Below are 57,671 nucleotides of genomic sequence, written 5' to 3' on the forward strand. Positions count from 1 at the left end.
GGCTTGGTGTATCACTTCATTCATGAAGAGGGGAAACACACCCTCTTTTTCAGTGACGACAGCCAAAGCCTGATAAAGCGAGAAACGCCTATCCCTTACAACGTCCTTGCGGGTGGCGTGATGGAGAGCCCTTATGTGTCGCAATTAACGCAACACAGCCAAACCGAAGTGAGCCACAGCGCGCTGCAAGATTACAGCTTTAAAAAACCGAGCTACTCGTTTGCTCAGCAAGCGCAAGGGCGCGAGATGGATTACCAGCAAGCGACCTACGAGCACTTTGATGCACCGGGTCGCTTTAAAGACGACATCAGCGGCAAAGCCTTTAATCAAATTCGCTTAGAGTACTTACGACGAGAAGCGCGTACCGCGAGCGGAAAAAGTAACCATCCTGGCCTGCAAGCGGGCACAAAATTTGACTTACAAGAGCATCTTGACGACAGCATGAACCGCGATTGGGTTGTAGTGCAAGTGCATCATCAAGGGCGTCAGCCACAAGCTTTGGAAGAAGAGGGCGGCAGTGGCGCGACCACGTACAGCAACCAATTCACGCTCATTCCTGCCGATGTCACGTGGCGTGCGACACCGCAAGCCAAACCTCAAGTGGATGGCCCTTGCATGGCGTTAGTCGTGGGCCCTGACGGCGAAGAAATCTTCTGCGACGAACATGGCCGCGTCAAATTGCATTTCCCGTGGGACAGATATTCCAACGGCGATGAACACAGCTCATGCTGGGTGCGCGTCTCACAAGGTTGGGCTGGCAGCCAATATGGCATGATAGCCATTCCGCGCATTGGTCATGAAGTCATCGTCTCGTATCTCAACGGCGACCCAGACCAACCGATAGTGACAGGCCGTACCTACCATGCCACCAACAAAGCGCCCTACACACTACCGGATAACAAAACCAAAACCGTGCTGCGCAGTGAAACGCACCAAGGAGAAGGGTTTAACGAGCTGAGTTTTGAAGACCAAGCAGCGCAAGAGAAAATCTACCTACACGCGCAAAAAGACTTAGACGCCTTGGTGCTCAATGACGCTACGGCGCACATCAAACACGACCAGCACCTCACGGTGGATAACGACCAGTTCACGCACGTTAAACATAACCACCACCTCACGGTGGAGGGCGAAAGCCGCGAATCGGTTAAGGGTAGCTGTATATTAATGGTCGATGGTTCTTTGCACGTAAAATCAGGGCAAGTTTGGACTAATGAAAGTGGAGATGAAATCCACATCAAAGCTGGACAAAAAGTGGTGATCGAAGCAGGGTCAGAAATTACCGTGACAGCCGGCGGCAGTTTTGTCAAAGTCGATCCTGCTGGTGTCCATCTTTCTGGGGCGGGCGTTAATTTAAACTCAGGCGGAAGTGCGGGCAGTGGCAGTGGTTTTAGTGGTGATTTACCGTTATTACCTGGTGAGCTTGAACTGCAAAAATCCCCCGCTCCACCTCAAACCATTCTTTACCAAGCGCTATTGCAAGCTGAAGAAGCACGAGTGCCAGCCGTAAAAGTATGCCCATTAGCCGGGGATGCCTAATGTTGAAATCGTGGTTTGAAGCACAGTCAGAGCATCAATATTGGTTGGTTGATCATAAACTTCACAAGCTTGCTTTAGCGCAAAATGGTGGTTTTGGATTTGAGGAAGCCGTGCCTTTATTTTATGGCTCCATGTTTGACTCAGTTATGCCGCTATCACCGTGGCTAATTCCTGTCACTGATATTGTGTTGGAGTTGCCAGAATCGCTCCTTGCTCAGGGACTAGTGTTGTCAAGCCTGGTAAGCACACAAGAAGTTTTGGGTCATCTGCGGAGCTTATTAGTTGCCGCATTAGATGGCGAAGAAGTGGTATTTCGCTTTTATGATCGTGATGTGATTGTTCCCATACTACGAGCGATGGATGAAGCCGAGGTGAATCACTTTTTAGGCAACATCAACCAATTGGTGGCGATTGATCACCATGAAGAAGACGCTCTCATTACCTTCAGTAATACCTCATGCAGTGAATTTGTGCTTCGTCACGGGACTTGGTGGAAGATGTTACCTCACCACCTAGCGCCTTTGTACAACGTAAATGTTCATGCAAATTCTTTAGAAAGACGTTGGTGGGAGCTACTGCCGCATCTTTTACAACGCCTAGAATCACCGCAGCAGACGATACTATCAGCCTTGCAATCAGCATTAGAAAAGCAAAATAGCTATGAGGTCGCAGAGCAGCATGCGTTAGTTGCGCTCGTCACTGCAACCGATACCGCGCTTGATGATTTATCCCATCCTTTACATTTAACATCGGATGAACTGAAAGAGTTAAAGGCCATTAAGGAGAGCTGGCAATGAGAAGTACAACAGGAGTTAGCCCTTTTTGTGCGCCGTGTGAAAATCGAACGCATTGGATTGAAATTATCATCCGTGATGAGTTCAATAAGCCATTTGAAGGCATCACTGGTTCTATCACTGACTCTGCAAAGCATGAATTTCCCGTCGTATTAGGTGAAGCGCCTATCTTGCTTAAAACACTTGCCCCCGGCCCAGTGACGCTAACTCTCGATGCTGATCAATGGCTAAGAGAGGCTCAAGGTAAGCGGCGAAAACCCAATAATGAAGCTGACCCCACTTTAGATTTTGCCAAGCAATACCAAGACCATTTAGGTAATAGTGCTAGTTTTCTAAACGTAACCAGTGGCGATCTAACCGAATTAGCGCCTGAATATGCTTTGCCAGTAAGACACCAAAAAGGTCAAGCGGATGCTTGTAAATTACTGACAGATAAAAGTTATGTTCTTAAAGTGAGAGGATTTAACTTTATTACTTTGCGGATAGGGATGTTTTTTGATGGCACAGCCAATAATAGCTACAGTGCGCAGTGGGGGAAAACTCAGTTAGAAAATTACTATCAAACATGGAAAATGAAATACAAGGTTGATTGCGACATTATTTCCAGAAAAACAGGGCGGCTTAAAAACGACATTCCTGCTACTCACTTATCGAGCGAGTGTTTTGATTATCCTAAAAAAGACAATTTCTTTATCTCTTTATTTAAAAATGATGAAGGCGAAGTAGAGACAGTGGCAGGCAGCGCCACTAATGAGCTAACCAATGTACAGAAGTTGTTTGATCGTTATATTCTAAGCGATGATATCCGAGAAGGAGGAATATACACTGATGCTGTGTATATAACTGGTATAGGTACTGGAAATGATACCAATATTGCACCAGCAGATGAATCTGAAATTTTTGGGCAAGGTGCAGGGATAGGTCAATATGGTGTGACGGCAAAAGTGAGCTCAAGTATAGATCAGCTTACTGGCAATCTTGATGCCTTGAAGGCTAAGTTTGCTAGTGCTCAGCCAAATACAGTCGATGGTCTTGACAAGCTGCAGTTCGATGTGTTCGGTTTTAGCCGTGGAGCCGCCGCTGCAAGGCATTTTATTAATGTGGTACTAGATGGCGAGCAGGGCGAGTTTGCTCAAGCGTTTAGTAAGGCGTGCCAAAAGAGAGGCATTTCCTTGGCGTATGGGTTTGATTGGAGTGAAGCAGATGAGGCTAAAGCCAGCTGTGAGATTACTTTCGCTGGCCTGTTTGATACCGTTGCTTCTGTGGTTGACCTACTCTCTTTTGATTTTTCAACTCATCATGACAACGGTGATGTAAGGTTATGGCTTGATCCTCAGCGCGTTCGGCGTGCTGTTCACTTAACCGCCGATCCTACCATTGAGTGCCGCTATAACTTCAGCCTTAACCATCTTAACTCTGTTGATTCGGTAGATCATTTTCATGAATTTGTCCTTCCAGGAGCCCATTCCGATATTGGTGGCGGTTACCATTCACGCCTAAGCTACAACAACAGTGATTATCTCTTGCCGATCCTAGAGAAGAAGTTGGTGAAGCGTGCGAGCCGCTCTTTCTCTGACCGCTGGGATAAGGATCTCGCCGAGCAATACGTGAGAAAAAAACTGGCTGAGTATAAGCAACGTGATTTAGCCACTGGCTGGCAGGAAAGTGACTATGTAGAGCCAGAAGTTGAGTTTATTAATCATGGTAAAAAAGAGGGCGGAAGAGTGGTTGGTCGCCTTTATATACAGCGTAGGGTGGAAGGAGAGCTCTCCCGTTTATACCTCAGATTGATGTATGGTTTAGCTGAGTTTCATGGTGTTCCTCTTGAGGATTATGATGGCAAGATTTGGCATGTTCCGGATCCTTATGCGGTTTATTACACAGTAAGAGATTTTCCAGAGCGAACCATAAATGGTTTAGCCGCCAGCTTTAAGGCTTTCAATCAAAAAGTACTGGATATGGCAAAGCAAGGACAGTATGCCAAGTTAGAGAGTGAGTTTGATGAAAAACGTAAACAAGAGTTGATGCAGTTAAACGTATTTCACCACTCGTCAGATGATAGTTTTGCACTTAAACCGCTTTGGGATGAAAGTAAAGGTTGCTATAAGCGCGCCAGCTACCCATGCGAAAAAGGAAAGTAGAATGTATTTGAAAAGTATGTCTGTTTTGCTAATTACGGCATTGTTGAATGCTTGCTCATCGTATGCTGGGTCGATACCGGAGACGCCATGGAGTGTCAGTATCTCTATGCCCACTTTTTATCCTGTCAGTGTTACTCAAGCTTATGGGGTGAACGATGCGCAAGATTGGACATCCCCTTTACATACATTTTCTCAGTTTATGAGGATCAGTGCATTCGAGAATATCAACAAACGATTTCATGAATACGATGGCTTCGGATTACCAATCCAAGATTATGCAATGAACCAGAAAAAGCAGGTAGTACAAATTAAGCTACCACCCGATGCTCTTTACTTGTATTGGGTTTCACTTATTAATACCCAGTTTTATGTCACCAAATATACTGTATCTGAAGAAGTTAAAAGTTTGATGGCAAGAAAAAGTCTTTACCAAAATCGAGATGGTTCATTGGGTAATGTTTGTTATCGTACCGAATTCGTGTTTGGTTTACTGCCCAATGGACAAGCCAAGGTTTGGCTAAGAGGCTGTGGTGAAATCATCTATTTAGCTGAGCTGGGACCGGATAGAGTATTGGATCGTGATAGTAATGGGTTTGATGAAGAAAGATATAAACAGGGTTCTTTACTAAATGATATACAACAACGCGCAAAAGACGCAGGTGTATCAATTGACCCGATTCCTTGGGATAAAGTAAATAAGGTGTATTCAATGGAAGAGATCAAATCTCTTAATTAGACATTTTTGACCTGAAAGTAGAATGTATTTAAAAAGTGTATCTGTTTTGTTGATCACGGCATTGTTAAATGCCTGCTCATCGTATGCGGGGCCAATACCAGAGAAGGCATGGAGTGTTAGCGTCTCTATGCCCTCTTTTTACCCTGTTAAAGTGACTCAAGCTTATGGAGTAAATGAGGCGCAAAACTGGACGTCTCCTTTGCATACCTTTTCTCAGTTTATGAGAATCAGTGATCTAAAAAATGTTCAAGGTTGGTTACCTGAATATGATGGTTTTGGGTTGCCTGTTCATAGTTTTGCTATGAATACGCAGGGTGAGCAGGTTGTAAAGATTAAATTACCACCAGATAGTCTTTACTTGTACTGGGTTTCACTTATTAACACTCAGTTTTACGTGACCAAATATACTGTATCTGAAGATGTGAAAAGTTTGATGGCACAAAAAAGTCTTTACCAAAATAGAGATGGTTCATTGGGTAATGTTTGTTATCGCACCGAATTCGTGTTTGGTTTACTGCCCAATGGGCAAGCCAAAGTTTGGTTAAGAGGTTGTGGTACGACCATCTATTTAGCTGAATTGGCACCAGATAAAGTCATGGATCGCGATAGCAATGGTTTTGGTGTGGAAATGTATAAGCAGTCTGGTTCTTCATTAGAGCGTATTCACCAACGCGCAAAAGACGCAGGTGTATCAATTGACCCGATTCCTTGGGATAAAGTGGATAAGGTGTACTCGGCTCAGGAGATTAAGCCACTCCAGCACTAGAGATTGCAGTGATCTGAACGTGTTTGATGCACTACTATAGAGGCACTGCTGACTTGAAAAGGAATGACCATGGTTACTGCTCTATATGCATCGATACTTTCAGTATTATTTTTGTGGCTAGCGATTAACGTTATTAAACAGCGTCGGGCTAACCAAGTGAGATATGCCGATGGTGGAGTACCAGCACTGCAATTAGCTCGCAGCGCGCAAGGAAATGCCGCAGAATACATTCCTATTACTTTAATCCTAATGGGGTTATTGGAGTTTAATGGTGCCAGCGTATGGTGGATCCACGGGGTGGGTATTACGTTTATCGTTGGCCGAATTTTACATGCCAGAGCGATTTTAAGTGACCAACTTAAAGGGCGGATTCGTGGTATGAAGCTAACGTTCAGTGCGCTGGTTATCTTGATCGTGCTGAATATTGTTTACCTGCCTTTTGGCCAAGTATTGGGTTAAGAATGCTATTCATTCACGGCAGGGTGAAGTTTATCTTGATAGGTGGCCAATTCTCGGCGCAAGCCTTTAAATGTGGTAAAGGCACTGTCAGTGGACAGTTTGTTCACTAACCAGTTAGGTAGTGCACCTCCTGGATTAGCGAAGGCAATATAATCGATGTGAGTCATACCATTAGTCAGTTTTTGCAGCGTCCAATGTGCGTTGACTTGAGTGATACGGATGTATCCCGGTTGTTCAGGCAAGTAATTTAGGGCATCCACTATGTCTAAACTTAAACCATTAGGTAGCATCTCAAATTTTGAATAAGTCACCATATCTCTGTTTTTAGCTGGCCATGGTGCCGAGAATTGGGTGTAAACAATATTCTCGGTATCTGAAATTTTTTGCAGCACACGGCTATTACTCACGTTATCTATCCAGTTTGGTACATGTTCACTGTCATCTAATAGCTGCATAAAAGCGAAATAGCTGGTGGGTACGAACATTTGCGCCCGTATTTGGACTAAGCCATCGCTATGGTGTCGCGAGTAGATCGTAATGCCGTCTTCTGATTTTACCTGTAACCAATCGACCGAAGTCGCTGCCAAACTAGCAACATTGCTAAATAGTAGGCTTAAACCAACTATCCATTTCATCATGGTTCTTTCCTCATTGATGTTGTAGTACGTGGCCTTATTTTTGTCGTGTTGGTTACAAAAAGTGGGTTTAAGAACTGCACTAGCATAAAAACATAAATATATTATGTATACGTTTTGTTTTATTAGTTTTTGTTATGTTACTTAAAAGTTTGCTCAATGTTCAGGTACGGCAATGAAATCTTTAAGATGGTATGAGGTTTGGCTCTGTCTCATCCTATCATGGATTTCTATCCCCGCATGGGCAGCGCCATCCTCAATACACAATGGTCATATTATTCGTATTAGTGCTGGTGAATGGCCGCCGTTTATTGGTCAACACCTTGAAAATAATGGTTTTGTTGCTGAGATTATCCGTAAAGTATTTAAGGATGCCGGCTACGAAGTTGAGTTTCATTTTTTCCCATGGGCGAGAGCATACGCCGAAGCCAAAGCTGGACGTTATGATGCAACTGCTATTTGGATGTTTAACCAAGAGCGGACGGTAGATTTTTATTATAGCGAAGCGGTGAGCGATGAACGCTTCGTGTTTTTTCACCATAAAGAAACCGACTTTCACTGGGAAAGCCTCTATGATCTTAAGGGGTTACATTTAGGAGGTGGCATTGCCTACAGCTATGGTGCCGAGTTAGACAGATTGTTAGAAACGCAGCAAATAAAAATGTCTCGAGTCAATGATCCAAAACAGAACTTCGAACGGCTGGCGAAAAAGCGGATTGATCTCATGCCAGAAGAAATTCATATTGGTTATTACACTCTGGATAAATACTTACCACAATGGCGAGAAATGATCACGCACCATTCCAAACCTTTTCTCATCAATAATAACTATCTGTTGTTCCCTAAAATGGGTGAACGAAGTGAACAATTGTTGACGCTATTTAATCATGGACTGAAAGAAAGTGATGTCTCCATGATGGAATGATTCGCTCTTTTTTGAATAGCCCTTCCTTCTTACCTTTCCGCAGTAAATTAAAAGGCGGTTAGATTAAGTTCAGAGACGCGAGCAGGAAGATGCCTAGTGTACAAGTAAACAGTGAAAATACGGTCGTCAATGCAATGATGTTGGCCGCTAAGGTTGCATTTCCTCCCATTGCTCTAGCCATAACATAACTGGCCGCAGCGGTAGGGGATGCACTCATCAAAAAGACTAGCCCGAGCTCTAACCCGCGAAAGCCAAAAAGTAACGCACCCGATGTGATCAATATCGGGGCGAGAATCAGCTTATGGGCAGTGGCAAACCAAGCCGGTGATTTGTCGCTTCTGAGTGAACCTATATTGAGTGAGCCGCCAGTACACAGTAGTGCTAATGGTAGTGTCATATTGGCAAAGTATTGGCCAGCATCAGTGACCATTTTCGGGATTGGAAGAGATAAGGAATAGCATAAAACACCGAGCAGAATACCAATAATCAGTGGGTTTTTGGTGAGTGTTTTGGCAATTACTCCTGCGGCTTTGAGCCCTGAACTTTCCCCTTTTGGCGTGAGTGTTATCACCGCTTGAATATTATAAAGGATAGTGGTTGCGGCAACGTACATCGCCGCTAATGCTAGCCCAGGTTCGCCATAAGTATTTGCGACATAAGCCAAAGCGATAATAGCGGTATTCGCACGAAACCCGCCTTGGATGATCACGCCGTGATCCAGATGTTGTGGGAACGCTTTTTTGGTGAAAAAAGTCGTGAAAAGGAAAAATAGGAAATTAGCGAGTAGTCCATAGCCAATCAGTGCTGCACTGGAAGAAAAATCGTGCTGTGATTTGACTATGCTAAGAAATAGCATGGCTGGTAAGGTGACTTGGAATACGATTCGTGACGCGACATCGATGAAATTATCGTTGATAACCCCCGTTCGCTTTAGTACAACGCCCAGTACTAACATCAAACAGATAGGCCCTGTAATTGAGGCCGAAAACAAAAGTTGTTCGATAATCGTTGTCATATCAATCCATTGAAGTTGCTCATAGCGTTGCTATTCTTCCACAGTTCCTCATTTTGCAAAATCAAATTTGCAAAAAAGAACGAACGTGCTAAAAATAGCATGGTCTGAAGTGAGAGTCGGCATAATATGAGCAAAGGTAGAATTACAAGAGAAAATGTACTGAACAAAGCGTTCGAATTAGCCAGTGAAAACGGTTTGGAAAGCCTCACTATCGGTGAGTTGGCAAAACAGTGCGGTTTATCAAAAAGTGGTTTGTTTGCGCATTTTAATGCTAAAGAAAATTTGCAAATTGCAGTATTAGAGCATGCCCATTCTGTGTTTACTGAGCGTGTTATTACACCGGCTCGCCTGATTGGCGACGAGAATATCGAAGCTAAATTGCGAGTGCTGTTAGAGCACTGGTTAGGTTGGAATCATTCATTCCAAGGCAGTTGTATGTTTTTAGATGCGTGGAAAGATGCCGCAACTTGTGATTGTGCAATTCAAAAAGTACTTAAAAAAACCATCGCGACTTGGATTCATTACTTGCAAATTCAAATTCAAAAAGGGGTTGATAGTGCACAGTTTCATCCGAAATTGGATGTAAAGCAGGCTGCTTATGAGTTGTATGGACTCTATTTAAGTGCTCATTTGTTCTACTCGATCTACGGCCAAATGGAAAGTTATCAACATTTTTGGAAAGGCGTGGACGATTTAATGTCTCGATGGCGAAATATAGTGAAGCAGCAATGTTAGCTAATTCTCGCTTTTCGCAGCGAGAAGAACGAGCCTGCAACAGCGAAAATGCACTTTTATTTAACTAAATCAAATTGTTAACAAAATCAAAATTTTTTAATTAGAAATAGTACGAACGTTCTATTTTATCGAGAGGAAGGGCAACTCAGTGAGTGAAAAAATCTATTTCAGCACCTCAAACACATTCAGTGTGAAACGTACATTGGTCAATATGAGCACTCGTCTTCATCACACGCTCGCACCGTCACATGCCAAAAAAGTTGCACGAAATGTATTGTTGACTCCGGCAAGAAGTAAGCCTCAAAACCAGCCGCCAATTGGCCTGAAAACTGGCCGTGTAATGTGCATCGAAGGGGCTCTGACGACTTATCAACTCGGAAATGGTCCCATTTGGTTATTGACTCATGGTTGGTCTGGCACGGCAAGTCAGTTTTATCCACTGATGGAGCATATTGCGGCACGTGGTTATACGGCATTAGCTTATGATCACCCAGCACATGGCCAAAGCGAGGGCGCGTATGGTCACATTCCTGCGTTTGTTGGAGGGTTGGAAGCGATACTCGATAGTATTGACAATGTTGCTGGTATCGTTGGACACAGTATGGGGACGGCCGCCGCATTAGAGTGCCGACATCATAAAATTGAGCATTGTCCAATGCTATTGGTCGCGCCCGTGCTGGATTATTTGGATAACTTATTCAGCAGTGTGGCAAGGTCTGGCTATTCGATGCGCTTATTTGAGGCCGTTGTTGCGGAAGTTGCCGATCAATATCGTTATCCCATTCAATCTATCGATCCTTACCATAAGCTTGCTCAGCGTCAATCTCGCAGCGTCATTGTTCACGATGAGAATGATAAGTTCACCAAATATTCTGTGTCAAAGCGAGCGGCAGAAGAAATCGAGAAAGTGTCACTTATTACCACTCAAAACCAAGGACATGGACGAGTGATGAAAGGTGAGCAAGTTAAGTACGGATTTGATTTGTTGGCAGGAATACCATGCTAAGGTGTTCGTTTTAAGTTAATTTGAAGCCGTAATTGGATGGGTGTAATTTAACCAATAGTTTTCCATTTATTTCAAAGTGTTAAATTGTTAACCATAGTCTTGATAAGGTTAACAATTTCGCAATAATTATTATCTCCTTGTTTGAATATGTGTGATCATATTGTTGCCAGTAGGCCCTCATAAGGAAAAATAATAATGAATAGAAATGATAGTGTCCCTTTACCCTCCAACACCCGAGAATGGTTTTTTAACCGTAACAGCCTTATCATCCTAGCCGATATTGTCCTGTTTTTTGTCCTGTACAATGCCTTGCCTGTTGATTCTAATGTCGCTTTGGGCATTAGTATGCTGGCATTTATTGCTGTGCTGTGGTTAACGGAAGCTTTACATGTCACGGTCACAGCCATTCTTGTGCCTATCATGGCCATCGTTTTTGGTGTTTTTAACACCCAAACGGCGCTCAATAACTTTGCTAACTCGATTATCTTCCTATTTTTAGGTGGATTCGCATTGGCTGCTGCTATGCATCGGCAGGGTCTGGACAAAGTTATTGCCGATAAAGTTCTTATCATGGCGCGCGGAAAAATGAGCGTTGCGGTATTCATGTTGTTTGGTGTGACTGCCGCGCTTTCAATGTGGATCAGTAACACCGCCACCGCTGCGATGATGCTACCGCTTGTGCTTGGAGTGCTCAGCAAAGTGGATAAAGACCGTGGTCATTCGACCTATGTTTTTGTGCTGTTAGGTATTGCTTACAGCGCCAGTATTGGTGGTATTGCCACCATCGTAGGAAGCCCTCCTAACGCGATTGCCGCGGCTGAGGTTGGTCTTTCATTTACAGATTGGATGAAATTTGGTGCTCCAACGGCGGCGATTATGCTGCCCATTGCGATTACTATTTTATATTTCGCATTAAAACCGGATCTTAATGGAGAGTTCGAGCTCAATTATGAACCGGTTACTTGGGATAAAGGTAAAGTCGTCACGCTTGGTATTTTCGCATTAACGGTTTTTTGTTGGATATTTAGCAAGCCAGTCAATGCCATGCTGGGTGGTTTTGCGAGCTTTGATACTCTGGTTGCGCTGGGTGCGATTGTTTTGGTCAATTTTGCCCGAGTGGTGCACTGGAAAGATGTAGAAAAAACGGCAGATTGGGGAGTATTACTGCTGTTTGGTGGCGGTATTTGCTTGAGCAACGTACTTAAGCAAACGGGAACCAGCGTTTTCCTAGCCAATGAACTAAGTGCCCTGATCTCTCATTTAGGTCTGTTCTTTATTGTATTCGTGATTGCTGTTTTCGTGGTGTTCCTAACGGAATTCGCGAGTAATACAGCCAGTGCAGCGCTGCTTATTCCGGTGTTTGCCAGTGTTGCTGAAGCCTTTGGTATCTCACCCGTGATTCTATCTGTATTGATTGCTATTGCGGCTTCTTGTGCATTTATGTTGCCCGTTGCGACGCCACCCAATGCGATAGTGTTTGCCTCTGGACACATTAAGCAAAGTGAGATGATGCGAGTGGGTATGATGTTAAATATTGCTTGTATTGGCTTGTTGACCATGATTGCGATGCTGTTCTGGTAAGCTAAGCACAAACTACTTCAATACTAATGAGCTCTCAATTAAGAGAGCTCATATTGAGATGTTATTACTGTTGGTTAACGAATTCTTTAAAGCGTGCTTTCGTTTTCTCATCAGCCTTGTTGTACCAAAAATGCAGCATTTCTTCGGCGGCGTTTTGTACATTTCCTGACTGAGCTAGTTCATTTTGCAGCATAGCAACATCCGTCATTCCAATAGCCGCAATACCCCCTGCGCGATTATAGTCATTTGCTTCACGGATATAGTCACGGCCTACTTGATACCCTTCTTTAAGAAGGCGATCTTGCTTTATCTCTAGTGTTTGGCCTGCTTGGTCAATCAGTGACCATTGCATTGTTTTAATCTCTTTCTCTGCTCGATGTGCATCACGGTATTCAGGCATGGCAAAATTCAGTTTTGCATCCTTTGCGGTGAATGTGGCAATGACTGCATCGCTTTCGATAATCACGCGGTCATTCCCTTGCGTAAAATAAGGCGCGTATTTGAAGACGATTTGTTGTTCACCATCGGCCAGCTCAAGGCTTTTCGCTGAGGAAAATAGGCTGCCAGAAGTTTCGGGCTTCTGACCATTCACCGCTAATAAGTTAATGGTGTCTGGAATTTCAAGAGTGATATTAGCCAATACAGAGGCACTGAAGATCATGGTTAATGTACATAAAGCCGGTTTAATTAGGTTCATTATTTTATCCTTGCAAGCAATAGAGTAGAGGTTGCCGATAGTTGGTTGTAAAAGCAAGTTCTCAACGGCATAAGTGACTAATTTTCATTGAAATGTAACATCTTTAGTGCGAGGCATGCGTCATGCATTCGTCAATATTATCAGATCGTTAGTCACGTGATAATGTCATTCTCTTAATTTTAAATTATTCCATTTAGTCTTCTTCAAAGGCCTTAATTAGCGTAAAAAATTAAACTTACCTGCTTTGCTTTGTCAAAATTCTGAATTCCTGACTCAGAATTGCTTTTAAGATGTAACACGGTGAATCCCCATAACAATATTTTAATGATGACTCGAAAAGTATTTTTATTTTTTTGTTAAAAAAAATAAGTCGCGTAAATACTGAAATGGATGTTCTTCAATGCCTTATCAGAAGAGCAGCTTGCTTAAATGTAAGTGAAACATTCAGAAATGAGAGATATAGGTATGAATCGTATTACTTTGTGCGCCGCAAGTATTGCAATGGCTCTTTCGGGCACGGCAATGGCAGCACCAGCAACCCCTAGCGTCGATGTCTATGGGTCGAATAATCTACAGTTTTCTAAAGTTGAATTAGCCATGGAAAGCACGGCTGGTTATAACCAAATGGTCAAATATTATGACCAAGCGCCGATTGCCGTTAAGTTTAACCAATGGAGTGGTACAACGGGCAACACGTATAAAATCTATTTTGATGGCGCACAGGTCGCGACAGGCCCAATCACTGGCAGCCAAACCACCGCAAACTTCAGTTATGCACAAGGTGGGGTTTACCAAATGGAAATCGAAGCTTGCGATGCGACAGGTTGCAGCAAAAGTGCACCTGTTGAGATAACGATTGCCGATACCGATGGATCGCATCTCAAACCTTTGGTGATGAATATTGATCCCAATAACAAGACTTACACGACCGATAAAAATACGGTGGTTGGAACCTACTTTGTTGAGTGGGGCATCTATGACCGAAAATATACCGTGGATAACATCCCAGCCGATAATCTGACGCATATTCTATACGGCTTCATTCCAATTTGTGGCCCTAACGAATCATTGAAATCCGTTGGTGGAAACAGCTACAACGCGTTGATGACAGCATGTAATGGGGTGAATGATTACGAAGTGGTGATCCATGACCCTTGGGCGGCGTATCAAAAGAGTTTCCCGCAAGCGGGTCACCAATACAGCTCTCCGATCAAGGGCAACTATGCCATGTTGATGGCGCTCAAACAGCGTAATCCAGACCTCAAGATCCTTCCTTCTATTGGTGGTTGGACACTCTCTGACCCATTTTTTGATTTTACCAACAAGGCCAATCGCGATACTTTTGTTGCTTCAGTGAAGAAATTCCTAACCACTTGGAAATTCTACGACGGCGTTGATATCGACTGGGAATATCCTGGAGGAGGTGGTCAAGCAGCGGATCGCGGTGACCCAGTCAATGATGGCCCTGCGTACATTGCGTTAATGCGTGAACTGCGTGCCATGCTTGATGAATTGCAATCGGAAACTGGTCGTACTTATGAGCTCACGTCAGCAATTGGTGTTGGTCATGACAAGATTGAAGATGTTAATTATAGCGAAGCCATTCAATATATGGATTACATCTTTGCCATGACTTATGACTTTTATGGCGGTTGGAATAACGTATTAGGCCACCAAACCGCGCTTTACTGCGGATCATTCATGCGCCCTGGTCAGTGTGATGGGAAAGGAGTAGATGAAAATGGCGAACCTTATAAAGGCCCAGCTTATACGGCGGATAACGGTATCCAGTTACTGCTAGCACAGGGTGTCCCTGCTAATAAGTTAGTCTTAGGTGCGGCTATGTATGGCCGTGGCTGGGAAGGGGTGATGCCGGCTTCATTAAGTGATCCAACCGACCCGATGACAGGGGTAGGTAACGGAAAATTGAAAGGCACTTCCGCGCAAGGCGTGTGGGAAGCGGGTGTGATTGACTATAAAGGCATCAAATCATTCATGTTAGGGGCTAATAATACCGGTATTAATGGCTTTGAATATGGATACGATGCACAAGCTGAAGCACCTTGGGTTTGGAATCGTACAACGGGCCAACTGGTTACTTTTGACGATAACCGTTCAATCAAAGCCAAGGGCGCCTATGCTCGAAACCTTGGTTTGGCCGGGTTGTTCTCTTGGGAGATTGACGCTGATAATGGTGACATCCTAAATGCGATGCATGAAAGCTTAGCAGGAGGAGGTACTACACCCCCTGCGAACCGCGTGCCCACTGCAAATGCAGGTGTTGATCAATCGGTGGTCGGTCCGGTGAGTGTTGTTCTTGATGGCGGTGCATCAAAAGACAGTGATGGCACTATTGTCAGTTACGTGTGGCAGCAAACGGCGGGCACAGCAGTGAGCTTAGTAAACGCTAATTCTGCACGAGCCAGTTTTGACGCGGCCGAAGTGGCACAAGTACAAACGCTGACGTTCAAGTTGACGGTCACAGATAACAAAGGCGCAACGGCTTCTGATGTTGTGACTGTAACGGTCAAACCTAAAGCAACTGAGCCTGTGAATATGCCACCAGTGGCGGTGATTACTGCGCCAAGCAATGTCAGTGCTGGTGAGGTTGTGGTGGTGGACGCTTCCGCTTCAAGTGACGTCGATCAAGACACCTTAACTTTCGCATGGGATGTACCTGCAGGCCTAAATGCAACCATTCAAGGTGCGAGTGTTTCGTTTGTTGCTCCTGAGTATACACAAGACACCACGCTAAGCTTCACTGTAACTGTCAGTGATGGTAAAGCGGCGGCCTCTGCAAGTGCATCGGTTATCGTGGCGAAGAAAGATTCTGGTGGTGGTGACACTTGCAGCAACTTGTGGGATAAATCAGCGGTTTATACTGGCGGTCAACAAGTTTCTTGGGCTGGTAAAGTATGGGAAGCCAAGTGGTGGACAACTGGCGAAAACCCATCGACTACTGGTGTGTGGGGAGTATGGAAAGAGATTGGCCCTGCGAGTTGCCCAACAAGCTGATTGCTTTAATAAACCAGCTACCTCAATGAGCTAACGGTTTTTAATAAACTTTTTATTGCAAACAATGACTTCAAGCCTCGTTCTAGCACGAGGCTTTTTTGTGCGTTTTTCTATGTTTTTTCATTCATCACTTGCAATTCAATATTTTTGCTTTAGTGTTATATATGTGTATAACACTATATCGGTATAAAATTGTGACAGATTGGCAAGATAACCAACCCATATTCCGTCAGCTAGCCGACAAAATTACCGAGCAGATCCTACAAGGTATTTGGCTAGAAGATAGTGCGTTGCCTTCGGTAAGAACCGTTTCGGCAGATATGAAAATCAATCACTTAACTGTCATGAAAGGCTATCAACTGCTTGTTGACGAAGGCATTGTTGAAAAAAGACGAGGTCAAGGTATGTATGTCGCGAAAGGAGCGCTAGCGCAATTACAGGCGAAACAAAAGCAGCACTTTTTAGAGCAACAGATCCCAGAAATTGCACAAACACTCAAGCTATTGGCGATGCCGCTTGAGGATTTTATCAACCAACTACAACAGCATATTGAAGGTGACCAATGAATCCATTAGTCGAAGTCAACGGTGTATCTAAACAGTACGCAAAGCATGCCGAGTCGGAAGCTCTGCAGAATGTGAGCTTTAAGCTCTACGCAGGACAGGTGCTCGGTTTGCTCGGACATAATGGTGCGGGCAAGTCGACCTTAATTAAGTCGTTGCTCGGTGCTCACCATTATCAAGGTGACATTTTGATCCAAGGCTTAAATCCGATTACGGAACATGCGCAAGTGATGGCGCATCTTTCCTACATTTCAGACGTCAATGTGTTGCCAGATTGGATGACGGTTAAACAAATTTTGCGTTATACGTCAGGCGTGCATCCCAGTTTCTCGTTAGACAAGGCGACGCAAGTCCTTGCACAAACCAACATTCGTTTATCAAGTAAAATTCGTACCTTATCAAAAGGGATGAAAGTACAACTGCATTTAGCCATTGTGATTGCCACCGATACTAAAGTGCTGATTTTGGATGAGCCAACTCTTGGTTTGGACCTAATCTACCGTGATACCTTCTATCGTCACTTACTCGAATGGTTTCATGATGGTGAGCGTGCCTTGATTATTGCTAGTCATGAAGTCTCGGAAATTGAACATTTGCTAACGGATGTGCTGATCTTGAAGCAAGGTAAGGTCGTGCTGCAAGACTCAATGGAGGCGATTACACAAGGGTATTTTGTTCTAGAGGCCAGTAACGCACATCAAGACGTTATCCAAACCTATCGTCCTTTGGCATCTCAGCCAAGCTTGGGAACAACAAAGTGGTTGTTGACTTCAGAACACCGTCAAGCCGTTGAAGGGCTTGGTTCTATTTACAGTGTAAAACTTGCTGAACTATTTCTTGCCTTGCAGAAGGAGAACGCATAATGCACCCCAGTATTTATATGCTTGAAAAAGAGCTGATTGAAAACAAAAATGTTACGCGTATTCCTTTGTTTCTATTGGTATGCGGAACCCTATTGTTCATCAGTTTGTTAATGAACAATACACTGCAACACAACCTGTTTTTTGAGATGGAATTTGGTGGCGACATCAGTGATGTCCATATCGAATTTGTGGATGATTTCAACACCTTTATCATCATGCTTGTTGGTTTTATTTCGCTAATGCTCAGTTCACTCTATTTCCCCAGAACATTCCGCAAGGAGCGTAAAGAGGGAAGCTCTATGTTCTGGCGCAGCATGCCAGTGACGAACAATATGACCCACATAGTGAAACTGGGGTTTGGCTTATTTGTAATCCCTGTGGTCTGTTCCGTGTTAGTCATTTGTGCGGACGTTCTGCTGTGGGGGCTTAACTTAGCGACAGAAAACCGTTTAGCCCTACTATTTGAACAACGTTCTCTAGGATATGCCGTTCAACACTGGTTGAATTACCTCAGTATCATGTGGGTGATTGCTGTGACGATGCTGCCATTAGCCTGCTTTACTTTAGTTATTTCACAGATATTTAATTCGCCGATCCTTGTGATGTTCGTGGGCGGTTTCGCGCTTAAATGGATCTCGATTGTTATGCTGAATTCTGACATTGTAGGGGAGTTTTACCACGCGATTTTTAACTTGCCGTTGCAGTTAATGACTTCTTCAAACATGTTCACGGCTTTTGAAGGTGCTGGTTGGGGTAATTTATTTGTGTATATCATGATTGGTATCGCCAGTTACTGGATTAGCCACAAGCTCTATAGTACTGATGAACTTTCATTGAAGTCACTGTTGACCCGATAAGTTTCTGGTTAATTGTGGTCAAAAAGAGAGCGTTTGTTCTCTTTTTTTTCGCCTATTTCCTGCGGTTACTATGGTGAGGCTAGAAAAGGTTAGACCAGAAAAATTCACTCAAAATTAGAAGTTAGTTCCAAAGTGATGAGTAATCAACTCTCTGACTAACATGATATAAATGTGTTAAATGCACTATGCTATTTTGTAGTCCTTTGTGAGCAATGACAAAGACGTGGACCGCTTCAAGTTTTATTTCGAGGCTTGAAATTATAATGTCCAATTGATCGAGAATTCTATCGGTTTGAGTTAAATTACTATTACAAATAGGTCTACCTATGTTTAAAAAAATGTCGTTAAAAAACAAACTGGCGATTTCAGCCAGCGCTGCCATTATTCTTGGGGGATTACTCGTTGAAGCATTGTCGTATCGAGCTGCACTGGAGCGATTAGATATTGATGTTGAACAACGATTACAAAGTACCACCGCTTCTTATAACCAGTATGTTACGGACTGGTTACTGTCGAAAGAGCGTGCTTTAACCTCGCTGTCGCAAGATGCCGAGAAACAAGCCATCGTGACACATTTAAAACAAGTTCGAGATTCTGCAGCGTTTGACAACGTATTTCTTGCTTACCCCGACGGTTCGCAAAACAACGCTAATGGTGTCATCTTGCCGCCGGGGAACGATGATCCGCGCAAATGGGGCTGGTATACAAACGCTAAAGCAAACCCATCAAAAGTGTTTATGGATAACCCAACCGTTGCTGCGGCAACGGGCGCTAATGTGGTTTCATTAGGTAAGGCACTGAATTTAAATGGCCAACAAGTCGTTTTAGGCGCCGACGTAGAAATTACTGACATCCTCAACAGCATGAAGCAAGTTATTTTGCCGGGTGAGGGATATATGTTTATTGCTAACGATAAAGGCAATATTTTTACCCATAGTGATACTAAGTTGCTCAATAAAAGTGTTTCTGATCTGGGTTTAAATTTCGCTGATATCCGCCAAGCGATTGCGAAAAGCAGCGATTTATTGGTGGATATTCGAGGTGAGGAGTATGTTCTCTACGCCCGAAGCATCAACGGAACGAATCTCAGTACTGTTGTGGTCATCAATCACGATTCGCTCATCGCACCTTTATCTGAAGCTACTTTCAGCCAGCTCATTGTTACTGCCGTTGTGGTTATACTCTGTACTCTGCTGTTCAACTTATTGTGTAATATTTTGTTCCGTCCTTTGAATAATGTTTCTCAAGCGTTGGCACAAATTGCAAACGGTAGTGGCGATTTAACGCAACGCATTAAGGTTGAAAATAGTGATGAAGTTGGCGAACTAGCCAATAATTTCAATACCTTTGTGGAGAGCTTACAACAACTTATTGGCCATATTCGTCACCAGTCTCATCAACTGGAAGCGCAATCAGAACATGGCGCGCATCGCGCTAATCAATCGGCATCAGAGCTTAGTCACCAGCAGCAAGAAATTGTGATGGTCGCTACTGCGGTTACTGAAATGGCGTCGGCAACGCAAGAGATAGCCTCTCACGCAGAGCAAACGGCAAGAGCAGCGCAAGACTCGGCAACCAGCACCAACAATGGACATGCCTTGGTGATTCATACCAAAGGCTCGATCAATAACTTGGCAAAATCAGTGAGTGAGGCCAGTGGCGTGATTGCCGCACTAAACCAACACGCGCAAGAGATTTCGACCGTACTGGCAACCATTCAAGGCATTGCAGAACAAACCAACTTACTTGCGCTGAATGCGGCTATTGAAGCTGCGCGAGCCGGTGAGCAAGGCCGAGGTTTCGCAGTGGTAGCAGACGAAGTCCGTGTGCTTTCTCAGCGCACCCATACTTCTACCGAAGAGATAAAATCAACCATTGATACCCTGCAAGAAACCACTAAACGTGCGGTATCGTTGATGCAAAGCAGCTCAACGCTCGCTGAGAACTCAGTGGAAGATGCCGATAAAGCATCCGGTGCGCTTGAAGAAATTAAAGCAGCGGTTGCCTTGATCAGTGATATGGCGACGCAAATTGCGACGGCAGCCGAAGAGCAAACGCATGTGACTAGTGAAATTACACAAAATGTTACTTCTATCAAGGATGTGACGGAGCAACTGGTCATTGGTGCAGAAGATAGCTTGAGCCAATCCAATGAACTCAAGCAGCAAGCGGAAGAGTTGAGTGCAAAAGTAGCGACATTTAAATTAGCGTAACGGTTGTTTCTTTTTTGTTCAAAAGGCTCTGCGGAGCCTTTTTTTGATCAGATTGTTATGTTTTCTCACTTAATGAGAAAGTAAGTCTGTTATTAATCTTAAATTCTCGATATATAAGAATCATAGTTGAGGCGTGGAATAAATGAGGCTAAAAAGAAAACATGAACGAAACGAAATTATCGGCCAGCCAAGTTAATGAAAAGTCACTGCAATTATTGATGCAAGTGGCGGTAAATGAAGAGCCAGTATCAGCGAAAACCTTGAGCGAACAATTGCAAGTTCCGCTGAGTAGTTTGTACCGACATCTGAAGATTTTGAAAGAGTGGAACTTGATCGAAGAGAGCCCACACGACAAAACGTTGATCATCGGTTCGGCGGCTCTACTTTTAATGCGCAGTTATGAAACGAGTCAACACAATTTAGATGCAGTCGATGCGGTGTTAAGTCGATTACAGAAACAGACAGGCGAAATGGCGGCATACATGGTTCCGGTGGGATACCGAGCCTTGTGCGTTAGCCAAAAAGAAAGTATGCAGGCACTTCGATGCAGCTTCGTCCAGGGTCAAAGTCAACCCCTGCTTCGAGGTGCCTCATCTAAAGTGATGTTGGCGTATTTACCCGCTCCGCGCTGTGAAAAAATTCTTCGTTATTTTGGTGAAGACCACCAAATGGAAAAATGGCAGACAGAGTTGGAAAAAATACGTCGTAATGGGTACGCCGTGAGCACGTCAGAAATTGATCCTGGCGTTTCCGGAATTAGTGCCCCCGTAATGAAAGGGAGTAAGTTGATCGGCGCAATTTCAGTGATGGCTCCAGCCCATCGTGTTGAAACCAACAAGCAGCGGATCATTTTACATGTATTACAGGCAGCAAGAGCGTTGCCACCAGAAAGGTAATTCATAATGCTAAGTTTATTCAAACGCTACCGTATGAGTCGTACACAGAGCCAACCCGCTTATCCATTCACGTTCATGACACTCTGTGAACAGATAAAGCCAATGTCTCAAGTAGAGTTTGAATTTGCTCAGCAGAGCCTTGAATTTGCATCAGATTGGCTCTATCAGCGTCAATCCACGCCTTGTTACTCTGATGCTGGACATATAGTCGTCAAAGATAAAAATGCCACCCGTTTTCAAGATACCTTGAGTCATCAATTAGCACTGAGCTCAGTGCCCGTCGTACTAGCGAATTGTCACGAAATGCTGCTCAATGCATTACCAGTGATGGCTTTTGAGAATGACGAAGTTGGTATTGTGAGTATCGGACATCATTTTGAGCTGAAACAAACGCTGGACCTACAAGTTGGCTCTGCATTTCATTTTGCACTCTCTCGCTATAACAATACGCGCCTATTTTGTATTGGAATTGATGAAATGCATCAATCCAACCAAGTGTGGGAGTATGCAGAAGATTTAGGCTGTGATTGGTTAACGCTGAATGAGTGCAGTTTTCGTCATCGTAATCAACTAAAAAGCCAATTAGGTCACTACATAGAGCATTGTGATCAACTGATCGTGACGATTGATTTAGCCTCTTTAGTTCCGGGAGTGGGGGTTGATGAGAACAACGCGTTAGATAACCAAATGGTATTAAGAACGTTAAGGCAATGTGCGCTTTCGGGCAAGGTAAAGCTTATCCAACTGGTGGGGGCGAAGGATAAATTGATTTATTCTAAGCAGACCAAAGAAATTTTAGATGAGCTATGTGCTTTATCACCTGATGTGATCCACGCTGCGTAGTGACATATTGATTATCATATATACCAAACAAAAACCCCAGTTGTCTGGGGTTTTTGTTTTATAGAACTCAACTATTTGAAGTATGCTAAGTGTGTTGTTCGGTTTTTAGTATTAGGTTAATGAGCGCTAAACTTGCTGAGTGATAATGAAGTGGCTTGTGCTTTTTGGAAGAGCTCTTTACTACAATCACTCATCACTTTGCTGTCATTAAGTAGTTCGATTGAATGTTGATTGAGATTGCTCAGTTGCGTTAGCAAATCTTCAACATGTGACAGTTGCTCATCAGATGAATTGACCGCTAAGTGGTTGGCGTTATTCGCTTGATTAACATCCTTGATCGCTTGGCTGACTAACTCGTTACTACTTTCAATTGCTTCAACGCAACTCATTGATGCATTGACACTTTCCCCCATGTAGCCGATCAAGTCTTTCGAAAAGTTACTAAGCACGGTAAGGATCTCTTCCACTTGGTTGGTTGAAGAGGATGTTTTTTCCGCTAGGTTACGCACTTCGTCTGCCACGACGGCGAACCCGCGACCATTCTCACCCGCGCGAGCCGCTTCAATGGCCGCATTGAGCGCAAGCAGGTTTGTTTGATCAGCGATCGTACGGATGATCTGTAAGATATCGGTGACTTTTCCAACTTGGGCATTTAGGCTCTCAGCGGTTTTTGCTGTTACTTGTGACTTTTCTGCTAGGTTTTTATTTTCACTTAATGCATGTTTAAGTTGTTGTTGACTTTCTTGCCCAGAAATAACGGCTTGTTGTAAAGACAGCGACGCAGTATTGATATTCTCAGTGACTGACGCAATGCTTTGCCGAGCACCTTCACCAATTTGTACTGATTGCGCAATTTCCCGCTGCTGACCATTGATATTGTGTTCTAGCTGCTTCACTTGTCGTTCAACAGCTTTCGTAACATCAGTGACATTGCAGATGTTTTGTTCAATAGGGTGGAAGGTGTGTTCCACTTTTTCAATGAACATATTGATTGCTGTGGCAAGGTCACCTAACTCGTTATCTTTGTTAAATGGAATTCGTTGCTTGAGGTCACACCGACCAGAAGCCAATGATTCACATAAGTTTTTCAGCTGATTTAAAGGATGCAGTAGAGCGCTCCTCAAAATAAAAAACAAGCCAATAAAAGTAATCAACACGAAGGTTATGCCAATTGAAATGGCCCATAGCCCCAGTTCCTTGGAAATGGCATTGACCTTGTCAAATTGCCACTGAGTGACTAAGTAACCCACCAATTTTGCTTCCTTGCCCGACGTTAATGGGTTGATGATGATCACGTGTTGTGTGCTTTGTTCAATAATGATGGCGTTGGTTGATGCTTGGGTCAGTGCATTTTTTATATTGACTCCGCTAGGAGATACGGACTTCTCATTTAATTGATAGAATAAAGATCCATCTGCAAGGAAAACCGCTATATGTTTGAGTTCTTTATTGCTGCTATCGACAGCGACTTTAACCCGCTCTTCCAAGCTCTCTACTTTGTTAAAGCGCACCGAAGTGGCGACGTTTTCAGCTAGAGAAGCCGCCATTTGTTGATAAGTTTGAGCGCTCAGTGAGTACATCACTGTGGCACTTTTCGACCATAGAGCATAGGAAATAGCAATCAGCGATACGACGCTAAGTAGCGACGCACTTGCCACTACCAACCGACTAATACTAAGTCTCATATAGAGTAATCCTGATCAATGAGTTAAAGAGCTTCTACGTTAACGCCGATGGTGATGGCACCAATCACTTTCCCTGAACTAGGGTCAACCACGCTGTGGCTTATCTGTGACTGAAACATTTGGGTCGACTCATCTTCTTCTATCTCACCAATTAGATATGCGCTTGGACCTTTAAGGTAGGTGTCTTGCCACTTTTCCTCATCTCCTTGCCAGTAGTCAGAAGTAATCTCGCTTTGGGCGACATTCAGCCCTTTGTTGTCCATAGCAAAGATCTCCGTAATTAGCCCGTTGCTAGCTTGTTGAATCGATTTAAGTTCAGAAGATGCGGGGGAAGAGAGCAGTTTGTTGATCAGTGGAGCGTCGGTTTGGCCCACTTGGCTACGCCAATCCTTGTCGAGTTGATCAATTTGCATTTGAGTTAGGTTAGCGTGTTGAGCGTTTTGAGCATTAATGGCTTGGATTAAAACGGGATTAGCAATGATTTCAGCCACCTTGGTATCAATGAAGTTTTTTAGCGCCCCTTCAAACTCATTAGCAAAGGAGGAAAAGGAGAAACAAGCGATCAGGCAAATAAAATATTTCATAACAGACTCCAGTCGAGTTAGGTATTTTGCGTTGTGTATAAGGTATGTAGTGATCTTAGATGTTCATATTCATCCATATGCACTTTGAGCCTAGTTTAAGAATAGAAAACTGTAAAAAAATAGGTGTGATTTGAGCGCATGATCAAATGAATATTCATCTCTTGCCAAACAAAACAAAAAACTATCCGTTTTGACAATTGACAATTGACAAGCTTGATGGCGGTGCCGGTTGTATTGTTTTCTCGACGAGGTCGGTTAGAAAATATCGATTTGGAGTGATACTTGTGGTGACCCAGCTGTGCTGAATGGCTTATTTAGCTAACGCATAGATTTTATTTTTTAACTCACTGTCACCGTTAAGCAATGTAAATTTAACTTATTTGTCACGATAGACCGCTAAGCTGCTTGCAAAATCCAATAACAAGACAAGTAAAGTCAAGGAGCAAACATGTGGAAGCGTGAAGAGCAAGAGTCTCAATTTAGTGAAATGATCGAAGCGAGACTCTCTCGCCGCCGTTTTATGGCGGGTAGTGCGGCAGTCAGTGCAGGCGCGTTTTTATCTTTAAATCCAGTTGCTAAGGCTGTGGCGGCAAAGTCGAGCTCTTCACTGCTCAACTTTGAGGCTATTCCAGCATCAACGGCTGATAAAGTCATTGTGCCTAAAGGGTACAAAGCGACGCCGTTGATTTCATGGGGTGACCCCATTTCTGTTGATGCTCCTGAGTTTGACCAAAGTGGTAAACAAGATTCACGAGCACAAGAGCTTCAATTTGGTGATAACACTGATGGCATGAGCTTCTTCCCAATTTCGGATGATCGCGGTGTACTTGCGATTAATAATGAATACACCAACTACGAATACTTGTTTGATCACAAAGGTAAATCGATGACAGCAGATGATGTGCGTAAAGCGCAAGCTGCGGTCGGCGTTACTGTCGTTGAAGTGATGCACAAAAATGGCCAATGGACGGTTGACCGCGCAGGGAAGCGTAACCGTCGTATCACGGCAAACACACCAATGCTGCTCACTGGGCCAGCTGCAGGCCATACGCTAATGAAAACCGCCACTGATCCTAAGGGCTTAAATCCACTGGGAACTTTTAACAATTGTGCGAATGGTCAAACGCCGTGGGGGACATACTTAACGTGTGAGGAGAACTTTGATGATTTCTTTGGTAGTAACCAAGATGGCGTGAAGTTAACGGCTGATCATAAGCGTTATGGTATTGAAGCCAAACCCAGTGATTATCAATGGCACCAACATGATGAGCGTTTTGACGTTGCGAAAAACCCCAATGAGCCAAACCGCTTTGGTTGGGTGGTGGAAATTGATCCGAACGATCCAACATCGACGCCACTTAAACGCACGGCGTTAGGCCGTTTCAAACATGAAAATGCGGCGCTTACTCTCAACAAAGATGGCCATGCTGTGGTCTATCTGGGGGATGATGAACGCGGTGAACATCTATACAAATTCGTTTCAAAAAATCGCTACCAAGCTGGTAACGATGCGGCGAATCGCAATTTATTAGAAGAAGGAACCCTCTTTGTCGCTAAGTTTGATATGAATGAGAAAGAACTGAAAGGCTCGGGAAAATGGCTTGAACTGACCTTTGGTAAAAATGGTTTAACGCCAGAAAATGGCTTTAAGGACCAAGCAGAAGTGATGATTTTTGCTCGCCGCGCAGCGACTCAAGTGGGTGCTACGACAATGGATCGTCCTGAATGGGTTGCGATTCACCCTGATAATAAGCACGTGTTCTGTACACTGACCAACAATAAAAACCGAGGTAAAGAGGGGCAGCCTGTTGGTGGTCCTAACCCTCGTGCTAAGAATAACTATGGCCAGATTCTGCGCTGGATGCCAGCCAATGAGGATCACACTAGCACTATGTTTGCATGGGATCTGTACTTGATTGCGGGCAACCCAACGGTACATAAAGGCGATCTCTATGCGGGCAGCGACAATATCTCAGCAGACAACATGTTCAACAGCCCTGATGGTATCGGCTTTGACAAAGCGGGTCGCTTGTGGATTCAAACCGATGGCAACTATTCCAACAAAGGGGATTTTGCTGGGCAAGGCAACAACCAAATGTTGTGCGGGGATCCAATTACTGGTGAAGTGAAACGTTTCCTAACTGGGCCGATTGCTTGTGAAATAACAGGGTTAACTTTTTCACCGGATCAAAAAACCATGTTTGTTGGCGTTCAACACCCTGGGGAAGATGAAGCGCCATCGCATTTCCCATACGGCGGAACCACCAAGCCGCGTTCGACAATTATGATGATCACTCGTGAAGACGGCGGGGTGATTGGCGCATAAGCCCTGATCATTTTCCTCTGAAGGGAGCTGCGGCTCCCTTTTTAACATTCCTGCTGTCGGTCAACGCTGTTGCCATCATCCATTCACGGTCTTGGCGCCTCCTATCTTGCACGAAAGAAGACGTTGTTTCGGTTAGGCAGGACACGGTCTGGTTTGCCTTTCCTACACGTTATGTATGAATTCTTTGTGTCAGGAAAATAAGTAAAAAGGGTGAGATCGGGGCGATTATTTTCCCTCAAATTGACAATTGCTTGATACGTTCTTTGCGTGTCGTCCGTTATTATGCTGATCTTCAATAATCCAGCGGTGTCTATTGAGCGTGAAAAAGCAAATCCAAATGAAAAAATCGGGCTTAGTACTCTTAGCCTTGTTCTCGTTGCTGTTAGTTCCCATCTCATTGGTTGGGTCTTCGATTGATTTGACCACGCCAGTGAGCGAGGGCGTCGGTGCATTTTTTACCTATTTAACCGATTCGGCTGGTTGGCAAGGTTTTGGCTTTACCTTTGCTTTGTTGGCTTTTTTGGCAACACGGACAGCGACTTCCCGCATTGAACTGCTTAACCGCATTATTCAAATTGGCTTGTTATTGATGATTGGTATGGCTGCCAAAACGGGTTTAAAACATCTGACAGAGAGCCCTCGTCCATACACCGAATTAATGACGTATGAGTTACTTATCCCAAACCCTGCGCATTTTTATAAATTGAGTGAATTACAAAAAGAAAGTGTGATGACCGACATCGCAACCCAAGTCAGTGACTGGCGTTTACGTCATTGGCAGGGTGAAAAGGACTATTCATTTCCTTCTGGCCATACGATCTTCGCTGCTATTTGTCTGGCTTTCTTTGGTGGCCTGTTTATTGAACAAAAGCGCTATATTTTTGCGGCGGGTCTACTGCTTTGGGCCTGTGGGGTCGCCTTTAGCCGCTTATGGTTAGGGATGCATCGTCCGGTTGATTTATACGGTTCCTTGCTGTTTGTCAGCATGATTTACCTTGTGATACCCAAAGTGTACCCCTTAGATCACCATAAATTAAAACCACTATTAACGCGTCTTCATCTCTGTTAACGGGTCACGAGCCATCATAAAAAAGCCAGCACATTTAAACGTGCTGGCTTTTTTGTAATCACATTTTACAATCACATAAGTAACGGCAATCAGGCAAAGAAGGAGGAAACCACACCAATCAAACCACCGAATACTCCACCCCAAACAACCAACCAGCCAAGGTGCTGTTTAATCATTTTCTGTACCATCTCTTTCACCAATTTAGGCGTGAGTTCATTGAGACGTTGATCGATGATGTTTTCGATGTTAGCGGTGATCTCTTCAATCATCTCAGGAGCTTCTAACTGCTCTTTGAGCGCTTGTTTAACGCTATCGCTTTGGCTGATATCAATCATAGATTGCTGCATTTTTTCGACAAACGGTTGCTTGAGTGGTTGCAGCGCGTCGGTTCCACCAAATATCGCCAGCATGCCGCCGAATGGAGAGTTTGCAATCACTTCGACCAAAGAATCAAAGGTTGGGTTGAAGTCAACTTTGGCAATCACAGGCTCAAGATCCAACGTTTTACTGCCCGTCATCTCTTTACTGAGGAAGCGGTCAATATTGGACTGAGTGAAAAATTGCTCCATCATCAGGCTCTTGATTGCGGTTTTGAACTCTTCAAAGCGAGCAGGTATCACACCCGAGCCATATAGTCCTGGCACTTTTTCAAACAGCATGTGAATCGCAAGCCAGTTGGTGATTGCGCCAGAGAAGGCAAATAAGCCCGCATACAGCGCAATAGTGTTATCCAGTTGATAGCCCGCAGCAAGGAGCGCTAGCGCAATGATATTAGTGAGTAAGCTCTTGTTCATAATCCAAATCTAGTTAAATAAAGGGAATGGGCGAATTCTAAGGAAAAAGAGTGAATTGTGGAAGCATCAACGGAGCGCAAACTCCGTTGATAAACCATTAAGCAATCTCAATGTCGTCGCAACCGATAAAGCCACCCGTTTGGTGCGCCCATAGGTTTGCATAAATGCCGTTTTGAGCAATCAACTCTTGGTGTGTGCCTTGCTCAACGACGTTACCTTTATCGAGTACGATCAACCTGTCCATCGCGGCAATGGTTGATAAACGGTGAGCAATGGCAATCACGGTTTTGCCTTGCATCAGCTCATTTAAGCTCTCTTGAATTGCCGCTTCCACTTCGGAGTCGAGTGCGGATGTGGCTTCGTCGAGTACCAATAGTGGCGCATCTTTTAACAGCACGCGGGAAATAGCAATTCGCTGGCGCTGGCCGCCAGACAGTTTTACACCGCGCTCGCCCACTTGCGCATCATAACCTAGGTTACCAAATGGGTCGGTGAGTGTTTCGATAAACTCATGCGCGTGTGCCTGTCGGGTGGCTTGCAGCAGTTGTTCTTCACTTGCATCAGGGTTGCCATACAAAATGTTATCGCGGATCGAGCGATGCAGTAGCGAGGTATCTTGTGTCACCATGCCAATTTTACTGCGCAATGAATCTTGGGTGACTTCATTGATGGCTTGACCATCGATGCGAATTTGACCACTTTCAACATCGTGAAAACGAAGCAGTAAATTGACTAAAGTCGATTTTCCAGCGCCAGAACGCCCCACTAAACCGACTTTTTCACCGGGTTTAATGGTCAGGTTTAAATGGGTAATGACGCCTTTATTCTCGCCGTAATGGAAACTCACGTCATCAAATTCGATGCCACCTTGTACAACCTGCAACGGCTTTGCGTTGGGTTTATCTTCAATGGTGATCGGTTTAGAAAGGGTTTTCATGCCATCCACGACTGTGCCCATGTTTTCAAAGAGTGCGCCAACTTCCCACATGATCCATTTCGACATACCGTTGATGCGTAATGAAAGGCTGATCGCAATCGCGATTGAACCGATACTGATGGCACTCTGCATCCATAGATAAATCGAAGTCGCCGCAATCACGAACACCAAAATATAGTTAGCGAGCTCAACGCACAGGTTAAAACCAGTCACTAAACGCATTTGGCGGTGAACCGTGTCTAAAAAGCTCTCCATGCCTTGTTCGGCATAGTCGGTTTCTCGGCGGGTGTGCGAGAACAATTTGACCGTGGCAATATTGGTGTAGCTATCGACAATGCGCCCCGTCATGGTTGAGCGAGCATCGGCTTGTTCTGATGCCACTTTTTTAAGCTGTGGTACAAAGTGAAGTTGAATGCAAATGTAGGCCGCGAGCCAGACTAGCATCGGCACCATTAAACGCCAGTCTGCTTGCGCCAACATCACCACAATCGCAGTGAAATAGACTGACACATAAACAAACACATCCAAGGTCTTCATCACTGTTTCGCGAATGGATAACGCCGTTTGCATTACTTTAGTGGCAATTCTTCCCGCAAAGTCATCTTGGTAAAAAGAGAGGCTTTGTTTGAGCAGATAACGGTGCGCCAACCAACGGATCGACATGGGATAATTGCCGAGCATAGTTTGGTGGATCAACAGTGAATAGATGCCAATCAAAAGTGGCATGATCACGAGTACTAAAATAGATAAACCGATCAAGGTGTCTCGGTTCTCGGCCAGGAAAGTCTCTGGGTTACTGGATGAGAGCCAATCCACCAGTTGGCCCATAAAACCGAACAGTGATACTTCAACAACGGCAATTAACGTGCTGATTAACGCCATTAAAATGAGTGGTTTTTCAAAGCCGCGCGTGTAGTAACGACAAAAGGCCCATAAGGTCGCAGGAGGCTGTTTGGGTTCCTCTTTGGGAAAGGCTTGAGTAAAGCTTTCAAATTTTTTATACATCGAAAATCCTTATGCCAATTCTCGCTAAAGTATGAGAGACCAAAAGCCTAGAACGCGAGAATCTAACGTTGAACTCCTATAAGGGGAGCAAATGATGGAGTAAGTCGAACAGAAGTATAACGAAATCACAACATAAGTGGCGGATTACTTTTCGCGCTTGGCTCTAGAAAACAGCGTCTGATTAATACTGTGGTCAATGCAGCAGGCATCGGCTCGAATGGTCAATAACGTCCATCGGGTGAAAAAGTGAAGCGAGTTAAATATCGTCATCGACGATAAGAGAACCATAAACGAGTTGCGTTACTTTTAAGTGAGTTTTTACTGTGAATATTTTTTGAATAGGGGTGAATATTTTTAGGTGTGACGGGGATTTTGCCGTAATTTTTAATGTAAAGAGTAGTTTTCTCAGTAATTAACCGGAGTTATTTGATGAAATAACCCAAAATTCAGTCAATGTTATTTTAACATTATGCTTACAATTGGCCTAAAGTGAGTAGAAGGGAAAGTTTCTATGATGTTGCAGGAACAAGTGATCACACAGCCAACCGTGAATACGGTGCAAAATGCCAATTGTGTCGTAATGGTGCCGCCAAAAGAGTTTAAATTTAACGCTCAAACGGCACAAGATAATGAATTTCAACACCAAGTTGCATTGAGTACCGAACAAGTTCGCATCCAAGCCATGGCCGAATATCAAAGCATGGTTGAGACACTGCGTCTCGAAGGCGTACAAGTAGTGGAGTTTGATTACCCATTATCTGAAGTGGAAACGCCAGATGCCGTCTTTCCCAATAACTGGTTTAGCACTACGCCAGAGGGAACCTTGTTTACCTTTCCGATGGCTTGTAAAAATCGACAGCAAGAAGTGCGCCCACAAGCGTTGGTTGAAGCCCTTACTTTGTCAGGCCGCAAGGTATTGACGCAAGATTCGTTGCTCGCGTATCAAGACCAGCAGGCTTATCTTGAAAGCACCGGTGTGATGGTGATGGATCACCTTAATCGAACCATCTATTCGGCGTTGTCACAGCGCTGCGACCGTGAAGTGTTAGAGGAGTACGCCAAACGTATCGGTTATGATCGCGTGGTTTCTTTTCAAACGGCGTTGCCTTCAGGCCAACCGGTTTATCACACCAATGTGATGATGGCGGTTGGTGAAGCATTCTGCGTGATTTGCGATGAAGTGATCCCGGAGTTTGAACGCCGTTTTGTGGTTAAATCACTGGCCAAAGATAAACAGATCATCTCAATTTCACTTGAGCAGATGAACTGTTTCTGCGGCAACATTTTACAATTAGAAACGGCGGCAGGGGATAAAGTGATCGCTATGTCACAATCGGCGTTTGATGCCTTTTCGCCGGCGCAGCGTGCGCAGCTGGCCAGTCACGGTAAGTTACTGCCGTGTAATGTGAAGACCATTGAGGATATTGGCGGTGGTTCGGTGAGATGTATGTTAGGGGAAGTGTTTTTGCCTTCTATTGGCTAAGATTGATGTACTCAACGCCATTTTTGCCATTTTTCTTCACCTGATACATTGCTTGGTCGGCCAATTCATATAAGGTTTCAAAAGTATGCGTTGAGGTTGTGAATTGGCAAACACCAATACTAAAGCCAATTTGCACTTCTCCATGGCTTAATTTTAGTGGTGAATAGGCTTTGGTGAGCAAACTGTCGATAAACTGCTTTAACGTTTCTGTGCTTTGATTGATGCACAATAGGACAAACTCATCGCCGCCCAAACGAGCAATCGATGATGGTTGAGGCGCATTTTCTTGAAGCCATTGAGAAACTTGGAGCAGCACGAAATCCCCAGCTTGGTGCCCAAGATGATCATTGACGGTTTTAAAGTCATCCAAATCGATAAAAATCAGTGCCGCAGAGTGTTCGACAAGATCATTCATCTCGTCAAACTTAGTTTCTAACGCCTTTCGATTTAATAGGTTGGTTAATGGATCTTGCGCAGCGAGTTTGGAGAGTTCTAATTCATAATGTTTTTCATTGGTAATATCCGTGTGGGTGCCCATCATACGCAGCGGCTTTCCATTCTCATCATATTCAACGATTCGGCCGCGATCCGACACCCAGCTTTGACCTCCATCTTTGCGGATCATCCGGTGTATGACCTGATAGATGTCAGCCTTGCCATTCAAATGGTCCTCAAAAGCGCCCACGGCTAAGTCATAATCATCGGGGTGGAGTTTGCTTTTCCAAATGTCGACGGTGGCGTCTAGCTCGTGTGATTGATAGCCAAGCATATCACCCCATTCTCTATTGAATATTTTAAGGGTTCCGCTAGGAATGTGTTGTTCCCAAAGACAAAGACCAGTGCCTTCTAGCGTTGCATTCAGTTTTTCTTCAAGAGAGCTGTTTTCTTTTTTGAGATGCTCAACTTGCTCTTCAAGCTGCTTGATTCGTTTTAAGTACTCTTCCATAAACCGTGATGAACCGAGTCTGCATTTATGTCGAGTGTGCCACAGTTTGCCGATGGATTCACAAGGTTGTTGATATCTTGTTCAACATACATCTCATTTTTTCCCGTGGGTCACAAAGCTTATTTGGTTTGAATAAATTTGCTGTAGGTACTGACTCGGCCGTTGATGTACTCAATACCGCAGTGAATGCTGTGTTCGTTATTGCCAACAATCTGATATTCGACAATAAATTCACCGCTGATCACTTTGATAAATAAGAAACCGTCGATGACTTTCCATAATCCTTGCAGTGTTTTTTCACCAAACAGATCTCGCTCGACCAACGTGCCATTCGGCTTTAAATGCAAAGCGGAAGAAAAACCGTCTACATTCACTTTTACCCAAATATGCTGGTGAGCCTCAAAGCTTAATATTTTGCGTCGACACTTAACCCATTCTGCCAGTGCTTGCTCTTGGGTTGGGGTGAGCGTAGGGAGCGCTTCCATTTCTAAAAGGGTGTGATGCTTTTCATACCAGAAGAGTTGTAAGTGAAGTAATTTCATTGGTTCTCAGAGTGTTATGCATCGGGGCGTTATCAAAAGCAACTCTGCGCGATTGTGTTGGTGATGTCAATATTTGCCAAGAAAAGCTACCGCGCTCACGGGGGAGAGGGCGCGGTATTATCCAATATGAGGATGAAGGATGCATAAAAGATGCACCCGAGCACAATTTATAGGTTGAATAAATGAGCTATAGGTTGAATAAACGAGGCGAATCAGCAGCATCACAAGCTTGATTTAGCCGATGCTGCGCAACACGAATATTGTGTTTCCAATGTTCATCTTGCGCCCACATTTCGATCACCATAGGTACAACACAGTTTGCCTCTTTCAGCGTTTGGGAAATAGCATCGAAATTGACTTCTCCTTCACCAATCACCAAGTCTCGAAATTGGCCCGTGGAACTAGAGGTGACGCAATGAGTATCTTTAAGGTGGATCTGAGTAATGTGTGGCATACCAAGTGCCAATTCAGTACACACATCGTAGTTCCAACCTGAAATGTTGCCTACATCTGGATACGCCATAAAATAGGGGGAGGGTACTTGCCGCTTTAGAATTTCGAACTTACTGAGTGAATTAAGATAGCTGGTATCCATGATCTCCACTGCCAGCATTACGCCAGCACGCTCGGCTAGTTTGGCGGCAAGCTGCATGCCTTCAATGAAACGTTGATGAGTTTCTTTATTAGCGGGTTCGTAATAGACATCATAGCCTGCGAGTTGGATGGTGCGAATGCCCAGTTTGTAAGCTAAGGTAATCGCTTTCTCCATGTGCAGAATGGCTTGCTCTCTAATGGCGGGGTCTGACGAGCCAAAAGGAAACTTGCGGTGTGCACTTAGGCACATCGATTGTAGCGGGATTTGGTATTGCTCACACCATCTTCGTAGCTGATAGATGGTTGCATCATCCCAGTCTAAGCGTTGACGACGTTCATCCGACTCATCGACGGATATCTCTAAAAAATCAAACCCCAGCTCTTTCGTTGTGGCGAGCTTTTCTTCCCAACTGAAATGATTGGGGAGCGCTTTTTCATACAACCCGATACGTTGGCGTGGCAAATGTTGATACATACGGCCTCCTAGCACCAAAAACGATCGATTTGACTGCGCAGTGCTTCGGCAGTGACGCGACCTTTTTCACCGACCAATGCACGCCCCGCAATGAAGGTTTTGGCCTTAATGCCTTCAAATAAATAGAGATCTTCTGGCACGATGCCACCTGTGATGGAAAGTTCAAGCCCCATATCGGATAGAGTTCGCATCTTCTCAACATCTTCGCTTGTCCAACCAATACCGGCCAGTTCGGCATCTCTTGAACGGTGATAAATGGCTTGAGTGATACCAAGGTCAATCCACGCTTGTGCATCAGCAAAGGTCCAGTTGCCGTAAATTTCGATTTGGATTTCGCCATCCAGTTCATCGGCGACTTTCTTACACGCGCTTATGGTGGCGATATGCGCTGCGGCAGAAACGGTGATCCAATCCGCGCCAGCTTCAAATGCCATTCGCGCTAAAATAGCGCCGCCATCGGTGGTTTTCATATCGCACACTAGAATATGGTCAGGGTGATTATGGCGTAACGTTTTGACGGCCTTCATGCCTTCAGCAAAGGCGAGGATGGTGCCGACTTCGATGACATCCACAAAGCTTGCTACGTTTTTTGCCACTTCGATGGCAGAAATAAGGTCAGTTTGGTCGAGAGCGATTTGGATCATTGGTTTAGTCATGAGAGTTATCCTTGAATTTTGTCACGGATCAAACGGGCGAGCCCGTCGTGATTGTTATCGGTTGTACAAATCAGTTTGGCGTGGGATTTCACCGTATCGTCGGCATTGAGCATCGCCACACTGAGCCCGGCGTAGTCGAGCATTGAAATGTCGTTATGGTTATCGCCGACAGCCAGAACGTGATTAGCGTGGTAGCCGAGCGATTGCACATATTCAGCCAAGCGCTGACCTTTACTGTTGCCTTTGGCAGCAAAGTCGACGCGATTCGACCATGAACGCTCACCGTTGAATGTCTCTTGTACCCAAGCTTGTTGGGCAAGGCGTTCAACGGAACTCGGTAGCCCTTCAACCACAAATTTCCAAATAAACGTTTCTTGCTCGACGCGGTGACGAAACGAGTCAATTTGCTCGATTTTGGGCTGTGCTGTTGGTGGGTACTGGTTGGCCCATTTTTCCAACGCTTGCATGTAGGCGATTGGGCTACACTTGGAATAGGTCATCGCGTCGGTCACATACATCACCAGTTTCATTTGAAACTCTTTAGCCAAAGCGAGAAAGGTCAATGCATCGTGTTTGGTGATGGCATTGTGCTTGAGCACTTTTTCATTTTGGTAGTCATACACATAAGTGCCGTTGCAGCATATGATGGGGGTTGTGAGCCCCAATTCTTGATAATAGGGTTTAGCCGCCGTGTGGTGACGGCCAGTCACGATCACCACGTGGCAGTGTTGCTGCGCCTGTTGAATCGCCCGCTTTAGCAGCGGATGAATGGTGTGTTCATCAGTCAACACCGTGCCATCAAGGTCGAGCGCGAGAACTTTATACATAGCCGCTACCTTTGACCGTAGTAAGCGTTATCACCATGCTTACGTTGATAGTGTTTATCGGATAATTCCGGTTGAATCTTGATGCCACTGTTGAGTGAACGAGTCGCCAGCGCCATGGCGGAAATCTCCTCCAAGACGACGGCGTTATGAACGGCATCGTTAGCATCTTTGCCCCAAGAGAAAGGAGCATGCCCGGCGACAATCACGCTTGGCACTGCCATCGGATCAATGCGACGATGTTTGAACTCTTCGATGATCACAAGGCCGGTATTTTTCTCATATTGGCCAGCGATTTCATCGCAAGAAAGTTTGCGTGTGCAGGGGATGTCACCGTAAAAATAATCGGCGTGAGTGGTCCCTAAAGCGGGTATGTCAATGCCCGCTTGCGCCCAAATAGTGGCACTGCGCGAATGGGTGTGTACCACGCCGCCAATCTCTGGATAAGCTTTATAGAGTTCGAGGTGAGTGGCAGTATCACTGGATGGATTAAGTGTGCCTTCCACAATCGCGCCGTTAAGATCAACGATCACCATGTCATCGACTTTCATCACATCGTATTCTACGCCGGAAGGTTTGATGGCGATGACGCCCTTCTCGCGGTCTATTTCTGATACATTGCCCCAAGTGAAAGTGACTAAACCGTATTGGGGAAGCTTAAGATTTGCCGCAAATACTCGCTGTTTTAGTTCGCTATACATGACATCCTCACTCGACCAATTGCGCCGCTAACGCTTCATCAATCACTTGGTAAACATCCTGCGCGGTACGACAACGGCGCAGTTTATCGAGATCAACGCCAGTCTCGCTCTCTTCATCATCCAGCACTTGGGTTACTTCCATTAATCCTTCCATATGCTGATCAGACGAGCTGCCCGCTAAGGTGATCAGCACATCGACCGGTTCATCTTCGCCGTCAAAATAGACAGGCGTTTGCAGCGTCACTAAAGCAAAGGCGGTTCTGATCACGCCATTTTCAGGACGAGCATGAGGCAGGGCAAGATTAGGCGCGATGACGATATACGGGCCTAATTGTTCAACGCTGCTGATGATGGCATCGTGATAGCAGGGGTGGATGGCTCCTGATTTGATCAGCCTATCCGTACCGATTTTGATTGCCTCTTGCCAAGTGCTCGCCTGTGCATTTAATTGGATGGAATCATTGTCGATCAGTGATTGTTTCAGTCCCATGGTTCTATCTCCAGAGTGGGTGCCAGTGCGTCTGGCACCTATTGTTGTTTTTGTACTTATCGTTTTGTAGTAAATAGCTATTTCAAAGTGACAAAGTTTTTATCGATGATATCGAGCAGCTCATCACCAAAAGAGTTCGGATTCAGCATGTTTTGTACGCCGAGCACAAATTTGCCTTCGCCGGGCTCCATCTCACCAGAGAGATGTTTTGATGAGACGATGATGTCGGTGGTGGCGAGCTTAGATTTATAATCAGACACTGCGCAGGAATCCATCACGTGTGGAATGCCTTTTTTCTCCAGATACTTACCGATTTTCATCTTCATCATCATTGAGGAGCCTTGCCCATTACCACACACGGCTAAAATGCTGACCGGGCGCACGCCATCACTGACTTTCAGTGCTTGTTCGACGGCGGCGATGACGTCTGGCTCGTCACTGATGTTTACCAGACCCTGCGCATCTTCCTCTTCACGCAGCTTTTTAGAGGCGAAGAACATGTACACCCCAGCCAATGCAATTAGCACAAAGAAGAACAGTTTTGAGGCGGATAAGCCTTGCATGATTGGCGGGAAGACTAACGCCCAGTCGGCCATGCCCATCCAGCCGCTAAATTCAGTGCCGTATTGGTTGAAGATGTGAATGGCCCATGCGGACCCCGCTACTTCGATGATACCCATCACAAAACAGATCTTCATGACCGCGCGCCAGCCGCCAAAGTGGTTAGCAAAAACACCAATGGTCGCGTTGGAGAAGAACATCGGGATAAAGCCGGGAATGATCATGATCGGTGCATCAAAAGCGAGCATGGCCAGCACCGCGGTAAATTGACCAATCGCGCCCCACATAAAACCAAACACCATGGCATTAGGTGAAAATGCGTAGATAGCGGCGCAGTCAATGGCTAAAACCGCGTTAGGGATGACGCGCTCTGAGATACCTTTAAAGGCTTCAGACAGTTCAGCAACGAACATGCGTACACCTGCAACAATCACTTGGATCGCTACCGCAAATTTAAGACCAGTTTCCAGAATGTAGATAGACCAATGGGTTTTGCCCGCCATTGCTTGCAGGTTGTCTAAACCAAATGAGAGCAAAATAATGCCGAAAAATAGCGTCATCACAATCGCGGTTGCGGCAATGCTGTCGTGGAAAATGTGCAACCATTTAGGCAGCTCAAGGTGGTCGACACTTTCGTTTTTATCGCCCAATTTGGGGGCAATCTTAACTGCAATCCAAGACGCGACTTGTTGCTGGTGGCCGATGGAGAAACCGGCTCCACCCGTGACGGCTTCGGTGGGTTTGAACATAATGTTGGAGGAGATAGACCAGTAGAGCGCCATCAAAACAGCCGAATAAAGGATGGTTTCCCACATGCTTGCGCCCAGCACAAGGTAGAACACCGCAATTAACCCTGCTTGTTGGAACATAATATGCCCCGTTAGCATGATGGTGCGAATGCCTGTGTAGCGGCGCAGCAAAACGAGCAAGATGTTGATCGCCAGTGCCAGTAGTACGGTATAACCAACCCAAGAATAATCATCCCCCATGATTTCCATGGTGGCCATCATTGAGGTGTACGGGTCGATAACCGAGCCAGTTAAACCATGATATTCCGATAATTTCTCAATCACAGGCTTAAAGCCTGCCACTAAGGTCCCTGCACCCACCTGTACCAACATAAAGCCGACGATGGTTTTGATCGACCCTTTAATGATGGTGGTGGTGTCTCTTCTTAATAACCAGTAACCGATAAGGGTGACTAAGCCCAGCAGCAAAGGTGCTTTAGTCATTACTTGGCTATAAAAAATGTAGAAGATATCGTAGATGAACTGCATATCTTTACCCCTTGATTCTCTATTTATCGTTATGTGTATTCCCGTCTTACTCGAAGCTGGGTGTAGGTCAGAGTGAATCAGCAAGGTGATGCCGATTTCAATCCTGTTTTGCTCACGAAATAGACTTTACCAATCAAAAGTAATCATTCAATGCTCATTTGTGATTATTTTGATTTTTATCAATTTCTTCGCCAAATGGAGACATTATTTGATACTCAAGTCACAGTTAAAATTTTATTTAAAATAAAATCAATTGGTTAGGTTTTATTGTGAGCGAAAGGGAAGTTTTGTTCGTCCAGTGTTTGACATTGTGATGGATGAGAAATAGAATCAAAACAAATCATAAATAATCACCAAGTAATCACTTGATGAAAAGATAAGGTGATAACCATGAACGAAGTACAAAGACATAACGAGATACTGTCTTTGCTAGACAATATGCGCACCATCAACGTCACGCATATTATTGAGAAATTTAACGTGTCACCAGCAACGGCCCGCCGCGATATTTCTAAGTTAGATGAGCTAGGTAAGCTGAAGAAAGTTCGCAATGGTGCTGAACGTTTAGAGATTAGAAAGCGAGCGTGGACGCCGTTAAATATCGACAGTACGGATCATTTCCATGAAAAATCACAGATTGCCATGGCTGCGGCTAAGCTCTGCAACCCAGGTGACAGTGTGGTAATTAACTGTGGTTCGACCGCCTTCTTGCTCGGTAAAGAGTTGTGTGGCCAAGATGTTCAAATCGTGACTAACTATTTTCCACTGGCCAGTTACCTTATCAATGAAGATCACGACGATGTAATCATCATTGGTGGGCAGTACAACAAAGCACAAAACATTTTCCTCAACCCCGCCCCTGATTCGTTAGGTGGTTATGCCGGACATTGGATGTTCACCAGTGGCAAAGGGCTGACGGAAAATGGCCTATACAAAACTGATATGCTCACCGCCGTTGCCGAGCAACAGATGCTAGAGCAAATCGGTAAGTTAGTGGTGGTAGTGGATAGTTCTAAAGTTGGGCAGCGTACGGGCATGCTATTTTGCCCCGCCAGCAAGGTTGATATTGTTATCACTGGCAAAGCCGCCGATCCGCAAGTTATCCAAGCGCTACAACAGCAGGGGACAGAAGTGATTCTGGTATAGAAAGCACTTCGCTCTACACATTCTAATAATAAACACAGGCTCAGTGTCTTCACCTTTGGTTAAGACGCTTGGCTCCCTACATCCAAAATTTGTCTAACTGATCGTGAAATAAAAGGTGTTGCTATGAGTAAAATTGATGAAATCACACGCGATTCATGGGTTCTCAGTACGTTTCCTGAGTGGGGAACTTGGCTGAATGAAGAGATAGAAAAGACCGAAGTGGAAGCCAACACCTTTGCTATGTGGTGGCTTGGTTGTACAGGCATTTGGCTAAAAAGTGCCGGTAATACCAATCTTTCGATCGATTTTTGGTGTGGGACGGGTAAGAAAACGCAAAAGAATGCCTTGATGAATCAACAGCATCAGATGATGCGTATGGGGGGCGTGCGTGAACTGCAACCCAACTTAAGAACGTCTCCTTTTGTGTTGGACCCATTTGGCATCAAAGAGATTGATGCGGTACTGGCGACGCATGATCACGCTGATCATATCGATATTAATGTCGCAGCAGCTGTGCTGCAAAATTGTGGTGAGCATGTGAAATTTATTGGGCCACAAGCTTGCGTTGACCTGTGGCAAGGCTGGGGAGTACCGAGTGAGCGCTGCATTGTGGCGAAAGTGGGTGATTGCATTGAAGTCGGCGATATCAGTATCCGAGTGCTGGACTCTTTTGATCGCACTGCGTTGATTACGCTGCCTAAAGGTGTTTCATCTTATGATAAGGGGATTCTTGATGGTATGGATGATCGCGCGGTCAACTATTTATTGGAAACCTCCGGTGGCTCAATCTACCATTCAGGTGATTCGCATTATTCGAACTACTATGCCAAGCATGGTAATGACTACAAGATTGATGTAGCGCTGCTCTCATACGGTGAAAACCCACGAGGCATCACAGATAAGCTGACTGCATCTGATATTTTGCGCGCAGGCGAGGCGTTAGATTGTGAAGTGGTGATCCCATTCCACCACGATATTTGGGCTAACTTCCAAAATGACCCGCGTGAAATTGAAGTATTGTGGCAAATGAAAAAAGATCGTCTGCAATACGGTTTTGCGCCATTCTTTTGGCAAGTGGGTGGAAAATACACCTACCCAACCGACAAAGGACGTATGCATTACCAGCATTTCAGAGGCTTTAAAGATATTTTTGTCGATGAACCAGAGCTGCCTTTCAAAGCATTCTTGTAATGTTTTGAAAGCAAAAATTAGAGAAGAGAAAGAGGCCAATTGGGCCTCTTTGTTTATTGGTAATCTCTTTGCTTATCGGTAATGATGTGCAGCACTTGATTTTATACTTCAGGTTGGTAGTGCAAAATTGTCATTGATATAGGCGACTGTAACAACTCCCCTTCTGCATGGCCGGGTTGTACGTTACGTAAATTGGTATCGCATATCACTTCCCAGTTTTGGTTACGATCTTTAGGTAGAGTAAAACGAGCTGGTGCATTGGTTTGGTTGATCAAGTAGAGCATTTCAGCCCCATCCGATCCAATGCCCATCTGCAATGCCACAGAACTTAAGCGGTTCCAATCATCATGTTCCATCAGTGTGCCATCCACGCGTCGCCAGAATACGCGGTTGGCATTACGTTCCTCACCACTAAAAGCACGAATAAAGGGCACCATATAAAGGTGTCTTGCCGCCACCATTTGACTCAACCAATGTTTGAAGTAGCTTTTGCGTTCGGTCATGTTCCAGTCAAGCCAACTGATCTCATTGTCTTGGCAATAAGCGTTGTTATTACCTTGCTGAGTATGCGAAAGCACATCCGCGGTGAGAATATGAGGAATGCCAAAAGCAAAAAGTAAGCTCGCCATCATATTGCGTTTTTGCTTTTCTCGGGTTGCTTTTATCACCATGTTCTCGGTTTCGCCTTCGACGCCATAGTTGTCGGAGCGATTGTCACCGTGACCATCTCGGTTTTGTTCACCATTCGCTTCATTGTGCTTATGCTTGTATGACACCAAATCTTGCATGGTGAAGCCATCATGATAAGTGATGTAATTGACGGTCAGTTTGTAGGGCCAGTTTGCGGCACTGTACAAGTCGCGCGAGCCCATTAAGCGTGTGGCGAACTCTTTTAAATAGCCTTGATCACCGCGCCAGAAGCTGCGTGTGATATCACGTAATTTGTCGTTACATTCATTCCAACCGAAAGGAAAATTGCCTACTTGGTAACCGTTTGGACCGATATCCCAAGGCTCTGCAATCAATTTGACTCGTTTTAACGTTGGATCTTGCGCCACCGCTTTAAAGAACGCAGCATCGGGGCTGAAATTATCGCCATTTCTTCCAAGCGTTGCGGCCAAATCAAAACGAAAACCATCGACTTGGTATTCGCTAACCCAGTAGCGCAGCGTGTCCATGACTAGGTTAAGGGCGGGTTGATAAGAGAGATCAATGGTGTTACCACAACCGGTAAAATTCGCGTAATGTTGGCCGTGTTTTAGATAATATTTAGGGTCGAGTGCTTTTAAATTGAAAATAGGCCCATCTTCGCCCCCCTCCGCTGAGTGGTTATAAACCACATCCAGTATCACTTCAATTCCGTGACGATGCAGTTCTCTGATAGCCGTTTTCAGTTCCGTTACCGCATCTTTTTGCGCATAACGTGGATCTGGCACCATAAACAGATAGGGGTTATATCCCCAATAGTTGACTTTGCCCATATCCAATAGATGTGGCTCATGCATACAAGCCGCGATGGGCAGTAGCTGTAGTGTGTTGATGTTTTGCTTGCGATAAAACTCCAGCATCTCCTCACTGATTAAGCCTAAATAAGTACCTTGTTCTGCTTTAGGCACACGTGGATTGAGTTTGGTCACCCCTTTGACATGAGTCTCAAATAAAATAGTCTTATCGCGAGGTATGTGTGGCTTTTTAGTTGATTGCCAATCGAATTGATCGTCGACCACGACACACTTAGGCAGCTCGAAACTCTTTTTTGAACTAAATGGTGTTTTATAGCCTAAGTTTTTATCTATCGCCTTCGCGTAGGGGTCGGAAATATAGTGTGGCTCGTCACCATTTAAAATGAGGTAACCGTATTTTTGCCCTGCTTTAATGTTTGGCACATGAGTGTACTTCACGCCCGCATATTCATTCTCTAACTCGTGGGTGGTGAAACTTCCCTGTTGATCAAACAGAGCGAGTAGAAGCTGTTTATTTGCTGGAGCATGAATAGCAAAATTGCAACCTGTGTTGTCAAGGGTTGCACCGAGTGGGTAAGGGCTAGAAATAGTACATTTCATATGGGCATCTTTAATTGTTATTTTGCTGCACGTCATCGCTTTAAGTAAAAAGCTTTGTTGATATTAGGTCAAGCGCCCAATGAATAAAATTTGAATGTAATTTTATTTCATTTTAATGATGTTATTGGCCCTAAATAGTGATCAATAAGGCATTTTGTATTCTATTTTATAACCATTAACTGATCTCCTCCCCCTGAAATCCGTGATCCGTGCTTTAAAAACGCCATACTATAAAATTACTCATCCTTTCTCCTCCCCCCTAAATTACTTTGAGGTGGAGGAAGCAAGCCTATTACGCCTTTAGTAACCTTATCACCGTTGAAACAACTGGGGACTTAGTCCCGTCTTACCTCTTCTTTTAGCGTCTATCTGTCAACTGCCTTGCAGGTTCCAATAGGAGAAGAGTGAAAGTTTTAAATGCTGTCCGTAGTTAAAATTTTCCATAAATATAAATCGTCCTTAATGGAGTTAAGAATGAAAAAAGTAAGTGTAATTGCTGCCGCAGTGGCTGCTACTCTAGCAGCAGGTTCTGCTTTTGCTGCAGAAACAGATGTACTAAAAGACGGATGGGAAGTTCATGGGTATGCTTCAATGAATTTCCGCATGGTTGATGGTGAAACTGTTGATACAGAGTTTGGTAAACCAGATTACAAAACAGCGGGTACTCATGGAAAAAGCACCAATCAGGTTGAGTTTGTAATTAAGAAACACACAGAACATGAAAATGGTGTTTGGTCAAATTTCACTGTTCGTTCTGAATACGGTAATGGTAACTCGTACGCTTATTCTTCATCTGGTAGTCAAAAAGCCAATGACACTGCACAATTTGAAGTGAAAGAAACTTTTGTTGAAATCGGTGGTTTATCCTACTTAGGAGAAGACACATCTATATGGGCTGGTCAACGTTTCCTAAACCGTGCTGCTGGTATTCTTTCTGGTGAATTTTGGAAACAATCTTCTGGCGTAGGTGCTGGTGTTCAAACTAAGCTTGCTGGCAATACTGCAGGATTTGCGGTGGTGGTCGCCGATCCTGATGCAGGTGTGGCAACGACAAACCCTGAACGCACAACGCTTTCATCTTACGATCTGTACTACTACGGTGTCGATGTTGGTTTTGGTAGCTTAGACTTTGATTTTAAATACATGGAACAAGCGAACAAAGACAGTAAATCAGATGATGGTTTTGGCGCATCAATCACGTTAAATTCTAGCTATTACGGCTTGGATGGTTGGGCTCAATCTGCTATTGCATATGGTAAAGGTGTTGCGCAAAACCGTGGTGTTAACTTTGGTGGCTGGTCAGGCGGTGATGATAAGCAAGAGTCTATTTTCTTGACTTCTTACGGTGTACTGAATATTTCCGAAAACTGGCAAATGGGCTCTGAAATTACCTATTTTGGTGCGCTGGATGAGTTATTTGGTGCTAAAGATTTGAAACGTTATATTGCTGCTGTTCGTCCATCGTATAAAGTGAATGATAACCTACGTCTTGAAATGACAGGTTCTTATGCTCATGAAGAGGGAGCTGAAGGTTACTGGGGTCGTACTGGTGAGGCACTAGAAAGCGATATTTTCAATGTGGAATTAGCTGCTGCATTTACAGTCAATGCTGATTACTTCGGTCGTCCACAAATCAAACCATACATTAGCTATATTTCTGCTGATGATGAAGCAAGCGCATCACAAATTGGCATCAAAGATGGCAAAAATGAAACAGTTATCGGTGTCCACACTGAAATCTGGTTCTAACTCAACTAAGATTTAAGGCAGCCTATTGGCTGCCTTTTTTGCTTTGTAAATGATAGAGAATAACGATGAATAATAAAAAATCATTAATGACCCTTATCCTCGGAGCAGCTTTGACTGCCTGTAGTTCAGTTCCATCTACCTCAAACCTTTCGTCTACTGAGGCTATCTCATACGCAAAAGTATGCTGTAATAATTATGCTGACTTTCCTTGGATTGAGCTACAAAGCAATGAAAGTATCGAGTTTGATATTGATGAAAGTGCCTCTATTGGCCATTTTACAGATGGCAATAGCTATTTTAATGCTTTTCAGCTCCCTCAACGTTCAGCAAAAGTGCAAATACAGCTTAGTAGCTACATGTTTGATAAATCGGTATTTTTGCCAAAATTAATTATGTTAGATCAGACGTTCAATATTGTTTCTGAAATTGATTTATCACAATTTAAAATTAAAACCTCGGATACTTTTACAAGAACACAATATTATGTAAACGTTCAGGTAGACTCTAAGCAGACACCTTATTTTATTATTTACTCTCCAGAGCAATATTTTGGGAAAACAATCAAGGTCGATCATCCAGCGAAGGTTAGAGCTAAAGATCTTGGTGAAGCGATGCCAATGGTCACGGACCCTACATATATATCATCCCACTTTGGTCAATTTAAACTAGAAATCAAGACATTATCTTTACAGTCTCATCAAACAACGAGGAAAATTGAAAAGCCAGCATCAGAACAAACTGCAGCGGCAGTAGTTGTGCAGATAGAAACGAAAAAATATTACATATCAGCTATTGAAAATGCCGTCAATACTGGTGATGTTGCAAAAGCTCTAAGCTTATTAGATGAAGCGAAAATGTTGAATGTTGATGGTGCTCAGCAAGCATTTATTAAAGCCGTTAATGCCGAATAATTAAAAATTTAAGGTAAGCGTTATATTGGTATGTCATCGTTTTTATGGATGATTCTTATCCTAGATTTCTATATCCCTGATGGGCACTGAATGGTGTGGTTTCTGATATATAAGCTCCTTCATTGATGATGAAGGAGCTGTGGTTATACTAATCAACTGCCTTTTGTAAGTTTTGACTATGACGCTTGGTTTGAAGGTAGTCGTTCTGCTTTAAAGAATTATGCGTTAAATGCCAATTGGGATAAGTGAACTTTAATTTAGAGAGTTCAGGATAAGATGGAGCCACTACTTTTTTTACAATAATATCATTTCTGTTGAATTTAATATCATCAGTGTTTACATCTAGTATTATTTCCACGTTTTTTGTTAAGTTGCACTCAATATTTATTTGATAATTCCCCAACTCCAATATGAGATTCAATATGAGATCAGCCCTCAGGTATCGTGGATTGATCATATAACTAGCCTTACCATCGCGGCATTGCCAGTTGAAGTATAAATTCTCATCTTGACCATATGGGAGGGTTGCACTAAAGCTTGTCCAGCATGACGGTAGTTTCGGTGAAAGATTAATTTTATTTTTCGATAATTCTGGTTTAAAGCCTAGGTAATCTTGTTGAGCATTTCGTGCATATTCTGAAACAGACCAGGCTTGAGCATAGGTACCTGTTTCTATCAATTTGTCTTCATCATGTTGATAAGCATCGAGGTTTTCACTCATTGTGCCACGATGTCCTTGCTGCAAAATTTGTTTGGCTAAGTTTTTGGATAATTGAAAAGCCAAATCTTGCTTGCTAAAACTTGTTAATGCACTGACGGTAAAACCAGCGTTCCAACCCCAAATCGTACCGTTATGGTATGCCGCATCTTTATGGTACTCAGAGCGATTATCATGGTAGGGGTGAAAATCTTCGTGATATTGCTCTAAGGAACAAATACCCCATGGAAATAAAAGATTATCAATGCTATTTCGAATAATAAATTGCCCAATTTCTAGTGGAAGAAAGGCTTCTGTCTGTGGGATGGATAGTACCATTAATTGATTTGGACGTACGCTATTATCTGGTATATCGAACTCTTTTAGATGATCAGCTAGTTGTTTTTTATCCTCATCCCAAAATTTTCTGATAAAACTCATCTTTAATTTTTCAGCTAATTTTAAATAATATCGATGATCTAGATCATTTTTATTCATTTCTGCCAGACGTGCCGCAACATGAAAGCTTTCAAATAGCAATGCTTGAATATCATTAGCTTTCGGTCCGCGAGGAGACCATGGAATTTGACCTTTGATTTTTGCATCCATCCAGGTATCGGGATGACGATGTTTTAGTAACCCATCTTCACTAAGATAATTACTTTCTATCCCATCAATAAATCGTTTTACAATCGGATAAATATCCTTTGCAAAAGCGATATCGCCACTGTAATTAATATATTCCATCACCTCCCTAATCATCCAAGGCGTACCATCGGTCGTGTTATATATTATGTCCGTTTTGCTCGTTACTCGATTGGGAATACGACCGTAATTGACTGAAGTATGATCTTGCATTTGCATGGAAGCAAAATTTTCAATGATTGCTCTGGACTCTGGAAATTGACCATTAATGAGACTTGTCCCAGATAAGGCTATGAACGTATCCCTTCCCCAACAGTCTTTGAACCAAGGTAAACCAGCCCATATACCAGAACCAAACTCTTGGTTCACAAATGTACGACTTGCCAATCTAGACCACATCACGGCTCTGTTATACTCCAGATCGTTGGTCCATAGATAATTACGTGTCAGAAAGCAATACAGATTGTTTTGAAAAATAATATTTGCATGGTTTTGCGCTGCGAGTTGAGCTCCTTTTATTGCCTCTGTTTTGGTGCTTTCAAAGTAGAGGTAAATGACTAATTTTTGGGTTGATTCAGTGGAACTAATCATCAGCTTTACATTAGAATCACTTAAACCCATTAATTTAGAGGTGGTTGCACATTCATCGGTTGCCATTTCTTTGGCAATAACGGATTGATTTGCGCTAATCGCAATAAAACGTGGTTCTTCGCTAACAGAATTTGCGTCATTTATTTCATAGATAAGGACGTCATCGATGCATTCAGGTTTGCTTGCATTTACTAATATATTAAGCTCAGGGAGTATGGCAAGAGATTGTTTGGACTCAGAGGTGATGGTGAGACAAGCAAGTCGTTGACCTTGTAATAAGCTCAAACATTCTACAGAAGATGTACCAACATAGTGATGTTCAATGCCAAAAGGCATCAAGCGGGCTTTACTGGCTTGTGTTTTATCATTGATGTTACCGTTTACAAATGACGCAAATTGACCTAAATACCAACCTTGAGAATGACGGTAATTACCGCTTGAGCTGAAGCCATAGGTATGTCCTTGATAATATCCATCCACGCCATCACTGAATACATAAGAAAATTTTGAGGTACTTTCTATTGCTAGATTTGAAAATAAATTTTCTAGCTCTAAAGTGCCATCAATTCTTGGTGTACTCGGTTCTACACCACATATCGGCGTGAACTCCTTACAAATGAGAAGGCGTGTTTGTGTTTGGTTTATTGAGGTAATTTGAGAATGTCTATATTTTGAAGTCATGACCGATACCTATAAAAAGGGGTACAGTAGACTGTACCCAAAGGTGAACATGAAAATTGTGCTTGTTGGGGATGAATTATTTCGTGATTTGTTTCGCTGCCATATCTAATGCTTCTTTGACACCTTGTTTTCCTTGCATCGCATTATCAATCGCTGCCCCTTCGGCAAACCAGTATGCTGTCATCTGTGGGATATTAGGCATAATTTCACCATTTTCGGCGTTAATCATAGTGGCTTTGATTCGCTGATCTTGTTCTAAGATTTTTTGAAACGATTTTAACGTTACTGCGCCAAGTGGCTTATCGTCATTCATGATTTTTAGTGCATCATCTTGAAAGACATAATTTTCTAAAAACTCAACGGCAAGATCAGTATTCGGGCTGGCCGAATTAATCCCAGCACTTAGAATGCCAACAAAAGGATTACCTTTGCCACCGTTTAGCGTTGGCAGCTCTGCAACGCCATAATTTATGCCTAATTTATCTAAATTACCCCAAGACCATGGGCCGTTTATCGTCATGGCCACCTCTCCTTTGCTGAATGCAGCATCAGAGACGGCATAATCCATGTTTGGGTTCAATACACCTTGATTAACCATATTAACTAAAAACTGCAGACCGTTGATTCCTGCTTCATTATTAACTCCGGTACTTTTGGCATTGTAACCCCCTACAATTTTTTCAAAAGCATAGGCACCGCCAGAGGAAATAACAGGCCAAGTAAAGTAAGCATTTTTAATATCCCACATGATGGCTTTTTTACCCTGTTTCTCCATTGTATTATGAATACTGACTAGTTCTTCCCAAGTTTTAGGCGGTGTTGGTAACAGATCTTTATTGTAAATAAGAGAAGGGGCCTCAATAGCAAGAGGATAGCCAACCAATTTTCCATTAACGGTAACGGCATCCCAACTGAAATCGACCAACTTTTCTTTAAATTGCTTACTTGGTTTGATTTCGTGAAGCAAGCCTGCTTCTGCATAGCCACCGAATCTATCGTGTGCCCAAAAAATAATATCAGGACCACTGCCAGTTGCAGCGTGCTGTTGGAATTTCGCTTCAAGCGATTCTGGATGCTGAACAATGATTTTAATTCCAGTATCTTGTTCAAATTGTTGGCCTATTTGCGCTAAGCCATCATAACTTTTATCACCGTTAATCCAAATGGTGATTTCACCTTCTTGCATCGCCATCAGTGGTGCCGCCATTAAAGTGGCCAGTGTACAGATAGACAGATTCTTAATTGAATTTTTCATCACTATTTCCTGTTTTACCTAGGCCCGAAGCGAATATGGTACGCATGAGTCCTTGAGTGTAAGTCCTGTTGAAAATATAACGGCTTTTGCTTGCAATAAGAAATAGATGAAAGTGAGTTTGATATAGATTCTATCAATATCATTGCTCTAATATTGATAGAATGTAACTACGGTAGATAACACGGTGAGTTTTTCTACTTTCAAAAGTGTGAACCAAAACAAAAACTATTGTTGTAATGCCCGCTTTGTGTGCCGGAAGCCTATGTTATCAAGGCTTTAGTCCACACTGATCTTCAATAATCTGTTTAGTAGGGTGTTAGCCTTCATAAGGAAGAGGTATACTTCGTTAGTATTTCAATAAAACTGGTAATTTTTGGGTCAGCTATGCCTTGTTTAATATAAATTCCTACATTACCTTTTTTCTTTTTGTTGATGGTTAATGTTGCAATATTTCTTCTGGCCATCCAATGGCACATTTTATCGCTATATGGCATTACAGCGTTAGCCATCTCTAATATATCTATGCTAGCAAATAAAGAATCGACATCATAGATGGCTCTTTTACTCTCTCTTTGTTCCGTATATTGTTTAGCCAGTGATGCATGTTCAGCCAACATTGTACGATGTCGAGAATGATCCGGCGTGACGCGGATGAGAGGGTATTGGGCTTGTTCAAGCAGAAGTTCATCATCACTTTTTTTTGTATTCAATATCGGATGGCTTGAACATACAAACAATGCTTCTTGGTCTCGGAACAAAGGTTGGAAATGGACTTTACACCTTTCGTGTAGATCTTGAATTTCATGGCCAATAAAGAGGTCAATATCTCCCTGCACCAAATGATGGATCAAAGAAAGGTTATTGCCAAATTCCAAATGTATTGAACAATTAGGGGTGTTTTTTTGATATAGGCATACCGTATCGCGAACAAATAATTCCCACCACGCTTCCCCAGTGCCAAGCTTTAATTTTCCTTGATGTCTCTGTTGCATATCGGTGAACTGATGTAACAGTTGTTGCTGCTTTTCTTGTTGCTCCTGCACATACTCCCTAAATAGTTTGCCATAAGCGCTGAGCTCTACACCTTTTGAGCGGCGAATAAATAGCTCAACTCCAAGTTCATGTTCAAGCTTTTTAATTGCTGTGGTAAGAGATGGTTGACTGATATGCAGTTTCTCTGCGGCTTGCTTAATATTATTTTCAATCGCAACCATCAAAAAATATCGAAGGGATTTATCCATGCTGTTTTATCTTGTCTTCTGCTTATTGCTATCATGTTTGGCATAAATCACATTTTAGGTGATGTTTTTTTAATCTCTTTGCATGCAGAGAGGCCTAACTATAGTGATTTTTCTTATGATATAGGTATTGGCTATATCATATGGGGAATGTTCTATTGTTACTTTGCGTCAGCTCTCATTATGATGAGCAATAAATTAATTTACAAAAAGGCAATACCATGGAACCCAAATGGTGGCATAGCGCTGTGGTATACCAAATATACCCGCGCAGTTTTTACGATTCTAATCACGATGGTATCGGCGATTTAAATGGCATTATTAGTAAGCTTGATTACCTTGCAGAGTTAGGCATTAACGTTATTTGGCTATCTCCTGTTTATCAATCTCCAATGGATGATAACGGTTATGATATTTCTGACTACCAAGCAATAGCTCAAGAGTTTGGTTCCATGGAAGATATGCAGCGTTTACTGAGCGAAGCACAAAAACGCAATATTAAGATAGTGATGGATCTTGTCGTTAATCACACATCGGATGAACACCAATGGTTTTTACAAGCGAAGCAATCGCGAGACAATCCGTATCGAGATTACTACATTTGGCGGGATGCAAAACCGGATGGCAGTGCGCCGGATGATACAGGGTCAATTTTTGGTGGCAGTGCTTGGCACTGGGATGAGCAAACGCAGCAATATTACTTCCACCTTTTTTCTAAACGTCAGCCAGATCTGAATTGGGAAAACCCTAAAGTGCAGCAAGAAGTGCACAGCATGATGAACTGGTGGATTGAACAGGGTATTGGTGGTTTTCGATTAGATGTTATTGATTTAATTGGCAAAGAAATTGATAAGGGCATTACTGGTAATGGCCCGCGCTTGCATCCGTTATTACAGCAAATGAATGCCGCCACCTTTGGTAATCAAGATCTGCTGACCGTGGGAGAAACTTGGGGAGCCACACCAGACATTGCAAAACTGTACAGTGCGCCGAGTCGTCGTGAGTTATCGATGGTTTTCCAATTTGAACACATCACTTTGACATGGGAGCAGGGTGACAAATGGAACCCTATTCCGTTAGATCTTAAGCAGTTTAAACAGGTATTAACCAAGTGGCAGATTGAGCTTGCCGATCAGGGTTGGAATTCATTATTTTGGAATAATCATGACCTGCCACGCGCTGTATCTAAGTATGGTGATGACAAACGCTACCGAGTTGAATCTGCGAAAATGTTGGCAACGAGCTTACACTTTCTGAAAGGCACGCCTTATATTTATCAAGGCGAAGAGATTGGTATGACGAATGTGGCCTTCGATTCGCTCGATCAATACCGAGACATCGAGACGTTAAATTTTTATCGTGTGAAGACAGAATCGGGCGTTTCTCATCAACATATGCTGGATGCTATTCATCAAAACAGCCGTGATAACGCTCGAACGCCAATGCAATGGTCAGCGGATAAACACGGCGGATTTACTCAAGGTTCTCCGTGGATAGAGGCGAATCCTAACTACCTAAAAGTCAATGTTGAACAAGCGCTCGCTGATAAACAATCGATTTACCATCACTATAAAAAGTTAATTGCACTGCGTAAAAAACACCTGTCCATCGTCTATGGATCGTTCACGCCTTTATTTGAAGAACATGATCAAGTGTTTGGCTATGTGCGCGAGTACCAAGGTGAGCAAATTGTCGTGATCAGTAATTTTTCATCGGCCACGGTTTGTTTAACAATACCCGAAAAGTTTCAATTGAGAGCGGTGGAGTGTTTGAGCTCTAATTATCAAGAGATTGAAAAATTAGAAGAAAATCTAGTACTCGAGCCCTATCAATCCATCGCGGTTTTGATGAGAGAGTAAAGTGAGTGGCTCATTTTTGATCTGGAATGAACGCAGCGATTTGGCTGCGTTTTTTCATTCATTGACCCAAATCGGAATCTATTCCTCAATTAGTGTGATTGTGCGTAACACTCTTGAAAAGAGTACGGTACTATCTTAGTGCTAAGGCTATGTGGCTTAATTAATCCACGAGCATTAGATATCACGAGCATTAGATATAGAGTGGCCTCTCTGTTTTGGATGAACGAATTTGACTGTTTCGTATGCTTTAAATGGTTCGAGACAGAATGAATGTGGTCAGACTTTTTCAAAGATTGAGAAAAATGGTCGATAATGAAGTTAATCAGCTAAATAAGATTTGAATCAATGAGCACTATTGGGATTGCCATAGGCGCAACCGGGTTATCACTTATCCTCATCTTCGTGTGGATGTTTTCGCTCTCTTTGCGCAAAAAACGCTTAGAGGAAGAGAGAAAAGAGAGAGAAATCGCTTATCGCAAAGCGATAGAAAAATCACGTGAACAAGAAAGACAAGATCGCTTGTTTAAGGCCGAAACAGGCCATGTGCCGACGATTTTGTATTTAGCGAAAGAAGCCGAACGAACCAACCTCAAAGAGGCGATGTACTGGTATGACAAAGCGGCAAATTATGACAATGTTACGGGAATGTATGGTGTTGTTCGGATTTGCCAAAAGTTTCGAGATGATCTGATTTTGCGGGAAAAAGAGAAGTTTTGGCAGACTTGTATTGCAGGCATTGAAGGTAACTTAACCGCAAAGTATGAAACTGGCATGGCCTATATTCATGGCCGTGGCGTGGAAGCGAATACTGCGAAAGGAGTCTCGTTAGTACAAGAGGCTGCGGAAGCGAATTTGCTCGACGCTGTGATTTTTATGGGGGATTGGTGTGTTTCACATGACAATATTGCGCCATCACCAGCGGATTCAACATTTTGGTATTCCAAAGCCGCGAAGCTAAATAGCCCGATAGGACAGATGAAACTAGGCTTGAATTACCTTAAGGGTGTTGGTGTCGCAATGGACCACAGTAAAGCTTGTTATTGGTTAGAGCGAGCTTCTGAAAAAGGTCATGTAGAGGCGATGTATCACGCAGGAGAAGCTTGGATAGATAAAGGTTCAAATGGCAATGCTATTGCTTATATTTGGTTATTTTTATCGGCTCATTTTGGTTTTGAACCAGCAAAGGTGCTAAGAGATCAAGTGGGCTCACGTATCGGTGTCGATTCTGTTGTGGGGTTGCAATCGTTGGCCAAACCACTCATGAAGAAAATCGGCGCGGGTACTGTAAGTAAACACTCAATTATTAAGGCGCTGAACAAGCTCTACAAACGTGGGATCCCTATCCCAGAGAAAGGGGAGTTGCCTGATGAAGACGATCTCTCATTGAGCGTAGGGGCGGATGCCTCCGAAGAGCGTTTGTCATCCAGCCCATCTGATGATCATGAGGTTCTAACGCGATTAGATTTCTCCAATACTTCAATGGACAGGTAATGCTGGATCGATAAAGTGGCTAAGCACTGTAAATAAAAAATCTCTGAAATAAAAATCCCCAGCGAATCGGCTGGGGATTTTTGTTGGTATCGGTTTTAGTGTATCGAATGATTATGCTGATTTATTGTACTCAGCTTGGCAAACCGCAGCAGTGAAGACAACATCTGTGGAGCTGTTGAGCGCTGTTTCAGCTGAATCTTGAATCACGCCTATGATAAAGCCAACGGCAACAACCTGCATTGCTACGTCATTTGAAATGCCAAATAACCCACATGCGAGCGGGATCAGCAGCAGTGAACCACCGGCCACACCGGATGCGCCACAGGCAGAAACAGCAGCAACGATGCTCAGTAGCAAGGCTGTCATCAGGTCAATTTCAATACCTACTGTGTTTACTGCCGCTAGGGTGAGAACTGTGATAGTAATGGCGGCACCAGCCATATTAATGGTCGCACCGAGTGGAATCGAGACTGAATAAGTATCTTCATCCAGTTTTAGTTTCTCACACAACGCCATGTTTACTGGGATATTGGCGGCGCTTGAGCGTGTGAAAAATGCGGTGACACCACTTTCACGCAAGCACTGGAACACCAATGGATACGGGTTTTGGCGAGTTTTCGCGTACACAATGATTGGGTTGACAACTAATGCGATGATCAACATAGCACTGAGTAATACGAATAAAAGGTTGGCATAACCAGCCAAAGATTCAAAGCCAGTCGTGGCAAACGTGGATGCAACCAAGCCGAAAATACCAAACGGTGCTAGGCGAATAATAAAACGCACAATTTGTGAAACGCCGTGGCTTAAATCTTCAAATACGGCTTTAGTTGTTGCTGAGGCATGGTGTAAAGCTAAGCCCAACCCAACAGCCCATGCCAGAATGCCAATATAGTTTGCACTCATTAGAGCATTGACTGGGTTATCAACCAGCTTAAACAGCAGGGTATTAAGCACTTCAGCGATGCCTTGAGGAGGCGTTGCACCTTCTGCCCCCGCAACCAATGTTAAGGTTGTAGGGAAGATAAAGCTCAATACAACTGCAGTAAGAGCGGCGGTGAAGGTCCCAAAAAGGTAAAGCACCACGATTGGGCGCATATAAGTGTGTTGGTTTTTCTTTTGGTTTGCGATGGACGCGGCGACCAAAATAAACACGAGGATCGGCGCTACGGCTTTAAGTGCGCCAACGAAAAGGTCGCCAAGTAGGCCGACGCTTTTCGCATCATCGGGTGAAAGGGTTGCTAATATCCCACCGAGAACGATACCGGCGAGTATTTGCAGAACCAAATTGCCACGCGCAAAACGGGCGAAAATATTGTTGCTTTGCATAGTTATCCCTGCAATAAATCGAATTACATCCTGCATGACCTAAATACTACGAAGCCATAGCATCGGTTATGGTAGACAAATAGAGTTATAGTGACATCAGTGAGCTCCACTGAAGAGGGTAATGATATCTACGCGGGATATTGTGTCTAGAATTAATTGATAATCAGCACAAATAATTAATCAATGTGTGGAAATGCAATCGATTTTGAGTGAAATGTAAATAAAATGTAGCATTTGTGGTGGTGGAATGATAAGCCTCTCGTCGGGATGTCTCGCTCTCGCCATTAAACTGGGCAATGAGCGGTTAGTGAGATGATAAAAGAGGGTAAGCCAACATCGCTCACCCTCTTCTTTTTAATGGTGTGCCATACCACTCATCACTTTTTTTACTGGTGCAGTAATGGTTTGCTGCTCACCATTGGCAAAGGTCAGTTGTACGTCAATCTTTTCACCTTCAACCAATGGTTTCTTCAAATCAAAAAGCATGATGTGTAAGCCGCCCGGTTTGAGTTCGACGTGCCCTTTGGCCGGAATTTTAAATTCAGTGACTTGACGCATTTTCATCACATCTCCTTCGGTGATTACATCATGCAATTCAACTTTCCCTGCCACATCGGTGTTGGCCGATACAATGAAACGGTCCGTTTCACCTTTATTCATGATTTGAGAAAATACTGCGCTGGTGGTGGCGGTTGGTGCGGTAGCACGTGCGTAAGGGTGATGTACCATAATATCTGTGTTCGCAAAAGCAAGTGGGCTAAAGGCAAGGCTTGCTAAAAAAAGAGCATTGAGCTTCATGTTATTTTCCTTGTGATGACGTCATTATTGTTTTGATGGCTTCAACAATGGGAGCCGGTGAAAGCGTGTGTGGAACTTTAGTGATTAATGTTCCATCTGGTTGTAAAAAGTAGAAGTAGGAGCTGTGATCTAATGTGTATTTCAGTTCAGATCCCTTTAATTCGGTTTTGCGGAAAATGACGCCATACTGATGCGCCAGTGGTGTTGTAATGTCTAGAGGAGCAGAAAGTCCCTCGATCATAGGGTGGAAATATTGGGCGTATTGATGAGAAGCATCGGCAGCGTCACGCTCTGGATCGAGAGAGATAAATAAAGGGCGCAGCTTTGCTTTGGTTACATCATCCAGTTGATTGAGTGCACCTGCTAACATAGCCAGAGATGTTGGACAGACATCTGGGCAGCGTGTAAAGCCGAAGTAAACAACACGTATGCGTTCATCTTTAGTATCAAAAATAGAGATGGGTTGATTTGCTTTGCCAAATAAAATCACCTCAGAAGATGAGCTATTACCGCCCTCTAAATCCATACTTTGCTGCGTATCAAAATAGGTTTTTATGCCAAAGCCTAATACAAACGCAACCACCAATGCCAGAGACCAATTTTTACTCATCTTTCCATCCTTATTGCCGGGAATACTTGGGTACGACCATCAGAGAGCTCGCCAATCCATGTCATTTTTTCAGTCGTGCAAACTGGGAGTACAATCTGTGCTGTGTAGAGCCCGTCTTCCTGCGGCGTCAGTACATATTTAGCGGTGCCCATCTCCATCTCTAGCCCATTGAGTGTGAGTGTGAGTTTACTT

At 43.7% G+C, this 57,671-nt stretch carries 49 protein-coding genes (1 of these 49 running past the window's edge); 26 read left to right on the forward strand and 23 right to left on the reverse strand.

The genetic code is table 11. The annotated features are described in order from the left end of the window. The 6 genes from NB504_RS09665 to NB504_RS09690 all read left to right on the forward strand — a co-directional run. On the forward strand, positions 1-1,536 hold a 1,536-nt coding region (locus NB504_RS09665; RefSeq protein WP_258428746.1), incomplete at its 5' end, for a type VI secretion system Vgr family protein. Next, a complete protein-coding gene (locus NB504_RS09670; protein WP_405054807.1) occupies positions 1,512-2,333 on the forward strand; it encodes a DUF4123 domain-containing protein in 822 nt (273 codons plus the stop codon). The genes NB504_RS09665 and NB504_RS09670, both read left to right, overlap by 25 nt. Continuing rightward, positions 2,330-4,471 carry a DUF2235 domain-containing protein gene (locus NB504_RS09675; protein WP_258428749.1) on the forward strand — a complete coding sequence of 714 codons (2,142 nt, stop codon included), beginning with the start codon at positions 2,330-2,332 and terminating at the stop codon, positions 4,469-4,471. Before NB504_RS09670 ends, NB504_RS09675 begins: the two co-directional genes overlap by 4 nt. Position 4,472: 1 nt before the next feature. After that, entirely contained in the window at positions 4,473-5,207 is a 735-nt protein-coding gene (locus NB504_RS09680; RefSeq protein WP_258428750.1) for a DUF2931 family protein, read from the forward strand. Positions 5,208-5,229: 22 nt separating this feature from the next. Continuing rightward, positions 5,230-5,973, forward strand: coding sequence for a DUF2931 family protein (locus NB504_RS09685; RefSeq protein ID WP_258428751.1), 744 nt, complete (start codon positions 5,230-5,232; stop codon positions 5,971-5,973). A 63-nt stretch (positions 5,974-6,036) separates the two neighbouring features. Then, on the forward strand, positions 6,037-6,432 hold the full coding sequence (locus NB504_RS09690) for an MAPEG family protein (RefSeq protein WP_088729354.1): 396 nt from the start codon (positions 6,037-6,039) through the stop codon (positions 6,430-6,432). 5 nt (positions 6,433-6,437) lie between these two features. On the opposite strand, the gene NB504_RS09695 is transcribed toward NB504_RS09690, so the two are convergent. Continuing rightward, complete coding sequence (locus NB504_RS09695; protein ID WP_258428844.1) at positions 6,438-7,067, reverse strand: START domain-containing protein; 630 nt, start codon at positions 7,065-7,067, stop codon at positions 6,438-6,440. A 175-nt stretch (positions 7,068-7,242) separates the two neighbouring features. Between NB504_RS09695 and NB504_RS09700 the strand changes: the two genes are divergently transcribed. Further along, positions 7,243-7,992: an ABC transporter substrate-binding protein gene (locus tag NB504_RS09700; RefSeq protein ID WP_194574759.1), complete on the forward strand. Its 750-nt coding sequence runs from the start codon at positions 7,243-7,245 to the stop codon at positions 7,990-7,992. Between the two features lie 58 nt (positions 7,993-8,050). Here NB504_RS09700 and NB504_RS09705 read toward each other — a convergent pair whose 3' ends face one another. Then, entirely contained in the window at positions 8,051-9,007 is a 957-nt protein-coding gene (locus NB504_RS09705) for an AEC family transporter (protein WP_258428757.1), read from the reverse strand. Positions 9,008-9,133: 126 nt separating this feature from the next. Between NB504_RS09705 and NB504_RS09710 the strand changes: the two genes are divergently transcribed. The 3 genes from NB504_RS09710 (at position 9,134) to NB504_RS09720 (ending at position 12,329) form a co-directional block, all read left to right on the forward strand. Continuing rightward, positions 9,134-9,742: a TetR/AcrR family transcriptional regulator gene (locus NB504_RS09710; RefSeq protein ID WP_019283475.1), complete on the forward strand. Its 609-nt coding sequence runs from the start codon at positions 9,134-9,136 to the stop codon at positions 9,740-9,742. 148 nt (positions 9,743-9,890) lie between these two features. Beyond that, a complete protein-coding gene (locus NB504_RS09715; RefSeq protein ID WP_258428759.1) occupies positions 9,891-10,748 on the forward strand; it encodes an alpha/beta fold hydrolase in 858 nt (285 codons plus the stop codon). A gap of 195 nt (positions 10,749-10,943) precedes the next feature. Beyond that, complete coding sequence (locus tag NB504_RS09720) at positions 10,944-12,329, forward strand: DASS family sodium-coupled anion symporter (RefSeq protein WP_017043564.1); 1,386 nt, start codon at positions 10,944-10,946, stop codon at positions 12,327-12,329. Positions 12,330-12,393: 64 nt separating this feature from the next. Here the strand turns inward: NB504_RS09720 and NB504_RS09725 are convergent, their stop codons facing one another. After that, a complete protein-coding gene (locus tag NB504_RS09725) occupies positions 12,394-13,017 on the reverse strand; it encodes a DUF2057 family protein (protein ID WP_026027524.1) in 624 nt (207 codons plus the stop codon). Positions 13,018-13,491: 474 nt separating this feature from the next. On the opposite strand from NB504_RS09725, the gene NB504_RS09730 reads away from it, so the two are divergent. The 7 genes from NB504_RS09730 (at position 13,492) to NB504_RS09760 (ending at position 22,276) form a co-directional block, all read left to right on the forward strand. Beyond that, a complete protein-coding gene (locus NB504_RS09730; RefSeq protein ID WP_258428760.1) occupies positions 13,492-16,041 on the forward strand; it encodes a glycosyl hydrolase family 18 protein in 2,550 nt (849 codons plus the stop codon). A gap of 194 nt (positions 16,042-16,235) precedes the next feature. Next, positions 16,236-16,607 carry a GntR family transcriptional regulator gene (locus tag NB504_RS09735; protein WP_026028428.1) on the forward strand — a complete coding sequence of 124 codons (372 nt, stop codon included), beginning with the start codon at positions 16,236-16,238 and terminating at the stop codon, positions 16,605-16,607. Continuing rightward, complete coding sequence (locus tag NB504_RS09740; RefSeq protein ID WP_017048124.1) at positions 16,604-17,467, forward strand: ABC transporter ATP-binding protein; 864 nt, start codon at positions 16,604-16,606, stop codon at positions 17,465-17,467. The genes NB504_RS09735 and NB504_RS09740 overlap by 4 nt, the downstream gene beginning before the upstream one ends. Continuing rightward, positions 17,467-18,324: a hypothetical protein gene (locus tag NB504_RS09745; RefSeq protein ID WP_017045015.1), complete on the forward strand. Its 858-nt coding sequence runs from the start codon at positions 17,467-17,469 to the stop codon at positions 18,322-18,324. The genes NB504_RS09740 and NB504_RS09745 overlap by 1 nt, the downstream gene beginning before the upstream one ends. Before the next feature lie 326 nt (positions 18,325-18,650). Continuing rightward, positions 18,651-20,537 carry a methyl-accepting chemotaxis protein gene (locus tag NB504_RS09750; RefSeq protein WP_094123611.1) on the forward strand — a complete coding sequence of 629 codons (1,887 nt, stop codon included), beginning with the start codon at positions 18,651-18,653 and terminating at the stop codon, positions 20,535-20,537. Positions 20,538-20,698: 161 nt separating this feature from the next. Further along, positions 20,699-21,433 (forward strand): IclR family transcriptional regulator, encoded by a 735-nt coding sequence (locus NB504_RS09755; protein ID WP_010316838.1) that lies wholly within the window; start codon positions 20,699-20,701, stop codon positions 21,431-21,433. 6 nt (positions 21,434-21,439) lie between these two features. After that, positions 21,440-22,276 carry an arginase family protein gene (locus tag NB504_RS09760; protein ID WP_088729362.1) on the forward strand — a complete coding sequence of 279 codons (837 nt, stop codon included), beginning with the start codon at positions 21,440-21,442 and terminating at the stop codon, positions 22,274-22,276. 116 nt (positions 22,277-22,392) lie between these two features. Here the strand turns inward: NB504_RS09760 and NB504_RS09765 are convergent, their stop codons facing one another. Both NB504_RS09765 and NB504_RS09770 read right to left on the reverse strand, forming a co-directional pair. After that, entirely contained in the window at positions 22,393-23,961 is a 1,569-nt protein-coding gene (locus NB504_RS09765; RefSeq protein ID WP_258428764.1) for a methyl-accepting chemotaxis protein, read from the reverse strand. A 23-nt stretch (positions 23,962-23,984) separates the two neighbouring features. Then, entirely contained in the window at positions 23,985-24,545 is a 561-nt protein-coding gene (locus NB504_RS09770) for a hypothetical protein (RefSeq protein WP_047688797.1), read from the reverse strand. 448 nt (positions 24,546-24,993) lie between these two features. Here NB504_RS09770 and NB504_RS09775 point away from each other — a divergent pair, with 448 nt between their 5' ends. Then, positions 24,994-26,871: a PhoX family phosphatase gene (locus NB504_RS09775; protein WP_258428765.1), complete on the forward strand. Its 1,878-nt coding sequence runs from the start codon at positions 24,994-24,996 to the stop codon at positions 26,869-26,871. A gap of 313 nt (positions 26,872-27,184) precedes the next feature. Then, positions 27,185-27,940: a phosphatase PAP2 family protein gene (locus NB504_RS09780; protein WP_258428766.1), complete on the forward strand. Its 756-nt coding sequence runs from the start codon at positions 27,185-27,187 to the stop codon at positions 27,938-27,940. 89 nt (positions 27,941-28,029) lie between these two features. Here the strand turns inward: NB504_RS09780 and NB504_RS09785 are convergent, their stop codons facing one another. Both NB504_RS09785 and NB504_RS09790 read right to left on the reverse strand, forming a co-directional pair. Then, positions 28,030-28,734 carry a DUF445 domain-containing protein gene (locus tag NB504_RS09785; RefSeq protein ID WP_258428767.1) on the reverse strand — a complete coding sequence of 235 codons (705 nt, stop codon included), beginning with the start codon at positions 28,732-28,734 and terminating at the stop codon, positions 28,030-28,032. Between the two features lie 97 nt (positions 28,735-28,831). After that, complete coding sequence (locus NB504_RS09790; protein ID WP_258428768.1) at positions 28,832-30,676, reverse strand: ABC transporter ATP-binding protein; 1,845 nt, start codon at positions 30,674-30,676, stop codon at positions 28,832-28,834. A gap of 511 nt (positions 30,677-31,187) precedes the next feature. On the opposite strand from NB504_RS09790, the gene NB504_RS09795 reads away from it, so the two are divergent. Continuing rightward, complete coding sequence (locus NB504_RS09795; protein ID WP_258428769.1) at positions 31,188-32,159, forward strand: arginine deiminase-related protein; 972 nt, start codon at positions 31,188-31,190, stop codon at positions 32,157-32,159. On the opposite strand, the gene NB504_RS09800 is transcribed toward NB504_RS09795, so the two are convergent. The 8 genes from NB504_RS09800 to NB504_RS09835 all read right to left on the reverse strand — a co-directional run bounded on the left by NB504_RS09800 (position 32,149) and on the right by NB504_RS09835 (position 39,225). Continuing rightward, positions 32,149-33,105, reverse strand: a complete 957-nt coding sequence (locus NB504_RS09800) for a diguanylate cyclase domain-containing protein (protein ID WP_258428770.1) — start codon at positions 33,103-33,105, stop codon at positions 32,149-32,151. The genes NB504_RS09795 and NB504_RS09800 overlap by 11 nt on opposite strands. A gap of 119 nt (positions 33,106-33,224) precedes the next feature. Further along, positions 33,225-33,647 carry a hypothetical protein gene (locus NB504_RS09805; protein WP_094126674.1) on the reverse strand — a complete coding sequence of 141 codons (423 nt, stop codon included), beginning with the start codon at positions 33,645-33,647 and terminating at the stop codon, positions 33,225-33,227. A 187-nt stretch (positions 33,648-33,834) separates the two neighbouring features. After that, on the reverse strand, positions 33,835-34,716 hold the full coding sequence (locus NB504_RS09810) for an L-ribulose-5-phosphate 3-epimerase (protein WP_026027146.1): 882 nt from the start codon (positions 34,714-34,716) through the stop codon (positions 33,835-33,837). Positions 34,717-34,724: 8 nt separating this feature from the next. Next, positions 34,725-35,372: a 3-keto-L-gulonate-6-phosphate decarboxylase UlaD gene (locus NB504_RS09815; protein ID WP_010316854.1), complete on the reverse strand. Its 648-nt coding sequence runs from the start codon at positions 35,370-35,372 to the stop codon at positions 34,725-34,727. Between the two features lie 5 nt (positions 35,373-35,377). After that, positions 35,378-36,199, reverse strand: coding sequence for a Cof-type HAD-IIB family hydrolase (locus tag NB504_RS09820; RefSeq protein WP_258428775.1), 822 nt, complete (start codon positions 36,197-36,199; stop codon positions 35,378-35,380). Positions 36,200-36,204: 5 nt separating this feature from the next. Next, positions 36,205-36,897, reverse strand: a complete 693-nt coding sequence (locus tag NB504_RS09825) for an L-ribulose-5-phosphate 4-epimerase (protein WP_013868339.1) — start codon at positions 36,895-36,897, stop codon at positions 36,205-36,207. A 7-nt stretch (positions 36,898-36,904) separates the two neighbouring features. Continuing rightward, the gene (locus NB504_RS09830) at positions 36,905-37,387 is read right to left on the reverse strand and encodes a PTS sugar transporter subunit IIA (protein ID WP_013868340.1); all 483 of its coding nucleotides are present in this window, start codon (positions 37,385-37,387) and stop codon (positions 36,905-36,907) included. A 77-nt stretch (positions 37,388-37,464) separates the two neighbouring features. Beyond that, complete coding sequence (locus tag NB504_RS09835; RefSeq protein ID WP_096037183.1) at positions 37,465-39,225, reverse strand: PTS ascorbate-specific subunit IIBC; 1,761 nt, start codon at positions 39,223-39,225, stop codon at positions 37,465-37,467. A 390-nt stretch (positions 39,226-39,615) separates the two neighbouring features. On the opposite strand from NB504_RS09835, the gene ulaR reads away from it, so the two are divergent. Beyond that, positions 39,616-40,371, forward strand: a complete 756-nt coding sequence (ulaR, locus tag NB504_RS09840; protein ID WP_026027147.1) for an HTH-type transcriptional regulator UlaR — start codon at positions 39,616-39,618, stop codon at positions 40,369-40,371. Positions 40,372-40,494: 123 nt separating this feature from the next. Next, positions 40,495-41,562, forward strand: coding sequence for an L-ascorbate 6-phosphate lactonase (gene ulaG / locus NB504_RS09845; RefSeq protein ID WP_013868344.1), 1,068 nt, complete (start codon positions 40,495-40,497; stop codon positions 41,560-41,562). 101 nt (positions 41,563-41,663) lie between these two features. Here ulaG and glgX read toward each other — a convergent pair whose 3' ends face one another. Continuing rightward, positions 41,664-43,661, reverse strand: coding sequence for a glycogen debranching protein GlgX (glgX, locus tag NB504_RS09850; RefSeq protein ID WP_013868345.1), 1,998 nt, complete (start codon positions 43,659-43,661; stop codon positions 41,664-41,666). A 438-nt stretch (positions 43,662-44,099) separates the two neighbouring features. Between glgX and NB504_RS09855 the strand changes: the two genes are divergently transcribed. Next, positions 44,100-45,374 carry a carbohydrate porin gene (locus NB504_RS09855; protein WP_170898954.1) on the forward strand — a complete coding sequence of 425 codons (1,275 nt, stop codon included), beginning with the start codon at positions 44,100-44,102 and terminating at the stop codon, positions 45,372-45,374. Positions 45,375-45,439: 65 nt separating this feature from the next. Continuing rightward, positions 45,440-46,285, forward strand: coding sequence for a MalM family protein (locus NB504_RS09860; RefSeq protein ID WP_258428776.1), 846 nt, complete (start codon positions 45,440-45,442; stop codon positions 46,283-46,285). A gap of 148 nt (positions 46,286-46,433) precedes the next feature. Here NB504_RS09860 and NB504_RS09865 read toward each other — a convergent pair whose 3' ends face one another. From NB504_RS09865 to NB504_RS09875, 3 genes are all read right to left on the reverse strand, one after another. After that, complete coding sequence (locus NB504_RS09865; RefSeq protein WP_258428777.1) at positions 46,434-48,899, reverse strand: amylo-alpha-1,6-glucosidase; 2,466 nt, start codon at positions 48,897-48,899, stop codon at positions 46,434-46,436. A gap of 76 nt (positions 48,900-48,975) precedes the next feature. Next, on the reverse strand, positions 48,976-50,154 hold the full coding sequence (gene malE / locus NB504_RS09870; RefSeq protein WP_026028892.1) for a maltose/maltodextrin ABC transporter substrate-binding protein MalE: 1,179 nt from the start codon (positions 50,152-50,154) through the stop codon (positions 48,976-48,978). A gap of 323 nt (positions 50,155-50,477) precedes the next feature. Further along, a complete protein-coding gene (locus NB504_RS09875; protein WP_013868350.1) occupies positions 50,478-51,395 on the reverse strand; it encodes a LysR family transcriptional regulator in 918 nt (305 codons plus the stop codon). 218 nt (positions 51,396-51,613) lie between these two features. Between NB504_RS09875 and NB504_RS09880 the strand changes: the two genes are divergently transcribed. Both NB504_RS09880 and NB504_RS09885 read left to right on the forward strand, forming a co-directional pair. After that, positions 51,614-53,251: an alpha-glucosidase gene (locus tag NB504_RS09880; protein ID WP_258428778.1), complete on the forward strand. Its 1,638-nt coding sequence runs from the start codon at positions 51,614-51,616 to the stop codon at positions 53,249-53,251. A 345-nt stretch (positions 53,252-53,596) separates the two neighbouring features. Further along, positions 53,597-54,742 (forward strand): tetratricopeptide repeat protein, encoded by a 1,146-nt coding sequence (locus NB504_RS09885; protein ID WP_194575483.1) that lies wholly within the window; start codon positions 53,597-53,599, stop codon positions 54,740-54,742. Positions 54,743-54,853: 111 nt separating this feature from the next. On the opposite strand, the gene sstT is transcribed toward NB504_RS09885, so the two are convergent. The 4 genes from sstT to NB504_RS09905 form a co-directional block, all read right to left on the reverse strand. Next, positions 54,854-56,071, reverse strand: coding sequence for a serine/threonine transporter SstT (sstT, locus tag NB504_RS09890; RefSeq protein WP_258428779.1), 1,218 nt, complete (start codon positions 56,069-56,071; stop codon positions 54,854-54,856). Between the two features lie 354 nt (positions 56,072-56,425). After that, positions 56,426-56,869: a copper chaperone PCu(A)C gene (locus NB504_RS09895; protein WP_017048143.1), complete on the reverse strand. Its 444-nt coding sequence runs from the start codon at positions 56,867-56,869 to the stop codon at positions 56,426-56,428. Between the two features lies 1 nt (position 56,870). Next, positions 56,871-57,479, reverse strand: coding sequence for an SCO family protein (locus tag NB504_RS09900; protein ID WP_258428780.1), 609 nt, complete (start codon positions 57,477-57,479; stop codon positions 56,871-56,873). Then, a protein-coding gene (locus NB504_RS09905; protein WP_258428781.1) for a hypothetical protein crosses the window boundary here: on the reverse strand, positions 57,476-57,671 show its 3' end. Its footprint extends 233 nt past the window's final position; 196 of the gene's 429 nt are visible here — the last part of the coding sequence; the start codon falls outside the window, past its right edge; its stop codon occupies positions 57,476-57,478. Before NB504_RS09905 ends, NB504_RS09900 begins: the two co-directional genes overlap by 4 nt.

The sequence above is a fragment of the Vibrio sp. RM-69-4 genome, from assembly GCF_024743775.1.
GTDB lineage: Bacteria > Pseudomonadota > Gammaproteobacteria > Enterobacterales > Vibrionaceae > Vibrio > Vibrio anguillarum.

Excerpts from the sequence above, each read along its gene's own strand:
- NB504_RS09670 (WP_405054807.1), top strand. The coding sequence starts at position 1,512 with ATGCCCATTAGCCGGGGATGCCTAATGTTGAAATCGTGGTTTGAAGCA.
- NB504_RS09675 (WP_258428749.1), top strand. The coding sequence starts at position 2,330 with ATGAGAAGTACAACAGGAGTTAGCCCTTTTTGTGCGCCGTGTGAAAAT.
- NB504_RS09680 (WP_258428750.1), top strand. The coding sequence starts at position 4,473 with ATGTATTTGAAAAGTATGTCTGTTTTGCTAATTACGGCATTGTTGAAT.
- NB504_RS09685 (WP_258428751.1), top strand. The coding sequence starts at position 5,230 with ATGTATTTAAAAAGTGTATCTGTTTTGTTGATCACGGCATTGTTAAAT.
- NB504_RS09690 (WP_088729354.1), top strand. The coding sequence starts at position 6,037 with ATGACCATGGTTACTGCTCTATATGCATCGATACTTTCAGTATTATTT.
- NB504_RS09695 (WP_258428844.1), bottom strand. The coding sequence starts at position 7,067 with ATGAAATGGATAGTTGGTTTAAGCCTACTATTTAGCAATGTTGCTAGT.
- NB504_RS09700 (WP_194574759.1), top strand. The coding sequence starts at position 7,243 with ATGAAATCTTTAAGATGGTATGAGGTTTGGCTCTGTCTCATCCTATCA.
- NB504_RS09705 (WP_258428757.1), bottom strand. The coding sequence starts at position 9,007 with ATGACAACGATTATCGAACAACTTTTGTTTTCGGCCTCAATTACAGGG.
- NB504_RS09710 (WP_019283475.1), top strand. The coding sequence starts at position 9,134 with ATGAGCAAAGGTAGAATTACAAGAGAAAATGTACTGAACAAAGCGTTC.
- NB504_RS09720 (WP_017043564.1), top strand. The coding sequence starts at position 10,944 with ATGAATAGAAATGATAGTGTCCCTTTACCCTCCAACACCCGAGAATGG.
- NB504_RS09730 (WP_258428760.1), top strand. The coding sequence starts at position 13,492 with ATGAATCGTATTACTTTGTGCGCCGCAAGTATTGCAATGGCTCTTTCG.
- NB504_RS09740 (WP_017048124.1), top strand. The coding sequence starts at position 16,604 with ATGAATCCATTAGTCGAAGTCAACGGTGTATCTAAACAGTACGCAAAG.
- NB504_RS09745 (WP_017045015.1), top strand. The coding sequence starts at position 17,467 with ATGCACCCCAGTATTTATATGCTTGAAAAAGAGCTGATTGAAAACAAA.
- NB504_RS09750 (WP_094123611.1), top strand. The coding sequence starts at position 18,651 with ATGTTTAAAAAAATGTCGTTAAAAAACAAACTGGCGATTTCAGCCAGC.
- NB504_RS09755 (WP_010316838.1), top strand. The coding sequence starts at position 20,699 with ATGAACGAAACGAAATTATCGGCCAGCCAAGTTAATGAAAAGTCACTG.
- NB504_RS09760 (WP_088729362.1), top strand. The coding sequence starts at position 21,440 with ATGCTAAGTTTATTCAAACGCTACCGTATGAGTCGTACACAGAGCCAA.
- NB504_RS09765 (WP_258428764.1), bottom strand. The coding sequence starts at position 23,961 with ATGAGACTTAGTATTAGTCGGTTGGTAGTGGCAAGTGCGTCGCTACTT.
- NB504_RS09770 (WP_047688797.1), bottom strand. The coding sequence starts at position 24,545 with ATGAAATATTTTATTTGCCTGATCGCTTGTTTCTCCTTTTCCTCCTTT.
- NB504_RS09775 (WP_258428765.1), top strand. The coding sequence starts at position 24,994 with ATGTGGAAGCGTGAAGAGCAAGAGTCTCAATTTAGTGAAATGATCGAA.
- NB504_RS09785 (WP_258428767.1), bottom strand. The coding sequence starts at position 28,734 with ATGAACAAGAGCTTACTCACTAATATCATTGCGCTAGCGCTCCTTGCT.
- NB504_RS09790 (WP_258428768.1), bottom strand. The coding sequence starts at position 30,676 with ATGTATAAAAAATTTGAAAGCTTTACTCAAGCCTTTCCCAAAGAGGAA.
- NB504_RS09795 (WP_258428769.1), top strand. The coding sequence starts at position 31,188 with ATGATGTTGCAGGAACAAGTGATCACACAGCCAACCGTGAATACGGTG.
- NB504_RS09800 (WP_258428770.1), bottom strand. The coding sequence starts at position 33,105 with ATGGAAGAGTACTTAAAACGAATCAAGCAGCTTGAAGAGCAAGTTGAG.
- NB504_RS09805 (WP_094126674.1), bottom strand. The coding sequence starts at position 33,647 with ATGAAATTACTTCACTTACAACTCTTCTGGTATGAAAAGCATCACACC.
- NB504_RS09810 (WP_026027146.1), bottom strand. The coding sequence starts at position 34,716 with ATGTATCAACATTTGCCACGCCAACGTATCGGGTTGTATGAAAAAGCG.
- NB504_RS09815 (WP_010316854.1), bottom strand. The coding sequence starts at position 35,372 with ATGACTAAACCAATGATCCAAATCGCTCTCGACCAAACTGACCTTATT.
- NB504_RS09820 (WP_258428775.1), bottom strand. The coding sequence starts at position 36,199 with ATGTATAAAGTTCTCGCGCTCGACCTTGATGGCACGGTGTTGACTGAT.
- NB504_RS09825 (WP_013868339.1), bottom strand. The coding sequence starts at position 36,897 with ATGTATAGCGAACTAAAACAGCGAGTATTTGCGGCAAATCTTAAGCTT.
- NB504_RS09830 (WP_013868340.1), bottom strand. The coding sequence starts at position 37,387 with ATGGGACTGAAACAATCACTGATCGACAATGATTCCATCCAATTAAAT.
- NB504_RS09835 (WP_096037183.1), bottom strand. The coding sequence starts at position 39,225 with ATGCAGTTCATCTACGATATCTTCTACATTTTTTATAGCCAAGTAATG.
- ulaR (WP_026027147.1), top strand. The coding sequence starts at position 39,616 with ATGAACGAAGTACAAAGACATAACGAGATACTGTCTTTGCTAGACAAT.
- ulaG (WP_013868344.1), top strand. The coding sequence starts at position 40,495 with ATGAGTAAAATTGATGAAATCACACGCGATTCATGGGTTCTCAGTACG.
- glgX (WP_013868345.1), bottom strand. The coding sequence starts at position 43,661 with ATGACGTGCAGCAAAATAACAATTAAAGATGCCCATATGAAATGTACT.
- NB504_RS09855 (WP_170898954.1), top strand. The coding sequence starts at position 44,100 with ATGAAAAAAGTAAGTGTAATTGCTGCCGCAGTGGCTGCTACTCTAGCA.
- NB504_RS09860 (WP_258428776.1), top strand. The coding sequence starts at position 45,440 with ATGAATAATAAAAAATCATTAATGACCCTTATCCTCGGAGCAGCTTTG.
- NB504_RS09865 (WP_258428777.1), bottom strand. The coding sequence starts at position 48,899 with ATGACTTCAAAATATAGACATTCTCAAATTACCTCAATAAACCAAACA.
- malE (WP_026028892.1), bottom strand. The coding sequence starts at position 50,154 with ATGAAAAATTCAATTAAGAATCTGTCTATCTGTACACTGGCCACTTTA.
- NB504_RS09875 (WP_013868350.1), bottom strand. The coding sequence starts at position 51,395 with ATGGATAAATCCCTTCGATATTTTTTGATGGTTGCGATTGAAAATAAT.
- NB504_RS09880 (WP_258428778.1), top strand. The coding sequence starts at position 51,614 with ATGGAACCCAAATGGTGGCATAGCGCTGTGGTATACCAAATATACCCG.
- NB504_RS09885 (WP_194575483.1), top strand. The coding sequence starts at position 53,597 with ATGAGCACTATTGGGATTGCCATAGGCGCAACCGGGTTATCACTTATC.
- sstT (WP_258428779.1), bottom strand. The coding sequence starts at position 56,071 with ATGCAAAGCAACAATATTTTCGCCCGTTTTGCGCGTGGCAATTTGGTT.
- NB504_RS09895 (WP_017048143.1), bottom strand. The coding sequence starts at position 56,869 with ATGAAGCTCAATGCTCTTTTTTTAGCAAGCCTTGCCTTTAGCCCACTT.
- NB504_RS09900 (WP_258428780.1), bottom strand. The coding sequence starts at position 57,479 with ATGAGTAAAAATTGGTCTCTGGCATTGGTGGTTGCGTTTGTATTAGGC.